58 protein-coding genes (1 of these 58 cut by a window edge) are annotated in these 55,924 nt (G+C 63.2%); 41 read left to right on the forward strand and 17 right to left on the reverse strand.

The genetic code is table 11. The annotated features are described in order from the left end of the window. The first annotated feature begins 181 nt into the window (after positions 1 to 181). The 7 genes from ACFQ6H_RS11380 to ACFQ6H_RS11410 all read left to right on the forward strand — a co-directional run bounded on the left by ACFQ6H_RS11380 (position 182) and on the right by ACFQ6H_RS11410 (position 7,087). Complete coding sequence (locus ACFQ6H_RS11380) at positions 182 to 1,186, forward strand: alpha/beta hydrolase (RefSeq protein ID WP_378646142.1); 1,005 nt, start codon at positions 182 to 184, stop codon at positions 1,184 to 1,186. After that, positions 1,183 to 2,169, forward strand: a complete 987-nt coding sequence (locus ACFQ6H_RS11385; RefSeq protein WP_378646144.1) for an alpha/beta hydrolase — start codon at positions 1,183 to 1,185, stop codon at positions 2,167 to 2,169. Before ACFQ6H_RS11380 ends, ACFQ6H_RS11385 begins: the two co-directional genes overlap by 4 nt. An 85-nt stretch (positions 2,170 to 2,254) precedes the next feature. Next, positions 2,255 to 2,734, forward strand: coding sequence for a VOC family protein (locus tag ACFQ6H_RS11390; RefSeq protein ID WP_378539231.1), 480 nt, complete (start codon positions 2,255 to 2,257; stop codon positions 2,732 to 2,734). 110 nt (positions 2,735 to 2,844) lie between these two features. Next, the gene (locus ACFQ6H_RS11395) at positions 2,845 to 3,807 is read left to right on the forward strand and encodes an iron-siderophore ABC transporter substrate-binding protein (RefSeq protein WP_378646146.1); all 963 of its coding nucleotides are present in this window, start codon (positions 2,845 to 2,847) and stop codon (positions 3,805 to 3,807) included. Between the two features lie 168 nt (positions 3,808 to 3,975). Further along, complete coding sequence (locus ACFQ6H_RS11400; RefSeq protein ID WP_283303001.1) at positions 3,976 to 4,674, forward strand: CPBP family intramembrane glutamic endopeptidase; 699 nt, start codon at positions 3,976 to 3,978, stop codon at positions 4,672 to 4,674. Between the two features lie 69 nt (positions 4,675 to 4,743). Beyond that, on the forward strand, positions 4,744 to 6,144 hold the full coding sequence (locus ACFQ6H_RS11405; RefSeq protein ID WP_378646148.1) for an amidohydrolase family protein: 1,401 nt from the start codon (positions 4,744 to 4,746) through the stop codon (positions 6,142 to 6,144). A 1-nt stretch (position 6,145) separates the two neighbouring features. Continuing rightward, positions 6,146 to 7,087: an antibiotic biosynthesis monooxygenase gene (locus ACFQ6H_RS11410; protein WP_378549744.1), complete on the forward strand. Its 942-nt coding sequence runs from the start codon at positions 6,146 to 6,148 to the stop codon at positions 7,085 to 7,087. Here ACFQ6H_RS11410 and ACFQ6H_RS11415 read toward each other — a convergent pair. Further along, positions 7,075 to 7,314: a PLD nuclease N-terminal domain-containing protein gene (locus tag ACFQ6H_RS11415; protein WP_378539227.1), complete on the reverse strand. Its 240-nt coding sequence runs from the start codon at positions 7,312 to 7,314 to the stop codon at positions 7,075 to 7,077. The genes ACFQ6H_RS11410 and ACFQ6H_RS11415 overlap by 13 nt on opposite strands. An 880-nt stretch (positions 7,315 to 8,194) precedes the next feature. Between ACFQ6H_RS11415 and ACFQ6H_RS11420 the strand changes: the two genes are divergently transcribed. Then, positions 8,195 to 8,977, forward strand: a complete 783-nt coding sequence (locus ACFQ6H_RS11420; protein WP_378449024.1) for a DUF1906 domain-containing protein — start codon at positions 8,195 to 8,197, stop codon at positions 8,975 to 8,977. On the opposite strand, the gene ACFQ6H_RS11425 is transcribed toward ACFQ6H_RS11420, so the two are convergent. Next, a complete protein-coding gene (locus ACFQ6H_RS11425) occupies positions 8,964 to 9,464 on the reverse strand; it encodes a nuclear transport factor 2 family protein (RefSeq protein WP_378646150.1) in 501 nt (166 codons plus the stop codon). The two genes, ACFQ6H_RS11420 and ACFQ6H_RS11425, sit on opposite strands and share 14 nt — an antisense overlap. Before the next feature lie 235 nt (positions 9,465 to 9,699). Then, positions 9,700 to 11,145: an MFS transporter gene (locus ACFQ6H_RS11430; protein ID WP_378539225.1), complete on the reverse strand. Its 1,446-nt coding sequence runs from the start codon at positions 11,143 to 11,145 to the stop codon at positions 9,700 to 9,702. 86 nt (positions 11,146 to 11,231) lie between these two features. On the opposite strand from ACFQ6H_RS11430, the gene ACFQ6H_RS11435 reads away from it, so the two are divergent. Then, positions 11,232 to 11,690 (forward strand): MarR family winged helix-turn-helix transcriptional regulator, encoded by a 459-nt coding sequence (locus tag ACFQ6H_RS11435; protein ID WP_378539224.1) that lies wholly within the window; start codon positions 11,232 to 11,234, stop codon positions 11,688 to 11,690. Here the strand turns inward: ACFQ6H_RS11435 and ACFQ6H_RS11440 are convergent. The 3 genes from ACFQ6H_RS11440 to ACFQ6H_RS11450 form a co-directional block, all read right to left on the reverse strand. Then, the gene (locus tag ACFQ6H_RS11440; protein WP_378539223.1) at positions 11,681 to 12,082 is read right to left on the reverse strand and encodes a hypothetical protein; all 402 of its coding nucleotides are present in this window, start codon (positions 12,080 to 12,082) and stop codon (positions 11,681 to 11,683) included. The two genes, ACFQ6H_RS11435 and ACFQ6H_RS11440, sit on opposite strands and share 10 nt — an antisense overlap. A gap of 78 nt (positions 12,083 to 12,160) precedes the next feature. Beyond that, positions 12,161 to 12,904: a hypothetical protein gene (locus ACFQ6H_RS11445; RefSeq protein WP_003945233.1), complete on the reverse strand. Its 744-nt coding sequence runs from the start codon at positions 12,902 to 12,904 to the stop codon at positions 12,161 to 12,163. Positions 12,905 to 13,175: 271 nt separating this feature from the next. Next, positions 13,176 to 13,478: a 4a-hydroxytetrahydrobiopterin dehydratase gene (locus ACFQ6H_RS11450; protein WP_283301546.1), complete on the reverse strand. Its 303-nt coding sequence runs from the start codon at positions 13,476 to 13,478 to the stop codon at positions 13,176 to 13,178. A gap of 16 nt (positions 13,479 to 13,494) precedes the next feature. Between ACFQ6H_RS11450 and ACFQ6H_RS11455 the strand changes: the two genes are divergently transcribed. Continuing rightward, positions 13,495 to 13,920 (forward strand): (deoxy)nucleoside triphosphate pyrophosphohydrolase, encoded by a 426-nt coding sequence (locus tag ACFQ6H_RS11455; protein WP_378539222.1) that lies wholly within the window; start codon positions 13,495 to 13,497, stop codon positions 13,918 to 13,920. Here the strand turns inward: ACFQ6H_RS11455 and ACFQ6H_RS11460 are convergent. After that, positions 13,898 to 14,074 carry a hypothetical protein gene (locus ACFQ6H_RS11460; protein ID WP_003945207.1) on the reverse strand — a complete coding sequence of 59 codons (177 nt, stop codon included), beginning with the start codon at positions 14,072 to 14,074 and terminating at the stop codon, positions 13,898 to 13,900. The genes ACFQ6H_RS11455 and ACFQ6H_RS11460 overlap by 23 nt on opposite strands. Before the next feature lie 324 nt (positions 14,075 to 14,398). On the opposite strand from ACFQ6H_RS11460, the gene typA reads away from it, so the two are divergent. From typA to ACFQ6H_RS11490, 6 genes are all read left to right on the forward strand, one after another. Then, positions 14,399 to 16,306: a translational GTPase TypA gene (typA, locus tag ACFQ6H_RS11465; RefSeq protein WP_378646152.1), complete on the forward strand. Its 1,908-nt coding sequence runs from the start codon at positions 14,399 to 14,401 to the stop codon at positions 16,304 to 16,306. Positions 16,307 to 16,455: 149 nt separating this feature from the next. Next, complete coding sequence (locus ACFQ6H_RS11470; protein WP_378646154.1) at positions 16,456 to 18,234, forward strand: ABC transporter family substrate-binding protein; 1,779 nt, start codon at positions 16,456 to 16,458, stop codon at positions 18,232 to 18,234. Then, positions 18,231 to 19,115 (forward strand): N-acetyl-1-D-myo-inositol-2-amino-2-deoxy-alpha-D-glucopyranoside deacetylase, encoded by an 885-nt coding sequence (gene mshB / locus ACFQ6H_RS11475; RefSeq protein WP_378646156.1) that lies wholly within the window; start codon positions 18,231 to 18,233, stop codon positions 19,113 to 19,115. Before ACFQ6H_RS11470 ends, mshB begins: the two co-directional genes overlap by 4 nt. A gap of 117 nt (positions 19,116 to 19,232) precedes the next feature. Next, positions 19,233 to 19,391 (forward strand): hypothetical protein, encoded by a 159-nt coding sequence (locus ACFQ6H_RS11480; RefSeq protein WP_003945210.1) that lies wholly within the window; start codon positions 19,233 to 19,235, stop codon positions 19,389 to 19,391. 93 nt (positions 19,392 to 19,484) lie between these two features. Beyond that, the gene (locus ACFQ6H_RS11485; RefSeq protein ID WP_378539218.1) at positions 19,485 to 19,901 is read left to right on the forward strand and encodes a hypothetical protein; all 417 of its coding nucleotides are present in this window, start codon (positions 19,485 to 19,487) and stop codon (positions 19,899 to 19,901) included. A gap of 51 nt (positions 19,902 to 19,952) precedes the next feature. Next, positions 19,953 to 20,798, forward strand: a complete 846-nt coding sequence (locus ACFQ6H_RS11490; RefSeq protein ID WP_378539217.1) for a uroporphyrinogen-III synthase — start codon at positions 19,953 to 19,955, stop codon at positions 20,796 to 20,798. Here ACFQ6H_RS11490 and ACFQ6H_RS11495 read toward each other — a convergent pair. Next, on the reverse strand, positions 20,758 to 22,329 hold the full coding sequence (locus ACFQ6H_RS11495) for a PH domain-containing protein (protein WP_378646158.1): 1,572 nt from the start codon (positions 22,327 to 22,329) through the stop codon (positions 20,758 to 20,760). The two genes, ACFQ6H_RS11490 and ACFQ6H_RS11495, sit on opposite strands and share 41 nt — an antisense overlap. Then, complete coding sequence (locus ACFQ6H_RS11500; RefSeq protein WP_214885416.1) at positions 22,326 to 22,829, reverse strand: PH domain-containing protein; 504 nt, start codon at positions 22,827 to 22,829, stop codon at positions 22,326 to 22,328. Before ACFQ6H_RS11500 ends, ACFQ6H_RS11495 begins: the two co-directional genes overlap by 4 nt. Before the next feature lie 82 nt (positions 22,830 to 22,911). On the opposite strand from ACFQ6H_RS11500, the gene ACFQ6H_RS11505 reads away from it, so the two are divergent. The 8 genes from ACFQ6H_RS11505 to ACFQ6H_RS11540 all read left to right on the forward strand — a co-directional run bounded on the left by ACFQ6H_RS11505 (position 22,912) and on the right by ACFQ6H_RS11540 (position 32,099). Next, complete coding sequence (locus ACFQ6H_RS11505) at positions 22,912 to 23,100, forward strand: hypothetical protein (protein ID WP_378646160.1); 189 nt, start codon at positions 22,912 to 22,914, stop codon at positions 23,098 to 23,100. 118 nt (positions 23,101 to 23,218) lie between these two features. Then, positions 23,219 to 25,777 (forward strand): bifunctional FO biosynthesis protein CofGH, encoded by a 2,559-nt coding sequence (locus ACFQ6H_RS11510; protein ID WP_378449102.1) that lies wholly within the window; start codon positions 23,219 to 23,221, stop codon positions 25,775 to 25,777. Then, positions 25,777 to 26,535 carry a hypothetical protein gene (locus ACFQ6H_RS11515; RefSeq protein ID WP_378539215.1) on the forward strand — a complete coding sequence of 253 codons (759 nt, stop codon included), beginning with the start codon at positions 25,777 to 25,779 and terminating at the stop codon, positions 26,533 to 26,535. Before ACFQ6H_RS11510 ends, ACFQ6H_RS11515 begins: the two co-directional genes overlap by 1 nt. A gap of 146 nt (positions 26,536 to 26,681) precedes the next feature. After that, complete coding sequence (gene fdxA, locus ACFQ6H_RS11520; RefSeq protein WP_003945248.1) at positions 26,682 to 27,005, forward strand: ferredoxin; 324 nt, start codon at positions 26,682 to 26,684, stop codon at positions 27,003 to 27,005. A 5-nt stretch (positions 27,006 to 27,010) separates the two neighbouring features. Next, the gene (gene dapC, locus ACFQ6H_RS11525; protein WP_003945226.1) at positions 27,011 to 28,114 is read left to right on the forward strand and encodes a succinyldiaminopimelate transaminase; all 1,104 of its coding nucleotides are present in this window, start codon (positions 27,011 to 27,013) and stop codon (positions 28,112 to 28,114) included. Positions 28,115 to 28,178: 64 nt separating this feature from the next. Next, positions 28,179 to 28,859 carry a rhomboid family intramembrane serine protease gene (locus tag ACFQ6H_RS11530; RefSeq protein WP_378539213.1) on the forward strand — a complete coding sequence of 227 codons (681 nt, stop codon included), beginning with the start codon at positions 28,179 to 28,181 and terminating at the stop codon, positions 28,857 to 28,859. Between the two features lie 12 nt (positions 28,860 to 28,871). Beyond that, entirely contained in the window at positions 28,872 to 30,284 is a 1,413-nt protein-coding gene (locus ACFQ6H_RS11535; RefSeq protein WP_378646166.1) for an acyl-CoA synthetase, read from the forward strand. A gap of 213 nt (positions 30,285 to 30,497) precedes the next feature. Then, positions 30,498 to 32,099: a substrate-binding domain-containing protein gene (locus tag ACFQ6H_RS11540; RefSeq protein ID WP_378539212.1), complete on the forward strand. Its 1,602-nt coding sequence runs from the start codon at positions 30,498 to 30,500 to the stop codon at positions 32,097 to 32,099. Here ACFQ6H_RS11540 and ACFQ6H_RS11545 read toward each other — a convergent pair. Next, positions 32,096 to 33,403, reverse strand: a complete 1,308-nt coding sequence (locus ACFQ6H_RS11545) for a DUF222 domain-containing protein (protein WP_378646168.1) — start codon at positions 33,401 to 33,403, stop codon at positions 32,096 to 32,098. The genes ACFQ6H_RS11540 and ACFQ6H_RS11545 overlap by 4 nt on opposite strands. 124 nt (positions 33,404 to 33,527) lie before the next feature. Here ACFQ6H_RS11545 and ACFQ6H_RS11550 point away from each other — a divergent pair, with 124 nt between their 5' ends. Both ACFQ6H_RS11550 and ACFQ6H_RS11555 read left to right on the forward strand, forming a co-directional pair. After that, the gene (locus ACFQ6H_RS11550; protein WP_378646170.1) at positions 33,528 to 34,517 is read left to right on the forward strand and encodes an ABC transporter ATP-binding protein; all 990 of its coding nucleotides are present in this window, start codon (positions 33,528 to 33,530) and stop codon (positions 34,515 to 34,517) included. Beyond that, positions 34,517 to 35,275: an ABC transporter permease gene (locus ACFQ6H_RS11555; protein WP_378646172.1), complete on the forward strand. Its 759-nt coding sequence runs from the start codon at positions 34,517 to 34,519 to the stop codon at positions 35,273 to 35,275. Before ACFQ6H_RS11550 ends, ACFQ6H_RS11555 begins: the two co-directional genes overlap by 1 nt. A gap of 9 nt (positions 35,276 to 35,284) precedes the next feature. On the opposite strand, the gene ACFQ6H_RS11560 is transcribed toward ACFQ6H_RS11555, so the two are convergent. Beyond that, positions 35,285 to 36,667, reverse strand: coding sequence for an amino acid permease (locus ACFQ6H_RS11560; protein WP_378646174.1), 1,383 nt, complete (start codon positions 36,665 to 36,667; stop codon positions 35,285 to 35,287). After that, positions 36,667 to 37,620, reverse strand: coding sequence for a 2,3,4,5-tetrahydropyridine-2,6-dicarboxylate N-succinyltransferase (gene dapD, locus ACFQ6H_RS11565; protein ID WP_378549798.1), 954 nt, complete (start codon positions 37,618 to 37,620; stop codon positions 36,667 to 36,669). Before dapD ends, ACFQ6H_RS11560 begins: the two co-directional genes overlap by 1 nt. A gap of 49 nt (positions 37,621 to 37,669) precedes the next feature. Between dapD and dapE the strand changes: the two genes are divergently transcribed. From dapE to ACFQ6H_RS11615, 10 genes are all read left to right on the forward strand, one after another. Next, positions 37,670 to 38,740 carry a succinyl-diaminopimelate desuccinylase gene (gene dapE, locus ACFQ6H_RS11570; protein ID WP_378646176.1) on the forward strand — a complete coding sequence of 357 codons (1,071 nt, stop codon included), beginning with the start codon at positions 37,670 to 37,672 and terminating at the stop codon, positions 38,738 to 38,740. A 16-nt stretch (positions 38,741 to 38,756) separates the two neighbouring features. Then, on the forward strand, positions 38,757 to 39,560 hold the full coding sequence (locus ACFQ6H_RS11575) for a TIGR00730 family Rossman fold protein (RefSeq protein ID WP_003945176.1): 804 nt from the start codon (positions 38,757 to 38,759) through the stop codon (positions 39,558 to 39,560). Next, positions 39,554 to 40,111, forward strand: a complete 558-nt coding sequence (locus ACFQ6H_RS11580; RefSeq protein ID WP_378646178.1) for a TIGR00730 family Rossman fold protein — start codon at positions 39,554 to 39,556, stop codon at positions 40,109 to 40,111. Before ACFQ6H_RS11575 ends, ACFQ6H_RS11580 begins: the two co-directional genes overlap by 7 nt. A gap of 88 nt (positions 40,112 to 40,199) precedes the next feature. After that, positions 40,200 to 41,972 carry a long-chain-acyl-CoA synthetase gene (locus ACFQ6H_RS11585; RefSeq protein ID WP_378646180.1) on the forward strand — a complete coding sequence of 591 codons (1,773 nt, stop codon included), beginning with the start codon at positions 40,200 to 40,202 and terminating at the stop codon, positions 41,970 to 41,972. A 30-nt stretch (positions 41,973 to 42,002) separates the two neighbouring features. Beyond that, positions 42,003 to 42,902 carry a dihydropteroate synthase gene (gene folP / locus ACFQ6H_RS11590; RefSeq protein WP_230817391.1) on the forward strand — a complete coding sequence of 300 codons (900 nt, stop codon included), beginning with the start codon at positions 42,003 to 42,005 and terminating at the stop codon, positions 42,900 to 42,902. Beyond that, a complete protein-coding gene (locus ACFQ6H_RS11595; RefSeq protein WP_283301488.1) occupies positions 42,899 to 43,840 on the forward strand; it encodes a glucosyl-3-phosphoglycerate synthase in 942 nt (313 codons plus the stop codon). The genes folP and ACFQ6H_RS11595 overlap by 4 nt, the downstream gene beginning before the upstream one ends. Before the next feature lie 32 nt (positions 43,841 to 43,872). After that, a complete protein-coding gene (locus ACFQ6H_RS11600) occupies positions 43,873 to 44,262 on the forward strand; it encodes a DivIVA domain-containing protein (protein WP_378646182.1) in 390 nt (129 codons plus the stop codon). Beyond that, entirely contained in the window at positions 44,262 to 44,831 is a 570-nt protein-coding gene (locus ACFQ6H_RS11605) for a DNA-3-methyladenine glycosylase I (RefSeq protein WP_378549815.1), read from the forward strand. The genes ACFQ6H_RS11600 and ACFQ6H_RS11605 overlap by 1 nt, the downstream gene beginning before the upstream one ends. A gap of 151 nt (positions 44,832 to 44,982) precedes the next feature. Further along, positions 44,983 to 45,150 carry a DUF3117 domain-containing protein gene (locus tag ACFQ6H_RS11610; protein ID WP_003945169.1) on the forward strand — a complete coding sequence of 56 codons (168 nt, stop codon included), beginning with the start codon at positions 44,983 to 44,985 and terminating at the stop codon, positions 45,148 to 45,150. Between the two features lie 117 nt (positions 45,151 to 45,267). Next, positions 45,268 to 46,107: a putative RNA methyltransferase gene (locus ACFQ6H_RS11615; RefSeq protein WP_378549818.1), complete on the forward strand. Its 840-nt coding sequence runs from the start codon at positions 45,268 to 45,270 to the stop codon at positions 46,105 to 46,107. A gap of 6 nt (positions 46,108 to 46,113) precedes the next feature. Here ACFQ6H_RS11615 and glgA read toward each other — a convergent pair whose 3' ends face one another. Continuing rightward, positions 46,114 to 47,286: a glycogen synthase gene (glgA, locus tag ACFQ6H_RS11620; protein ID WP_378646184.1), complete on the reverse strand. Its 1,173-nt coding sequence runs from the start codon at positions 47,284 to 47,286 to the stop codon at positions 46,114 to 46,116. A 132-nt stretch (positions 47,287 to 47,418) separates the two neighbouring features. Between glgA and glgC the strand changes: the two genes are divergently transcribed. Continuing rightward, positions 47,419 to 48,633 (forward strand): glucose-1-phosphate adenylyltransferase, encoded by a 1,215-nt coding sequence (gene glgC / locus ACFQ6H_RS11625; RefSeq protein ID WP_003945185.1) that lies wholly within the window; start codon positions 47,419 to 47,421, stop codon positions 48,631 to 48,633. On the opposite strand, the gene ACFQ6H_RS11630 is transcribed toward glgC, so the two are convergent. Next, positions 48,630 to 49,265 (reverse strand): O-methyltransferase, encoded by a 636-nt coding sequence (locus tag ACFQ6H_RS11630; RefSeq protein ID WP_007736091.1) that lies wholly within the window; start codon positions 49,263 to 49,265, stop codon positions 48,630 to 48,632. The genes glgC and ACFQ6H_RS11630 overlap by 4 nt on opposite strands. A 330-nt stretch (positions 49,266 to 49,595) precedes the next feature. Here ACFQ6H_RS11630 and sigE point away from each other — a divergent pair, with 330 nt between their 5' ends. From sigE to tatB, 4 genes are all read left to right on the forward strand, one after another. Beyond that, the gene (gene sigE / locus ACFQ6H_RS11635) at positions 49,596 to 50,192 is read left to right on the forward strand and encodes an RNA polymerase sigma factor SigE (protein ID WP_029255812.1); all 597 of its coding nucleotides are present in this window, start codon (positions 49,596 to 49,598) and stop codon (positions 50,190 to 50,192) included. Positions 50,193 to 50,244: 52 nt separating this feature from the next. Then, positions 50,245 to 50,604 (forward strand): hypothetical protein, encoded by a 360-nt coding sequence (locus ACFQ6H_RS11640; protein WP_003945180.1) that lies wholly within the window; start codon positions 50,245 to 50,247, stop codon positions 50,602 to 50,604. A 75-nt stretch (positions 50,605 to 50,679) separates the two neighbouring features. Next, positions 50,680 to 52,158, forward strand: a complete 1,479-nt coding sequence (locus ACFQ6H_RS11645; RefSeq protein ID WP_378646186.1) for a S1C family serine protease — start codon at positions 50,680 to 50,682, stop codon at positions 52,156 to 52,158. Positions 52,159 to 52,232: 74 nt separating this feature from the next. Beyond that, positions 52,233 to 52,625, forward strand: coding sequence for a Sec-independent protein translocase protein TatB (gene tatB, locus ACFQ6H_RS11650; protein ID WP_003945177.1), 393 nt, complete (start codon positions 52,233 to 52,235; stop codon positions 52,623 to 52,625). 64 nt (positions 52,626 to 52,689) lie between these two features. Here tatB and ACFQ6H_RS11655 read toward each other — a convergent pair whose 3' ends face one another. The 3 genes from ACFQ6H_RS11655 to ACFQ6H_RS11665 all read right to left on the reverse strand — a co-directional run. After that, positions 52,690 to 53,826 (reverse strand): Mrp/NBP35 family ATP-binding protein, encoded by a 1,137-nt coding sequence (locus ACFQ6H_RS11655; protein ID WP_095972904.1) that lies wholly within the window; start codon positions 53,824 to 53,826, stop codon positions 52,690 to 52,692. A gap of 24 nt (positions 53,827 to 53,850) precedes the next feature. Continuing rightward, complete coding sequence (locus ACFQ6H_RS11660) at positions 53,851 to 54,711, reverse strand: lytic transglycosylase domain-containing protein (protein ID WP_378549632.1); 861 nt, start codon at positions 54,709 to 54,711, stop codon at positions 53,851 to 53,853. A gap of 145 nt (positions 54,712 to 54,856) precedes the next feature. Continuing rightward, positions 54,857 to 55,924: the 3' portion of a lytic murein transglycosylase gene (locus tag ACFQ6H_RS11665; protein ID WP_378646188.1), read on the reverse strand. The gene runs 414 nt beyond the window's last position; 1,068 of the gene's 1,482 nt are visible here — the last part of the coding sequence; the start codon falls outside the window, past its right edge — the gene reads right to left on this strand; it ends in the stop codon at positions 54,857 to 54,859.

Genomic DNA, 55,924 nt, shown 5'->3' on the forward strand with positions numbered 1-55,924 from the left:
ACTCCCCACGCTCCGGGGCGGCAGGTTTACGCCAAAGTAAGCGTCTTCTGACGAGAATGGCTCACGCACTCGGTGCGTGAGCCTTTCTCGTCGACGGGATCGAGTTTTTCCGATCACGTCGGGTTTGCCTGTTTCAGGCGGTAGCGTTCGAAAAGTTCCGCTGCCGAAGAGAGTGACCCCGATGATCGAGACTCGTGCTTTGCGAACGGTTTTCCGCGTCTTCGTGGCCTTGGCCACGGCAGTATGCGGGCTCCAGCTCCTCACGGCACCGGGTCACGCTCAGTCGGTGGACAGCAGGCTGGTCGACATCTCGGTGTACTCACCGTCGATGGGGCGCGACATTCCGTTGCAGGTCTTGCGGCCGGCTGATACCTCCACGCCCGCTCCGACGCTCTACCTACTCAATGGAGTAGACGGAGGAAAAGACGACGCGACGTGGTCGGTGCGGACCGATGCGCCGAAGTTCTTCGCGGACAAACATGTCAACGTGGTGACACCTCTCGGTGGGGCGTTCAGCTACTACACCGATTGGGAGCGGCCGGACCCCGGCCTCGCGAAGTCCGGAAACAACAACGGGGTCAACATGTGGACCACGTTCCTGACGGAAGAACTACCGCCGGTGATCGATTCGACGTTCGGGACGACCGGCGAGAACGCACTGGCCGGGTTGTCGATGGCGGGCACGTCGGTACTGGACCTGGCGATGTCAGCACCCGCGTTGTACAACAGCGTCGGGTCCTTCAGTGGGTGTGCGATGACGAGTCCCGGGATCGGTCAGGATTTCGTGAAACTCGTGGTCGCAGTGGGTGGCGGTAACGCGGAGAACATGTGGGGTCCGTACGATGGTTCGGGTTGGCCGGCTCACGATCCGGTTGTCAACGCGGACAAGCTACCTCGCATTCCGATGTACATCACCACCGCAACGGGGATTCCCGGTCCGTACGACACACTTGCCGATCCACGGATCGACAACGACGTCACAGATTTGGCTTTGCAGCTCGTTCTCGGTGGCGGAATCGAGGCAGCAACTCACTACTGCACTACCCAGCTTGCGGACAAGACGAACGCATTGGGTATGAACAACATTCGCTACAACTTCAAGCCGGCAGGAACGCATTCATGGGGATACTGGGAAGACGACTTACACGACTCGTGGCCGATGATCGCCGCGTCACTCGGCGTGTGAGTTCCCGTCGAGCGAGCCTTCGAAGCGTTGTTCTCGTCGGCGCGCTCGCCCTGACTTCACTACTGGCGCTGCCGTCGACCGCACTCGCTGACGAGTCCCCGAAAATAACGAGCGTCACTGAACTGTCCTCGCGCTTGGTTCTTCTCGACGTTCTCAGTCCCGCCATGGGGCGTACCATGCAGGTCAAAGTACTGCTTCCGGCCGACCGCTCGGAACCGCGCGGGACGCTGTATCTCCTGGACGGCAATTCCGGGCAGATCGAAGAGAACAACTGGTTGGCCCCCGCTAACGGCGATATCGTCCCGTTCTTTGCCGACAAGAACGTGAACGTCGTACTCCCCATCGGCGGCACCGGCACCATGTACACCGACTGGCAGGAAGATCACCCGAAATTCGGTCGTCTGAAGTGGGAGACCTTTCTGACAGAAGAGCTTCCCTCACTGATCGACGCGAGGTTCGCGACCAACGGGCACAATGCAATCGGCGGGATTTCGATGGGCGCAGAAGCCGCGCTGATCCTGGCCCAACGCTCGGCCGGGTTGTACGACGCGGTCGCCGGCTACAGCGGCTGCTACACAACCGTCGGAGGATTCGGCAAGGCGTTGACCGATCTTGTGGTCATCAACGGAAATGCCCGCTCGGAGCAGATGTGGGGTCCGGCCGGTAGTGACGCTTGGCAAGAGCACGACATCTTCGCCAATGCCGACAAGCTCCGCGGAACCAAGGTGTACCTTGCGTCGGGATCGGGACTGCCAGGCCCACACGAAACCCTCGACACTCCTGCCCTGGGTCGTGTGCTGGTCGTAGGCGGGGTCATGGAACTGGGATCGAACCTGTGCACCGACCAGATCACGCAGGTGCTGCGCGATCGTGGAGTCGATGTCACCCGCAGCGCTCAACCGGTGGGAACGCACGGTTGGCCGTACTGGCGCGACGAACTCGTTCGTTCCTGGCCGATGCTCGAATCTGCATTGTCAGCTTGAGCAGTTTCTGGCGATGAGTTTTCGTTTCGGGTCGGGTCTATAACCCTGTACGCCTGATTCGAAACTTCTCCGACAAGGACAGAACATGCCTTCCATCACTCCCTGTTTGTGGTTCGACAACCAAGCAGAAGAAGCAGCGAACTTCTACATCTCGGTGTTCGGTTCCGGGCAGATCCTCGGAATTGAAAGGTACGTCGAAGGATCGCCCTCCGGAATGCCGGCGGGATCGGTGATGACTGTCAGCTTCGAGCTCGACGGTCAGCGATTCACCGGCCTGAACGGCGGACCGATGTTCACGTTCTCGGAGGCGGTGTCATTCGAGATTCCGTGCGTCGATCAGGCGGAGGTCGATCACTACTGGTCCAGGCTGACCGAAGGCGGGGAAGAAGGCCCGTGCGGCTGGGCCAAGGACAAGTTCGGATTGTCCTGGCAGGTAGTCCCGAATCGCCTCCTCGAACTGATGAAGGATCCAGACCGAGCCAGGGCACAACGCGCCACGGACGCGATGATGAAGATGAAGAAGATCGATATCGCAGAGCTCGAACGGGCCGCAGACGTGTCCTGAACACGATCTGGCCGATGGGCGACAGTCTTCGTTAGCTGATGCTAGCCTTCCCTAATTCTCGCTGGAGCGTTGGAGGAGTGCTGGTAACCATGCGGATCAAAGTCTCTCGAATGAAGATTGCAGTCACGGCGGTGACTGCCGCGCTTGCCGTCGCCGGCCTTGCCGGTTGCAGTAGCGACAGTGCTGACGCACCGGCCGAAGCGGGCGCAACCATTTCGACGATGTTCGGCGACGTCGAGGTCCCGGCCGACCCGCAGCGCGTCGTGGCGCTTGGTTGGTCGGATGCCGAGACGGCACTCGCTCTGGGCACTCAACCAGTGGGCGTCGCGGACTGGATGGCGTTCGGCGGCAAGGGCGTCGGACCGTGGATCGCGGACGAGTTCACCACCGACCCGAAGATCCTCGGAACGATGGACCTGAGCGTCGAAGACGTCATCGCGCTCGAACCGGACCTCATTCTGTGGACGCGAAGCGACAACACGCAGGCGACCTACGACAAGCTCAGTGCCATCGCGCCGACGGTCGGGCCGCCTCCAGGTCTCGCCACGGCCTACGGGACGACGGTCGAGCAGCAGACCGAACTCGTCGCCAAGGCACTCGGCAAAGAATCGGAAGGCAAGGCGCTACTCGACGGCCTCGACGCCAAGTTCGACGCCGCGATTGCCGCCAATCCGAACTTCGCGGGCAAGACCGCGGCGGTCGGCGCCTACAGTTCCGACGGGTACGGCGCCTACGTACCCGGCGACGCACGCGCAGATTTCATGACCCGTCTCGGCTTCACGATTCCGGCCGCGATCACCGAGAAGGCCACGGGCAATTTCTACGTTCCGGTCGCCAACGAGAACCTCAACCTGTTCGACGCCGATCTCACCGTGCTGTTCCCGATCTTCCTCGACACCAGTGCGTTTGCGAACGATCCGCTGTTGCGTGCCATTCCGTCGGCCCAACAGGGACACTTGTTGATCCTCGATGACGTTTCACTCGTCAATGCGTTCTCGAGTGGCTCTGTACCGGGGCTGACCTACGCGATCGACAACGCGGTTCCGAAGTTCGCGAGCACGCTCGGAGCCTGATCAGAGCGTTTTCGGGGCCTGCCCGTCACTGTGAGCGTGTTCGCAAACAGTGGCGGGCAGTTCTCGTGCGTCCGTACACTGGAAAAAGTGAACTTTCAGCTAACGAGCGGCGCCCCCGTGGAGATCGGTCCAGTGGAGACCGCAACGACCGCTCCTCGTTTTCCGCGGATGCATGCATACGTGGATATCGCTGTTGTGATCGTGGTGCTGGTGGGAACCAATCTGATTGCACACTTCACCACCGCGTGGGCGAGCATCGCCACGGTACCTATTTCTGCTCTTGTTCTGTTGGCGCTCACCAAGCGCCGGGGAATGGGTTGGGCGGAGCTCGGGCTGTCGCCTCGTGACCTGCGGAAGGGGTCGAAGTACGCCCTGGCCGCCGTCGGCCTGGTCCTGACGGTTGTCGCCGTCGGCGCGCTGCTTCCGCTTACGCGCCCGTTCTTCATGGCGGATCGCTACGCCACGATTTCCGGCGCCATCATCGCGTCGATGATCGTCATTCCGCTCCAGACCGTCATTCCCGAAGAGTTGGCTTTCCGCGGCGTCCTGCACGGCACATTGAACCGGGTCAGTGGATTCCGGGGCGTCGCAGCGGCCGGTTCATTGATGTTCGGACTGTGGCACATCGCGTCGTCGATGGGTTTGACCAGCGGCAACGAAGGGCTTTCCGGCTTTCTCGGTACCGGAGTCGTCGGTCAGGTCGCCGGAATCCTCGGGGCTGTTCTCGCCACCGCCGCAGCCGGTCTCGTATTCACCTGGCTCCGTCATCGCAGCGGCAGTCTCATTGCGCCGATCGCACTGCATTGGTCGTTGAACGGGGCGGGCGCGCTGGCTGCGGCTCTCGTTTGGCATGCAACTCTTGCTTGATCCCAATATCTGACAAAAAGGACAGCATTCGCCGCGCGGTTCCGGGTGGTTTTGTGCTTTGCTCAGTAAGTGACGCACCTTCATCGAGGCCATGTCTTCCACATTTCCGGTCGTCCGACGGTTGAGGATGCGGCGCAGTCGCTCGTCTCGATCCCCGACGGCGTGTTGGCGATCGACGATGCGGGAACCATCGTCTACTGCGGAGAATTCGAATCACTCCCGAGTGAACTCGAAGGCGCTGAAACCCACGATCACCGGCCAGGATTCCTGCTGCCCGGATTCGTCGACGCGCACATTCACTTCCCGCAGACGTACGCCGGCGACGCGTACGGCGGCGGTCAACTCCTCGAGTGGCTCGACCTCTGTGTCTTTCCCTCCGAATCGAGGTTTGCTGATCCCGAGTTCGCCCAGCACGCCGCCGAGGCCTTCTGTGCTCGCCGAATCGCCACGGGAACCACGGCCGCGATGGTGTTCGGATCGGCCTTCCCGCACGCGCAGGACGCCCTGTTCTCGGAAACTCTGAAACGCGGCCTTCGGGTGGTCAGCGGGCGGGGGATTCAAACCACCGGCCCGGCCTCCGCTGCTGCACTGATCACTTCTGAAGAGGACGCGATCAGACTCACTCGCGAGGAGATCGACAAGTGGCACGCGTCCGACACCGGTGACGTGAACACTGCGTTGGTTCACGTCGCAGTGGTTCCCCGATTCTCCCTCGCAGTGACAACACAGACGCTGAAAGACTTAGGCGAGTTGTACGACTCGGTCCGCGGCCGCGGCGTCTACTTCCACAGTCACCTCAACGAGAACAACCGGCCGGGAACCGGCGAGGTGGCGACCACGCTGGCCGAGTACGAGGTCGAGACCTATCTCGACACGTACGACGGCAAGTTCCTCCCCGGCTCGCAGGTCGGCGGAAAGAGCTTCCTGGGTCCGCGCACGATTCTCGCGCACTCGGTGCACTGCCAGGACTCCGAACTCGCACGAATGGCCGAGACCGGAACCTCGATCGCACATTGTCCGACGTCCCAACAGTTTCTCGGCTCGGGCACCATGCCGTGGAAACGAACCGTTGCGTCAGGGGTCAACATCGCGATCGGATCGGACTTCGGCGGCGGCGACGAGTGCCTGCTCACCCGAGTCCTCGGCGACGCCTTCAAGGTTCACATCTCCGAAGCCGGCGACGACGGAGTATCGATGCACCCCGCCGAACTGTTGTTCACCGGAACTCTCGCCGGTGCTCGCGCGCTGGACATGGAGAACCGGATCGGCAACTTCGACGAGGGCAAGGAGGCCGACTTCCTGGTGATCGATCCGTCCGGATGGCCGCCGCTCGCCGGGCTCGTCAACCACGGAACGCGTTCGGATGATCCGATTCTCGCCCGCGACCAGACGCTCTTCGGGCTCCTGATGGCGATGCGCGAACCCGCGATTGCGCACGTGTACGTGCAAGGGCGCCGGGTGTCGGGCTGACGTGTCCGCAACCGCCATCACCGGGTACCACCGAACGAGTTCGGGATTCCGGGCGTGGGTAGAGCGTGCGGCCGAGATCGCCGGTCGATTCGACGGCTACCTGAGCTGCGCTGTCAGTGATCAACCGGAACCGGTGTCGCACGGGTTGTCCGTCACTTTCGCCAGTGCCGACGATCTTCATCGCTGGCTGGAGTCGACTGATCGCCGCGATCTCGAAAGATCTGCTGCAGCAACGGGAATTCTCGCGCAGACGAGTGATCTGGTACTGGTCGACGGCGTTCTGCCGCCGCCCGGTATCGGTGTGTACGACCACGCCGTCGTCGTGGGTAAGGAGAACGAGTTTCTGCGAACGCAACGGCACCTCATCGATCTCAGTTCGCGATTCTCCGGCTACGAGTCGGTGATGTTGTTGCGGTCGGTCACCGACTCCACCCAGTGGAAGTCCGTCCTTCGGTTTCGGACCGAGCAGCAGTTGGCGGTGTGGATGGCGTCGCCTGAAAGGGCCGCGGCACTACCGAAACTGCGAGCCGAGCTAGCCGAGGACTTCACCGAGACCACGCGGTCGACACCGTTCGGCACGATTCTGCGCACGGAGAACGGGCAGACCCGTGCAACGCCGAATTGGAAGACGGCGATGATCATCCTGCTCGTTCTTTATCCGACGGTGATGACGCTGTCGAGGTTTCTCGGGCCGTTGCTCGACGGGATCGGAGCGCCGCCGTGGCTCTCGATGTGGCTGAGCCAGATAGTCAGCGTCGGCGCCATGACGTGGTTTCTGATGCCGACGGTCACCAGGTGGTTCCGCCATTGGCTGGACCCGGTCGACGGCGCCGTCCCTCGCACCAACTGGCGCGGCGTCGCGGCGGTTATTGCGGTGTACGCAGCGACTCTGACGCTGTTCGCGTCGGTGAAGTGGCTGCAGTTCTGGGACTATTTCGACTGAATCCGGCCTCGGCGGAAGTAGGCGAGCGGTCCGAAGAAGTTGACGAAGATAATTGCTGCCCACTTCTTCTTGCTACCGTGCACCGTTTCGGCAGGTCGTCGCGCGAGGTCGATCCACGCGGCAATCGCCAGCAGGGACTGAATCGCTGCGAGCAGGGCGACGACGCGGCGCTGCGAGGGTGACAGCTCACTCCAGGACTTCTTTTTCGTGAAATTCATGAACTCCACTTTGCTCTCGAACGTTCAATTTGTGTCGAGATGGGGTTGCAATCGGCACCCGAAGTTCCCCGAAACGGTGTGAATAGCGTCACCATGATGACCGCTAAGTATGGTCTGGTGGGCTGCCGGGACGGTCGTTTTCGGCGTAAAGATCTCGCTAACCCGAACTGTGGCTGAATGTTTGCGCGCGCACTAAGCTCGCGTGGCCCAATCCGCGAAAGTGATTTGGCCAATCTGCTGGTACGCGCACTATGGAGTGCAACATCCGCTCTATTAAGTAAGGCTTGCCAATCTTGTAGTCGATGTACAGATTTGATGCTGAAGGGTAGCTACTATCGGGAACGATGTTCGGAATGTGTCAATAAATCGTCCGTAGGTGACAGTTTGATCACTGCATGTGTGTGTTACCTGTGTGTATGCCTGTGACCTGAAGGGGCCGAAATGTAACGTCCCGGACACATTTGGTGTCGCGGAAGTAACGGAAGACCTCTACTCTTATCGCCAGCAGCCACTCACGTGGCAGCAAATCCTCTGGACCGTATCTTCGACAGGAGCACATCGCATGAGCAGCGCAGAATTCTCGGATGCTTTCACCTTCCTCAACGACTTCTTCAGCAACGCGTCTGATCTCTTCAGCGCTCTGAGCTTCTTCACCTCGCTCAGCTGATAGCTTCCGGCCGATAGGCCGACCCAGTGGCCCCCGAAGACGACGTCTTCGGGGGCCACTGTTGTCTGCCTGATTATCTGCCTAGCGTCCAATTTGGTGACAATGTGAGCATTGTTGGCCAAGTGCATGGCGGGGTTGATGTGACTGTGGTGGAATGCGAGCGAAAGAAGATAGCTTGCCTGCCCGCCACTTCGAGCGGGACACGCCGATGATCGGAGCTTTGTGCACGTCTCGCGAAGAAACCTCTTCAAGTACGCAGCCGCTGGATCGGCGGCTGCCGGACTCGCTGCTTTGAGCGGTACGACGTCGGTGGCCAATGCCGGTTCGCTCGGGACCCTGCTCGATTACGCCGCCGGTGTGCCGTCCGCTCAGGCAATCAAGGCCGCCGGGTACGCAGGCGCCATCCGGTACGTCTCGGATCGACGGCCGGGCGCCGATTGGATGGTCGGTAAGCCCGTACTGGCGCGGGAAACCGACGCGTTGACGGCGGCCGGACTCCAAGTCGTTTCCTGCTATCAATTCGGCAAGGGCGGAACAGCGGACTGGCGCGGAGCCCGCGAGGCAGGCAAGCGTCATGCGTCCCGTGGCCTCGAACTACATGCTGCGGCCGGTGGACCGTCCGGTCGGCCGATCTACGCGTCGATCGACGACAATCCAACCAGTACCGAGATCACGACGCTGATTGCGCCATACCTCGAGGGGTGGGCCTCGGTTGTGGGCAACGGGGCACTCGGTGTCTACGGAAACACTCGCGTGATCGACGCGATGATCAGTGCAGGCGTCGGAACCTGGTTCTGGCAGCACAACTGGGGCTCACCGGCAGGGTATGTGCACCCGCGGGCAAACCTGCACCAGTTCGAAATCGACAAGCGCAAGGTCGACGGCGTCGGCGTGGATCTGAATTCGATCCTCACGCGCGATTACGGGCAGTGGTCGTTGGCAGGCTCGGTCGGTCCGGTTCAGCCCGTCGGGTCCTCGTTGCCGACGGGATCTATCGCACCATAGCGCCGAATTTGGCGAGCCAGGCCTTGGCGTCTTCGGGGAGGTTGCCCGCTGCTTCGGCGGCGAGGCACCATGCTTTTGCCATCGACAGAAAGTTCATCGGGTTGTATGCGTCTTCTTCGCGAGACCACAATCCGTCGCCTGCGTAGTGCAGGATCGTGATGTTGGCGGCGCCGTGCTTGGATCCGTCACCCGGATCCTCCATCGGGTTGTCGATCTCGCACACGATCCATCCACGCTGCTCGTCGACGACGAACCAGTTGGCCGGGAACTCGGTCATCCGGCGCCCTGGGAACTCGGTCATCGTGCGAGTCACCCACTTGCGTACGGCCTCTCGGCCGTCGAGGGTGCCGAAGGCGTGTTCCACGTAGACGACGTCCTCGGTGAACATGTCCGCGAAGGCGTTCCAGTCGCCGGAACGAGTGCACTCGACAACGGTGTTCTGGTAACCCGCGAAGGCATCTTCGAGTTCCGTGCGTGTCCAGGTCATGAAAGGCTCCTCGGGTAGTCGTCGCCTCAAATTAGAACACGTTGCAGAATTGATTGTCGGCGATTCGATGCAGAAGAGTTCTGCGGTACCGTCGTTGACGGGTCGGGGACCCGTTATGTGAGAGGGCACCACGTGGATATCATCATCAATTTCATCTACACACTTCTGTCGAAGTTGCAGACGGGCAGCATCGAAGGCTCTTCGGAGAAGTGAGTCCTCCGCCGGGTTGATTCCCTTACGAGACTTTCTGTTTGGGAATCAATCCGGCGAACACCATTGTCACGACAGCAGCGGCGATGGAAATCAGGAACGTGGCGCGAAACGCCTCGAACGAGGGGATCACTGCGGTGCCGACCGTGATGGTCATCCCGGCCAGAACGACGCTCACGATCGCGGCAGACGTCGACGTGCCGATCGATCGCATCAGAGAGTTCAGTCCGTTCGCGGCCGCGGATTCCGTGATGGGTACCGCGCCCATGATCAAGGCCGGCATGGCCGAGTACGAGAGCCCGACACCCGCGCCGATGAACATTCCGGCAACGGCGACCTGCCAGACGCTCGACACCGTGAAATATGCGAAGGCGTAACCCAATCCGATGACGAGGGCGCCAAGCATCAACGTGATTCGTGGGCCACGCCAAGCCGAAATTCGAGCGGAGACGGGTGAGAGCGCCATCATGACGAGTCCACCGGGGGCCAGTGCGAGTCCCGCTGCGACCATGGACAGTCCGAGTCCGTAGCCGGTCGACGTCGGTGCCATGAGGAGTTGGGGGAGCGTCAAGGAATTGCCGTACATGGCAAACCCGACTGCGATCGACGCGAAGTTGGTGAAGAGAACCTGCGGCCGGGCCGATACGCGAAGGTCTACCAGTGGCGCGCTGCGTCGAAGTTCCCACCATCCCCACACCAGGAAGCTGAGCGCGGAAACCGCAAGGAGTCCCAGTGTTTTCGCGTCGCCCCACCCCCAAGTCCCCCCTTTGGTGATGGGCAGCAGCAGGGTGATCAGGCCGACTGTGAGGCCGAGCGCTCCGACGAAGTCGAAACGGCCCGGGCGTCGTACGGTCGATTCGGGAATGACGAACGCAACCAGTGCGATGCAGATCAATCCGAATGCTGCCGAGGTGACGAAGAGAAAGTGCCAGTTGGCATTCTGAGCGATCACTGCGGCGATCGGCAGTCCGATCGCACCGCCGACGCCGAGGGTGGCGCTCATGACCGCCATGGCTCCGGCCACTTTCTTCGGTGGAAGAACGTCACGAATGATGGCTATGCCCAATGGAATTGCCCCGACCGATGCTCCTTGAAGTGCACGGCCGACAACGAGCACGATCAGTGAAGGCGCGATCGCGCAGATGGCCGAGCCCAGAACGACCATCCCGAGACTGACCAGCAGCATTCGTTTCTTGCCGAACATGTCGCCGAGGCGTCCGCTGATCGGCGTGATCACGGCGGCGGCGAGGAGCGTTGCCGTGATCGCCCACGACGTGTCGGCGGGAGAAGAGTTCAGCAGGTGCGGCAATTGCGGAATGATCGGGACGACCAGCGTCTGCATCAAGGCGACGACGATTCCGCACAGTCCGAGAACGGTGAGCACGGGACCCGACGGTGCGTAGTTCGTGTCCGTGGTTTTCGTCTCAGGGGTATTCCCGTCGACATTCGACGACCCTGTGTGAACGGACATTCGGCTCCCGCCCTGGCATGTTCTGTTTCGGTGCGTTCGCCCCAGTGTGCACGCTACACATCGTGTGTAGTCTGCACAATATGAGGATGGACCGGGAACCCGAACTGGTGAATATCGAGTACGAGTTGACTCTGCTCTCGCGCTACCACGCGCTTGCTCAACGGGCCGAACTTCATCTGGACCGCTCGGCGTATCTACTGCTCGGTCGACTGGAATTGCAACATCCCATGAGCCTCAAGGAGCTCTCCTGCGCTTTCTCGCTCGACATCTCGACCATAAACCGGCAGATCGGCGCGCTCAGGCGTCAGGGCTTGGTGGAGCGGGTGGAGGATCCGGACGGTGGCCTGGCGCGAAAGGTCCGGCCGACAGCGCAGGGGCTGTTGAAACTTCGTGCTGATCGCGAACATTCGACAGCGGGCGTCGAAAAGGTCCTGCGCGAGTGGACGCCCGAGCAACGTCTTGCGCTCGGTGATCTACTCCGGCAATTCAATACCTCGGTCGAAGCCCTGGAAGGCCGCGACTGGCCGCGACCGAATCAGGTCTGAGAGTGCGAAACGGACCGCAGCGAGCGATCCGGATCGCTCGAATCCGATTCCGGCGCAATGACAACAAGTTTCGGATGTTGCTCGGGCGCTGCGTGATTTCCACGCCAGGAGAGCAACGACCAGCGTGACAGCCCGGACAGCGCGGACCCGAGACTGACGAACGAGCCCGAACTCAGGACCGATGCCGTAGATCCGATGCTTCCGATGGAAAGGAAAGAGCCGACACTACCGATCGACAGTATCGAGTACGCCGATCCGATCGACAGGATGGACCCCTCGGATCGGATGGACAGTATCGATCGAGTCGACTTGTGCGACCGTATCGACTGGTCGGCTGGGCTTGATTTCCGGTCTGAACGGCCATGCGTGATGTCCACTCGTAGATGTCCCATCTATCGGGTCTATCACGGTGCTCGGAGATGCAAAAGGGACCCACCGAAATTCGGTGGGTCCCTTTCACGAGACTTCGATCAAGCTACCGCGAACATGCCCACGGTCGGGAGGAAGCTGCAGGTGATGCGGTCTGCGCCTTCCGGCTGGGTGGTCAGCGAACCGCTGATCACCGAGAGGACGCGTCCGGGGCCTGTATCGGCGATAGCCGACAGAGTGGCGGGGCCGTCCGGGTTGATGCGCGCGGCGTTGGTCAGGTTCTGGGTTGCGCTGCGCTGGTTGTCGATGTTGACCCAGGTCACGGTCATCGGCACCGGCTGGTCGTCGACGGCGGGAGCCGTACCGAGAGCGGTGAAGACGAATCCGGCCTGACCGGCAGCGGGGCCGGGAGGAGGCAGGTGAGCCGGGCCGGGAACAGCAAGTGCGGTTCCGACCGAATCGGCGGTTGCCGAGATGCAGCCCTTGCCCAGTGTCGGGTACAGGAACTGCGCGATGACGGGGGCGTTCTCGTCCGGGATTGCCGGTCCGCCACCGCCGCTGCCGTCGAGGAAGGTGATGACCTTCTCGAGGGTGGCTTTGATCTCGGGCGGAATGCCGGGGGAGTTCAGGATCGCGCGAGCCTGGTCGAGCAACGCTTGCTGCGGGCCGCCGGCGACGTCAGCCGGGCCTGCAGCGGCACCGATGATGGCGGGCGCAAACGAGGCGAGGAACTCGATCGGCACACTTTCGGGTGCGGGCGGTGCTGCCGGATCGGCCATTGCCTGTGCCGGCAATGCCAGTCCTGCTACTGCGGCAATAGCGACGGCGGTGAACGCCTTTCGCATACCTCGGGTTCGAAGCACTGTTTCCCCATCCTTAGTCATACCGCGCGGGCGCCTAGGCGAGCTCCGCGTTTGACGGCTCGAGGGGTCACTCTATGTACAGAGCCCCCGGGTTGTACAGCTGTTCAGTTGCTGAGCAGCTACGCACCGGGGGGAGTCTATGGCATGACCGGCCTCGATCGTGATTTACGGCGACCATACCTGTGACTGAAGTGATCTATGTGAAAGTTGATGCAACTGTTACGTCAGATTGCGAGGATTGTTCACTCGAAGATCAGTCGAAACGGACCGAATCGTCGACAAGTACGTCAATTCGACGGGCCAGGTCGAAGTCCAGATCTGTGAGTCCGCCGGCCGAGTGTGTCGAGAGTGTGTACGTGACCTTGCGCCATCGAACGTCGATGTCGGGATGGTGATCTGCGGCCTCGGCGACGGCCGCGATGCGTTGGAGAAGGGCGATCGCGTCCGGGAAGGTCGCGGAGTCGACGGTGCGAGTGATCGAGCCCGGGGACAGCTGCCAAGCGGGCAGTTCGTCGAGTGCGCTTTGGATTGCGGAGTCGGACAACAAAGTGGCCATACTCCATCATGGTGCGATGAGTGATGTGCCTGCAAGGGATCGCGAAGTTGTTGCCGGCGCGATCTTCCGTGGGGGAAGGCTGCTCCTCGCGCAGCGGACGAGTCCGCCGGCGTTGGCCGGCCGCTGGGAACTGCCGGGCGGGAAGGTCGAGGAGTTCGAATCACCACAGAACGCGTTGGTGCGAGAGCTACTCGAGGAACTCGCGGTCGAAGTTCGGTGCGGCGCCAGAATCGGCGTCGACGTGCCATTGTCGCCGGGGTTGGTCCTGCGGGCGTACCGCGCGGAGTTGGTATCGGGAGAACCGGTCGCGCTCGACCATGCTCAGTTGACATGGGTTGATGCCGAAGAACTGTTGTCGATGGATCTGGTCGACAACGATCGGGCCTGGATCCCTGAGCTACTCGAGGAATTGAGCGCGCTTACGCCGCACGAGCCTTCTTGAGACCGGCTTTGAGTTCCTTCTTGGATGCGCCCTCGTTCTCGAGCTTCTTCATCCGCATGATGACGACGGGACACTTGATGCACCGCGTCTTCTTGCGGCAGCACTTCTTTTTCGGCTTGAGTTGCGAGACCTTGCTTGCCTTGACTTTTCCCATGTGACGCTGCGGCTTTCCTGTTTCACTACGGCGGAGAGCCCGCTCTTGGAACGAGGTTAGCGTACCCTTAAACACCCTGTTTCTCCAGGTCGTAATCCTACCCGCTTCAGCGTGGTGCAAATCACTATTGGCTGGTGGGCGCGGTGATAGAGGCCGCACAATGCAGGAGTATCCGCTCGGAGCGAGTAGTATTTACTAGGCCGCGGTGCCTATTCAGGCGATTCGTGCCCTGATTCGGATCACACACTCGTGCAGCGGCCACCAGAAGAGCCGTGCGACTTGACTTTCGCGTGGCCGAATCAACTCAGCCAGGAGAGCCATCGCGTGACCACCACCAGCTTCCGTAACGTTGCCATCGTCGCACACGTCGACCACGGCAAGACCACCCTCGTCGACGCCATGCTTCGTCAGTCCGGCGCGTTCGAGGAGCGCGCCGAGCTGGTCGATCGCGTCATGGACTCCGGCGACCTCGAACGCGAGAAGGGCATCACGATCCTCGCGAAGAACACCTCGGTGCACAAGCGCAACGAGGATGGTTCGGTCACCGTCATCAACGTCATCGACACCCCGGGCCACGCTGACTTCGGTGGCGAGGTCGAGCGCGGTCTGTCCATGGTCGACGGCGTCGTCCTGCTCGTCGATGCATCCGAGGGACCACTGCCGCAGACGCGTTTCGTGCTGCGCAAGGCGCTCGCGGCTTCGCTGCCCGTCATCCTGGTCGTCAACAAGACGGACCGCCCCGACGCCCGCATCGAAGAGGTCGTCACCGAGGCTCAGGACCTGCTCCTCGACCTCGCATCGGATCTGTCCGACGAAGCCGCCGAAGCCGCTGAGCTCGCACTCGAACTGCCTGTCCTCTACGCGTCCGGTCGCGAAGGCAAGGCATCGACCGTGCAGCCCGCCAACGGTCAGGCCCCCGACGCCGAAGACCTCACCGCGCTCTTCCAGGTTCTGATGGAGTACGTCCCCGCGCCCAAGGGTTCGGTCGACGCACCGCTCCAGGCTCACGTCACCAACCTCGACGCGTCGGCATTCCTCGGTCGCCTCGCACTGGTTCGCATCCACAACGGCGAACTGCGCAAGGGCCAGACCGTGTCCTGGTGCCGTGAGGTCGACGGCGAGCCCGTCATCACCAAGACCAAGATCACCGAGCTGCTCACCACCATCGGTGTCGAGCGCGTTCCGGCAGAGGTCGCCGTTGCCGGCGACATCTGCGCAGTCGCAGGTTTCCCGGACATCATGATCGGCGACACCCTTGCCGACCTCGAGAACCCGGTACCGCTTCCTCGCATCACCGTCGATCAGCCGGCCATCTCGGTCACGATCGGTACCAACACGTCACCGCTTGTCGGTCGCGTCAAGGGCCACAAGCTGACCTCCCGCATGGTCAAGGCTCGCCTCGACCAGGAGCTCGTCGGTAACGTCTCGCTCAAGGTCCTCGACATCGGTCGCCCCGATGCATGGGAGGTCCAGGGTCGTGGAGAGCTCGCTCTCGCCATCCTCGTGGAGCAGATGCGTCGCGAAGGCTTCGAGCTGACCGTCGGCAAGCCGCAGGTTGTCACCCAGATCGTCGACGGCAAGGTTCACGAGCCTTTCGAAGAGCTGACCATCGACAGCCCTGAGGAATACCTCGGCGCCATCACGCAGCTCCTCGCGAACCGCAAGGGCAAGATGGTCCAGATGTCGAACCACGGCGCAGGCTGGGTTCGTATGGAGTTCATCGTTCCTTCGCGTGGCCTCATCGGCTTCCGCACGGACTTCCTCACGGAAACCCGCGGCACCGGCATCGCCAACGCAGTGTTCGACGGATACGGCCCGTGGGCCGGCGAGATCCGCGCGCGCCACACCGGCTCGCTCGTCTCGGACCGCTCCGGCACCGTGACACCGTTCGCCATGATCCAGTTGGCTGACCGTGGAACCTTCTTCGTCGAGCCCGGTGCAGACACCTACGAGGGACACGTCGTCGGTATCAACCCGCGTCAGGAAGACCTCGACATCAACGTCACCCGCGAGAAGAAGCTGACCAACATGCGTCAGTCTTCCGCAGACGTGATGGAGACCCTCGCAAAGCCGATCAAGCTCGAACTCGAAGCAGCGATGGAGTTCTGCTCCAGCGACGAGTGCGTCGAGGTCACCCCGGAGGACGTCCGCGTCCGCAAGGTGCACCTCAACGCAACCGAGCGCGCTCGTGAGCGCTCACGTAGCAAGGCACGCGACAAGGCTGCTCTGTAGTCTTCGTCGGTTACAACCTGACAGGCGAATGTGCCTTTCAGCCGAGTTTTCGGCGGAAAGGTACATTCGCCTTCATGGTTTCCGGGCGAAAGTACTGCCCGGAAACGAGTGCGAAGGGGCGACGCGGCCCCGTACGGAAGGAATTGTCTGTGGCCTCAGGACGTCGCTACCTGGCGTTGGCAGTGGCAGTGACGGCGTTGTCGCTGACTGCATGTACAGCCGATCCGCCGCCTCCGGTCGAGAGCACCGAAACCGTCAAGCCCACACCGACTCCGGTCGTCCCGGCGACGAAGCAGGTCACTGTGGCAATCGACGAGGTAGGAGGCGGATTCAACCCGCACCTGCTCGCGGATCAGTCGCCGGTCAACTCCGCAGTCGGTAATCTCGTGCTGCCCAGTGCGTTTCGCCCGATCAAATCGCCGACGCAACCTGGTGCGACCGAGTGGGCGATCGACGATTCTTTTCTCGTTTCGGCTGAAGTGACGTCAGAGGCTCCGTTCACGATTCGCTACCAACTGCGCAACGAAGCCCAGTGGTCGGACGGTGCTCCCATTGCGGCAGAGGACTTTCGCTACCTGTGGCAGCAGATGATCTCGGTTCCCGGTGTGGTCAACCCCGCGGGCTATCAGATGATCGACGACGTGAACTCGTCCGGCGGTGGCAAGGCGGTCAACGTGGTGATGCGTGCACCGTACCCGGCGTGGCGAGAGTTGTTCACCGATATTCTTCCGTCCCACCTGATCAAGGACACTCCCGGCGGTTTCAGCACCGGACTGAGCGAGGGGATTCCGGTGTCGGGAGCCCACTTTCACGTGCGCTCTGTCGACCGTGGCCGGGACGAAATCGTGCTCGAACGCAACGACCGATTCTGGGGCAAGCCGTCCGACCCGGATCAGATAGTTCTGCGACGCGGCGGAACGGCGTCGCAGTTGGCGGATGCCCTGCGCACCGACGACGCTCAAGTGGCGCAAGTTCATTCGGGTAGTGCGACCGATATTCAGCTGTCTGCGATCCCGGGTGTCAGTACCGCATTCTCGTACGTTCCGCGCACTCTCGACATCAATGTGAACGGGCGCAGCAAGAACTTCGCGGACGTTCGGGTCCGTAAAGGTGTTCTGGGACTGCTCGATCCGGACCTGCTCGCCGTAGTGGCGGCCGGGAGTGAATCGGCGTCGGCCCCGGTGAAAGCTCAGATCCTCGCTCCGTCGGATCCGGGATACGCACCCACCGCTCCGCCGAAGCCGACCCGAGAGCAGGCGCTGGGTGAGCTGACTGCAGCCGGATACCTGACGACGCCGGCCACCGGAATCGTCACGGGCACTGGGACAGTCGGATCGATCGTCCGGGACGGTGCTCAGTTGACCCTGCTGATCGGTGCCCCCGAGAACGACGACATCGCGATCGCCGTGGCAAACACCGCGGCCGACGAACTGCGCGACGTGGGGATCCTCGCGACCGTCGAATCGGTGCCGCCGGAGGAACTCTACGGCGAGGACCTGACGACAGGACGCGTCGACATGATTGTCGGTTGGAGCCGGGCAGGCGCCGACACGGCCACTTCACTGGCCTCGCGGTTCAGTTGCCCGAGCGCACCTTCCACTTCGGCAACAAGTTCGGCGGTACCCGCACCGACGCCGTCTCCGGAGCCTGTCCGCACGACAAGCGTCGAGGCTCCGAGCAACCTGTCCGGGCTCTGCGATCCTGCGCTGCAAGGTCGGATCGACGAAGCGCTCAGCGGCGTCGGGGATCTCGGATCGTTGATCGCCGACGCGGAGCCCAAGCTGTGGGACCTCGCGGCGGTCTTGCCGATCGTGCAGAGCCGAGCGCTGGTCGCGGTCGGGACCGGAGTCGAGGGCGTCGTCCTCGACGGCCCGGTGCAGGTGGGGATATTCGGAAACGCGACGGACTGGGTGAGGGTGGCAAAGTGACGACCTCGGCGAAACGACTGCTGTTGGTACACGCACATCCGGACGACGAAACGATCACCACTGGAGGCACCATCGCGCGTTACGCGTCCGAAGGCGTCGAGGTCACGGTCCTCACCTGCACGTTGGGGGAGGAAGGCGAAGTTATCGGTGACGCGTGGGCGGGGCTCGTGGCTGCCGAGTCGGATCAACTAGGCGGCTACCGGATTTCGGAACTGAGTGCAGCTCTGTCCGCACTGGGCAGTGCCGCTCCTCGATTCCTCGCCGGCGCCGGTCGGTATCGCGATTCCGGAATGATCGGCACACCGTCGGCCGCGAATCCCCGTGCTTTTGTCAATGCTCGACTCGACGAGGCAGTCGGCGCGGCGGTCGCCGTCATTCGTGAGATCAGGCCGCACGTCGTGATCACGTACGACCGCAACGGTGGCTACGGGCACCCGGACCACATTCAGGCACACGCGATCACGACAGCGGCCGTGGAAGCTGCAGCAACGACGGCGTATCCCGAGGCCGGCGATCCGTGGACGACCCCGAAGTTCTACTGGACCGTTACCGAGCGCAGTGGACTCGAGCGTGGCATCGCGGCCATTTCCGAGTTCCCGGCGAACTGGCGCCTGCCCGAGCCCGCGGAATTGCCGAGCGTCGATGACGGAGACGTGACAACGGCAATCGACGTTCGCGGCGTCATCGATACGAAGGCGCGGGCATTGAGCGCCCACGCCACTCAGGTGACGGTAGCCCCGAGCGGAGCCGAGTTCGCATTGTCGAACAACGTGGTTCAGCCGATCCTGACGGTCGAGCATTTCGTGTTGGTGGCGGGGACGCTCGGTCCGGTGGGTGAGGACGGTCGCGAGAGCGATCTGTTCGGCGGGCTGCCTGGCTGACGTGATCTGACCTGCGCGTCGGCTCACAGGCATTGCGATCGACGCCGTAGTGGTGTGTGATGCGTGTCACCGGATGGGTGGTCCTTTCGGTAACAGCAAAGCCTGGGGGCTGAAGAAATGTACAACTGGGACCTGCAGAACCAGATCGTTGCCTTCGTCGATTCGTTGCGTCCGATGGCTGGTTACTACCACGACTTGTATTACGGATCGCTCTACGCATTCGCGGATCAGCAAAGTCATCTGCTGACGCTTCTCGGGTTCCCGCCGGTTCCCTGATCGTCTTTGTTCTTTTCGGGCGCGAGCCGGGGTGCTTGTCGGGAGGGGACCCCGCGCTCGCGCGATGGCGACCGATAGACCACTATCAAAACCATGATCACGGTCGAGAAGAACACGGACGCCTCGACAGGAACGTCGCTGTCGTGGCTCGACCCTGTCATCCTTGGCGTCCTGATTTTCGACGGATTCCTGTGCGCGGTGCTGTCCGTTCTGTTCCTGCCGACTCATCTCGGTACGACGGCATTTCCCATCAGCATTCTCGTAGCCGCAGTCGCGAACCTCGTGTTGGTGATCGCGGCCCGCACTGTCACGACTCCGGGCAGAGCCGCATTGCCGCTCGCCGGTTGGATCGTCGGGTTCTTGGTGTGCATGGTGGGCGGCCCCGGCGGCGACGTGCTGGTGCTGTCGTCCCCACTGACGTTCTTGCTTTTGGTCGGTGCTATCGCTCCGGCCGCAGTTTTCCTTTTCAAAGTGGCAATCAACAGGCTTGCCACCCTCAGTTCGCATTAGTTCTCGGCGCGCGCGTAGGAAACTGACCCGTGCATAAGGGACACTCAGCCTGTGGCTGAACATGATCTGGCGGGCGCGACGATCGCCTTGACCGCAGAACGGCGTGCCGAAGAATTTGCGACGCTCCTCGAACGTCGAGGTGCAGAGATCGTTCGGACGCCGGTGATCCATGTACTGCCGTTGGTGGACGACCGAGACCTGCGCACCCAGACCTCCGCCCTGATCGCCGATCCACCGGATCTGGTCGTGATCAGTACCGGAATCGGCTTTCGCGGATGGCTCGACGCCGTCGCGTCGTGGGGTTTGACCGACGAGTTCCTCGGAGCTTTGGCCCGGACACGAATCATCGCCCGCGGCCCCAAGGCGACGGGTGCCATTCGAGGCGCCGGATTGCGTGAGGAGTGGTCACCTTCGGGTGAGTCGTCCGAGGAAGTTCTGGCGCACCTCGGAAGTGAGGGAGTGGCGGGCTTACGCGTCGCAGTCCAGTTGCACGGCACCATCACCGAATGGGAGCCGTTGACGGATCTGAGCGCTTCCCTTGCCGATACCGGCGCGATAGTCACTCCGGTGTCGGTCTATCGGTGGATCCGGCCGCCGGATCAGTCGCCCGTCCGCGCGCTGGTTGCTGCAGTTCGTTCCGGCGCAATCGACGCGCTGACCTTCACCAGCGCCCCCGCGGTCTCCTCGATGCTCAGCACGGCAAAAGAAATGGGCGAGCTGGAGCGGTTCGTCGCAGCCATGCGCGGACCGGTACCGACCTACTGCGTGGGACCGGTGACGGCCGCCCCGCTGGAGCTGCTCGGTGTTCCCACCATCCAGCCGGAGCGATCGCGTCTCGGTTCGCTGGCGAGGCTCATCATCGACGACCTGCCCAGACGTCGCCTCCGCCCGGAGTGACCGCCTCGATCAAAGCCCACGCGTTCTCGGCGGGGAGATCGATCACCTCGTAGCTTCCGGTGCCGGCGGGCGTCGCGGCGACGACGGTTGCCACGCCTGCGCGACGTTGGAAGAACGTCTCGCGCACCGTCCAGCCGATGACACCTTCGGATTCGAGGCTGTGACGCTGGCGATCGAGCGAGCCGCTTCGGGTGATCAACCACCCCGGCAGAACTGCATGGCCGAGGCCGTTGTATCGGTCGTAGGCGAGGGCAGCGCCGCCGATCGCGAGTACAGCGACTCCGAACCACGCATAGATCGGCACGTGGAGGCCCGATGCCGCGCACGCCACGCAGACCAGGAACGCCACTGCCGCCAGAAACAGAGCGCGGGTGTACCGGCGACGCCGCGCGGCCGGGCCGTGATTCATCAGGGGAGCGGACGCTTGGCGTGAGTCACCGATCACGGTGGCCATCACTCGCTCGGCCTCCTTGCGCGGTCCCTGCGGGAGCAGCAGCGAAGATTCCTTCTTCTCGGCACTCACGCCCGTCATGATGGCGTCGAGGCGCGCGCCGCGGGCAAGACGCAGCAGGAGCGGCTCTTTGAGCGTCGTGCCGCGCAGGCGGGCTCGGTCGAGTGTGGTCTGCCGGGTCTTCAACAAGCCGTGACTGACGTGCAGGATGCGGCCGTTGTCGGTGAGCTTCATGTTGCCGAACGCGATCAGATACTGAACGCAGGCGAGTGCACTCGACAGCACCAGCAGCACGGCGAGTGCGATGACGGCCATCACCGCGATGCCGAGGCTCTCGAGGGAGTCGAAGCTGTCGCTGACTGCCGAGGACTTCGCGACGGCAGTGCCGATGCCGTATTGGAACGAGATGCCGATGATCGCCGCGATGATGGCGATTCCCGTGAACGAAAAGGGGGCATAGCGAACCCAACTCGGCTCCCAGTGGCCGATCTCGGTATCGACTGGTTCGGCGATGTTTTCGACCGGAGTGCCGGGGACCTCAGGGTTGCGTGCCTGTTGCGCGCCGGCCAGCAGCGCGGCACGAAGGTCCGGAACCAGGGCGGTCGAGAGGGCATTGAGTTCGAACTTGTTCGAATCGTGGCCGCTCCCAGCGCGTTGGCCGGTCCCGATGCGCACGATCGACAGCCCCAGCAGTCGGTGCATGACCCCGGCCTCGACGTCGACGGATCGGATGCGGCTACGCGGGACCGAGAGCAGCTTTTTCTGGAATACCCCGGTGCGCAGTTGGACGTGAACGGGCCCGATGCGGTACGTGGTGGTGAAATACCGCAACAGGCCGAAGATGACGAGCAGAGTGACGACGCCGAGACCCCACCAGTGGTTTCCGGATTGGCTGCCGAGAACGACGGAGACGAGTAGGACCGGGAGGAGTTTGACGACTTCGTTGACGGGGTGGACCAGAAGCATGCGGCGGTCGAGGCGGAGCCAGGGCTGCTCCTCTTCGGCTGCCTCGGCAGCCGCCGTTTCCGCCTCGACCGGGATCTCGATTGCGGTCGGGTCGCCCAACTGTTTCTCGTTCATGTTGCGTCCCCCACGTTGGTGCCCGCGATCTCCGTCAGTTGCGCCACTGTGCGGTCGGCGATTTCCTGGTCGAGTGCGGAGATCTTCACGGCCCCGGCCGACGACGCCGTCGTGACAGTCACGGTTGCCAGACCCAACATGCGGTCGATCGGCCCACGCTCGGTGTCGACGGTCTGCACGCGCGAGATCGGTGCGATGCGTCGTTCCTGGGTGAACCAGCCGGTGCGTGTGTATACCGCGGTGTCACTGATTTCCCATCGGTGGACGCGATACCGCCACGCCGGAACCATCAGAATGTAGGTGGCGGCGAAGAGCACGGTGACTGCGAATACGGTGCCGACCACCCAGGACGGGATTCCGGGTATCAAGACGGCACAGACGATTTCGGCGACGATGACAGGTACCCAGAACAGGGAGGCAGTGATTGCCCACAGCCTCGGGGCTTTGGTGCTGGGTCGCCATAACGGGTCGGCCATGGTCAGCGGTTGCGGGGCAGTCATGGGCACTACTTTGGTCGAGTGAGGGGCGATCTGTCGACATCGGCCCTATCGTGGAGTGTGGCGACCGCGAAGGGAGCACGTGATGACCGAACAAGATGCGACATTCGACCCGGAGGCTCCGGAATCAGATGCGCTCGAACAATCGACACCCGTAGATCCAAACGCCCCCGAAGAACCCGATCTGACCGATATTCCACTCGACGCACCAGTGGCTGACGTGGTGGAACAACGCGTCGAGGTCTCGGTCGACGACGACTATCGGCCGTCGTGATCGAGGCGGTATCGCGGCAGTAAGGCCTCCTTGTTCTGGCACCGGGTGGCACTAGTCGTCTCACATGGCGCATGATCGCTAGGTGAACCGAACTGGTGATGACTCCGGCAAACCCACCATGCTTCCGATGCCAGGTATTTCCGCGTCCGCCTCGTCCAGTCCGTCGCCCGGCCCGTCAGCGTCGGCGATGCGGCGAGTCCTCCGTCGTGCACGCGACGGAGCGACGCTCAATGTCGACGAGGCGGCAACGCTGCTGCAGGCACGGGGAACCGATCTGACCGATCTGTGTTCCTCGGCGGCCAAGGTTCGCGACGCCGGTCTGCTGGCAGCGGGTCGGCCGAACACCGTGACGTACTCGCGGAAAGTTTTCATTCCGCTCACTCGTCTGTGCCAGGACAAGTGCCACTACTGCACCTTCGTCACCGTGCCAGGGAAACTGCGTGCCGAAGGGCACGGCATGTTCCTGGAGCCGGACGAGGTTCTGGACATTGCCCGGGCAGGCGCCGAATTGGGCTGCAAGGAAGCCCTGTTCACGCTGGGGGATCGCCCCGAGGCTCGCTGGCCGGAAGCAAAGCAATGGCTGGACGAACGTGGCTACGATTCCACCCTCGACTACGTGCGAGCGATGTCGATTCGGGTGCTCGAGGAGACCGGACTGCTCCCACACCTGAACCCCGGTGTGATGAGCTGGCAGGAACTCTCACGGCTCAAGCCCGTCGCGCCGTCGATGGGCATGATGCTCGAGACGACGGCAACTCGGCTGTTCACCGACAAGGGCGAATGCCACTACGGAAGCCCGGACAAGGACCCCGCGGTTCGGTTGCGCACCCTCACCGACGCAGGCCGGCTGAACATTCCGTTCACCACCGGCATTCTCGTGGGCATCGGGGAGAACTTTCTCGAGCGCGCCGAGTCGATCATGGCGATACGCAAGTCGCAGAAGGCGTTCGGTCACATCCAGGAAGTGATCATTCAGAACTTCCTGGCCAAGCCTGATACCGCGATGCGCAACACCCCTGACGCAGGACTCGACGAATTTCTCGCGGCCATCGCCGTCGCGCGCCTACTGCTCGGGCCCACGATGCGGATTCAGAGTCCGCCGAATCTCGTCTCGAACAGCGAGTGCCTCGCGCTGCTCGGCGCAGGCGTCGACGACTGGGGCGGGGTATCACCGCTGACCCCCGATCACGTCAACCCCGAGCGCCCGTGGCCCAATCTCGAGACCTTGGCCGAGATCAGCGCCGAGGGCGGCTTCACCCTCACCGAACGCACTGCGGCCCAGCCGGCGTATGTCCTGGCCGGGGCTCCGTGGATCGATCCGCGCATTGCGGGTCACGTTCAGGCGCTCGCGGACCCCAAGACCGGGCTCGCCTTGCCGGATACCAAGCCGGTGGGTCGGCCGTGGCAGGAGCCGGACGAGTCGTGGGAATCGAGCGGACGTGTGGATCTCAATACGGAGATCGACACGGACGGGCGCAACACCGAGACCCGCAGTGACCTGGGCAGTGCGTTCGGCGACTGGGAGACCGTGCGCGAACAGGTCCTCGAGCTCAGTGCTCCGATTCGCGTCGACACCGATCTGCTGGCTGCGCTGCGCAGCGCCGAACGCGATCCCGCCGGATGCTCCGACGACGAATACCTGGCCCTTGCCACCGCAGAGGGACCGGGCCTGGAAGCCGTTGTGGCACTCGCGGATGCGCTGCGCAAGGAAGCCGTCGGCGAGGACGTCACCTACGTCGTGAACCGGAACATCAACTTCACCAACATCTGCTACACGGGCTGCCGGTTCTGTGCGTTCGCGCAGCGCAAGGGCGATGCCGACGCCTTCACACTGTCGGCAGACCAGGTCGCCGACCGTGCGTGGGAAGCGCACGTCGCCGGCGCTACCGAGGTGTGCATGCAGGGCGGTATCGATCCGGAACTTCCCGTCACCGGTTACGCCGACCTGGTCCGGGCCGTCAAGAAGCGCGTGCCGTCGATGCACGTCCACGCGTTCTCACCGATGGAGATCGTGAACGGCGCATCGCGCAGCGGTGAAAGTATCAGGGATTGGCTGACGGCTCTGCGCGAGGCGGGCCTCGACACCATTCCCGGCACGGCAGCGGAGATCCTCGACGACGAGGTGCGCTGGATCCTCACCAAGGGCAAACTGCCGACGGCGGAGTGGATCGAAGTGGTCACCACGGCCCACGAGGTAGGACTGCGGTCGAGTTCGACGATGATGTACGGACACGTCGATCAGCCGCACCACTGGGTCGGGCACCTGAATGTTCTTCGCGGAATCCAGGACCGCACAGGCGGATTCACGGAGTTCGTACTTCTACCGTTCGTGCACCAGAGCGCGCCGCTGTACCTGGCAGGCGCTTCACGACCAGGGCCGACCAATCGGGACAACCGCGCTGCGCACGCGCTGGCACGCATCATGCTGCACGGCCGCATTCCCAACATCCAGACCAGCTGGGTCAAACTCGGCATCACCGGAACACAGATGATGCTCAACGGCGGAGCCAACGACCTCGGCGGAACGCTGATGGAAGAGACGATCTCGCGGATGGCGGGCTCCGAACACGGGTCCGAGAAGACCGTCGCAGAACTGCGCGCCATCGCCGAGGGAATCGGACGTCCGGCGCGCGAACGAACCACCACACATGCACGACGCGAAGGAGCGATTGCCTGATGGCTGATGTACTGGGGGACCGCAAGGTCGTCGAGGTTCTCGATCGAGCGGTATGGGGGATCAACCCGGTTCTCGACCTCGCCTACAGCGATCCGCTCGGTATCAAGCGTCGGACCTTCGAGCCGACCGATCCTGAGCGAAACGCTGCGGCGATGGTGTTGGACGCTGCAGCTTGGGTCCTCGATGTCGTCAAATTCCCCGGAACGGCGGCGTGGTCGGTGATGACGGACGAGCAGCGCTCGAAGTGGTGGACGACCAGGTTGGGTGCACTCAACACCGTTGCCGTCGCGTTCCCCGGCATCTTCGGCGTCCTCCTCAATCGGTTGCCGATCCAGGACCTGCTGGCTTTCGCGAATCAGGCCGTTGTGCTCGTTGCGGTTGCCCGTGAACACGGAGTGACCGAACGGGATCAGCAAGTGGACCTCTTGGCGTCGGTGCTGTGCCGGCGTGAGACCAAGTCCCGAGATCTGCTCGCCGGTGAGGATTTCGCCGAAAAGTCGGTCAGCGCCGCCGACGAGACCTGGCGCCCCTTCGCATTGATCGGGACCTTGTGGCGCACCTCGAAGACTTTCCGCGCCATCACCGACGAGCTGCACAAGCGGCCGTCGCGGACGAAACCGTACGAGATTCTCGGCAAGATTCCGGTGGTCGGCGTCGTGGCGGATTACCTCGGTGAGCGGGGCGCCTTGGTACGCGCGGCCGCCCTGGGGGAGAAGTGGATCGCGATTCGGTCGAGGAACATCACCGCAGTAGGCTGAAATGTGTTACCCCCGCCTGCTCAGAGTCGGTAGGCAGGGGGATAATAGGCTGTTCCCGCGGTACGTGAGAGTCGTATCGGATTTTCGGCCCCGAGCAACTGCGTGTTGCGGCGGCGATGCACGACAGGAAGGCAGGGAGATCGGCAGTGACCTACACGATTGCTGAACCGTGTGTAGATGTGATGGACAAGGCGTGCATCGAAGAATGCCCTGTCGACTGCATCTACGAGGGTGGACGCATGCTTTACATCCACCCCGACGAGTGTGTCGACTGCGGCGCGTGTGAGCCTGTCTGTCCCGTCGAAGCCATCTTCTACGAAGACGACGTCCCGGACCAGTGGAACGCGTACATCAGCACCAACGTCGATTTCTTCGACGATCTCGGTTCGCCTGGTGGAGCCGCCAAGCTCGGCAAGGTCGACTACGACACGCCGTTCATCAAGGCGCTGCCTCCCATGGGTGAGGAATAGAGATCTTGTCTCGTACTCCGGTGGCCGCTGGGCTTCCTGATTTTCCGTGGGATTCGCTCGCCGACGTCACGGCGAAGGCGCACTCTCATCCCGACGGCATCGTGAACCTGTCCGTGGGTACGCCGGTGGATCCGGTGGACCCGGTGATTCAGGAGGCTCTCGCCTCTGTTGCCGAGGTGCCCGGATATCCGACGACTCATGGCACGCTCGCGCTTCGCGAGGCCGTGGCGGAGTCACTGGATCGCCGCTACAACATTCCCGACGTCGATCCGGCAGCGGTGCTGCCGGCCATCGGTACCAAGGAAATGATCGCGTGGCTGCCGAAATTGCTTGGTCTCGGAGCCGACGATCTAGTGGTCATTCCGGAGTTGGCGTACCCGACCTACGAGGTCGCGGCGAAGTTGGCAGGCGCACGCGTCCTGCGCGCCGACGGCTTGAACAAGCTCGGTCCCGAGTCGGCGGCGATGATCTTCGTGAACTCGCCGTCCAACCCCACCGGCAAGGTGCTCGGCCTCGAGCACTTGCAGAAGGTCGTGGCCTGGGCGCGCGAGCGCGGCGCCATCGTCGTCTCCGACGAGTGCTACCTCGGATTGACCTGGGAAGCGGATGCGCTCTCCATTCTCGATCCCCGCGTCAACGACGGTGATCTGACCGGTTTGCTTGCGGTCCACTCACTTTCGAAGACATCCAATCTCGCGAGCTATCGCGCCGGGTTCGTCACCGGTGACCCTGCTCTGGTGTCGGAACTGCTCGAGGTGCGCAAGCACGCGGGAATGATCTTGCCGCTGCCGATCCAAGCCGCGATGACCGCAGCCTTGGGCGACGACCAACACGAGAACATCCAGCGCGAGCGGTACCGCGAGCGTCGCAGCGTCTTGATCGAAGCTGTTCGCGGCGCCGGATTCACCGTCGACAATTCCGAGGCAGGTCTGTACCTCTGGGCGACGCGCGGCGAGGAATGCCGAGCGACGGTCAGTTGGTTCGCCGATCGTGGGATCCTCGTTGCCCCCGGTGAGTTCTACGGACCGAGCGGAAGCAAGCACGTTCGGATCGCTCTCACCGCGACAGACGAACGAATCGCCGCAGCAGCAAAGCGCCTCTCCGCCTGAACTGTGTGCTTTCGCAGGTGTCAGGTTCCCTGATGTCGGTATCAGTCCGATGTAAGGTCGCGCTGTGACCACCTCAGGGACCGGCGGCTTGGACGCGGTACTGATCGTCGCCGTCGTTGTTGCCTCGGTTGCGTTGATGCTCACCTGGCTGAAGGATCGTCGAATATTCGGAGACTTCCCTCTTTCGGCCGCTGTTCTTTGGCTGGTGGTGGCAGTTCCATCGATCCTGCAGGCGCTGATGCCGGGACTGCTGGACATGTTTCGTCGTGATCCCGCTCTGATTCGCGACGGTCAATGGTGGCGCATTCTGACCTCGGTGCTCGTTCAGGACGGAGGGGTCGCAGGAACCGTCACCAATCTCGTGACGCTGGCGGTGGTGGCGCCGCCGGCGTTTCGGCTCTGGGGCGCCGCACGCGGCTGGGCTCTCTTCCTGCTCGGTCAACTGCTGTTCGGTTTGCTCACCACCGCAGTTTTCCCGTCGACCGGCGCAGGAAACTCCGGCGCCACACTTGCTCTGGCAGCGGCGGCCGCGGGGATCGGCGTCCTGGTGCGCCCGCGAATGCCCGAGATTGTTCTGACAGCCGTGATTGTGGTCGGCGGCGCAACCCTGGTGACGGTCGACGACGCGCACGGATTCGCCGTTCTTTCCGGGGCTCTCTTGGGGGCGGCGCTGGTGACGCTGTTCCCGCCTCACTCGATGGATGCGCGTCGGGCAGGAGAAAGTTTGCGACCATCTGCGCTGTGAGATGCTGTCGTGGTGCTGCTGAGATCCCTGAACCCCCTTGCTGTTGCCCGCGGTGACGACCTCGACGACGCCGTGACGATCGGTGACACGGTTCTCTCGCGGAGTGCCATTCTCGGTGCCGCGACCTCGGTCGCGGAGCGAGTGGCGCAGGCCGATCGGGTTGCCGTATTGGCAACTCCCACAGCAAAAACGATCCTCGCCGTCGTCGGGGCATTGATTGCCGGCGTCACTGTTGTGCCGGTCCCGCCGGACTCGGGGAAGGCTGAGCGAGAGCACATTCTGCGTGACTCCGGTGCTCAGGCGTGGCTCGGCGAAACGGACGAACACTGCGAAGGCTTGCCCGTGGTTCCCGTCCGATTGCACGCTCGCTCGTGGCACAGCTATCCCGAACCGGCACCGCAGTCCACAGCGTTCGTCCTGTACACGTCCGGAACGACCGGTCCACCGAAGGGTGTTCTGCTCAGTCGCTCGGCTATCGCAGCCGGGATCGACGCGCTCGGCGAGGCCTGGGACTGGACGTGGCGAGACACGCTGGTGCACGGGCTTCCGCTCTTCCACGTGCACGGACTGATTCTCGGAATCCTCGGCCCACTCCGGATCGGCAGCCGGGTGATCCACACCGTCAAGCCGACGCCGGAAAACTACGCACGGGCCAAAGGCTCCCTCTACTTCGGTGTCCCCACCGTCTGGTCGCGCATCGCCGAAGACGAAGAAGCTGCCCGTGCATTGTCCGGTGCCCGACTTCTGGTTTCCGGTAGCGCGCCTCTTCCTGTGCCGGTCTTCGAAAAGCTGCGTGAGCGAACAGGATTGACGCCAATCGAGCGTTACGGCATGAGTGAGACGATGCTGACCCTGAGCACGCGTTTCGACGGCGAACGACGCCCGGGGTGGGTCGGCGTGCCGCTGCGCGGGGTCGAGACTCGTCTTCGTGACGAGAAGGGCAACGACGTGCCACACGACGGCGAGAGCATCGGCGGCCTACAGGTACGCGGGCCGATGCTTTTCGACGGCTACTTGAACCGTCCAGACGCAACCGCCGAGTCCTGGACGGAGGACGGCTATTTCAAGACCGGTGATGTCGCCGTCATCGACGAGGGTGGGTTCCACCGAATCGTCGGCCGCGAATCCATCGACTTGATCAAGACCGGCGGATTCAGAGTCGGCGCCGGCGAGATCGAGACCGCCATCCTCGGGCATCCCTCGGTCTCCGAAGTTGCGGTGATCGGTGTCCCCGACGCCGACCTGGGGCAGCGGATCATCGCCGTCGTAGTCCGAAAGGCCGGGAGTCCTGAGGTCACCGAAGCTGAATTGGTCGAGTTGGTCGGGGCAGAGTTGTCGGCGCACAAGCGTCCCCGTGAGGTTCGCTTTGCCGAGACACTGCCGCGTAACGCGATGGGCAAGGTCCAGAAGCGCGAGCTGTTCTGAGCCGATCGGTTTGCTGAAAAGTCGCTGCGACGCTTGAATGTTCGTGAATTCAGCCGACCTGTCCCGGAATGTGGGCTCGCCGGTTCTTGGATGATTCAGTGCTAGTTGGAATTTCTGTGTTCTTGGCTACACTACCGCCCGGTAGGGATAGCTCCAGTCGCACGCATGCCGTCGGTATGCCCCAGTGCGAGTGGCCTCGGAAGGGCAGATTTCATGGCGGGCGGACGGCATTCGAGTCCTGACAGCGGGCGGTCGATCGGGTTCTACGCAGTGGGTGGGTTGGTTGCCGTCGCGGTAGTCGCCACCGGGGTGGTGGTCTTCAAGGCAACACAGTCCGATTCCTGCGAGAGCGTCGACGAGTACTCGCTGGCAGCAGATCCTGCGATCGCGCCTGCGGTCACGGAGATCCTCGCAGAATCGTCGCCGGAGCAGACGGGCTGCTCGCGGATCACGGTCACCTCTGCGCTGCCCGGCGACGTTGCGGGAACTTTGGGTAAGGGCGTGGACGCTCCGGACATGTGGATCCCGGATTCGACAGCGTGGGTCGGCAAAGCTGCATTGACGGCCAAGGGGCCGGTGGCTGCCGCGGGAGGTTCGATCGCCACCTCGCCTGTTGTTCTTGCCTCCGGCGGTGGCGAACAGTTTGCCAGTTGGCTCACCGCGCTACAGGTCCCCGATCTCGCGCTGGGCAATCCGTTGTTCACCGGGGTTGCATCGGCGCCCATTCTCGGAGCTCTCGCGGAGACCGGCGCCACTTCCGAATCGGTTCGAGCGGCACTTGTACCCCATGCCCAAGCGGAGAGTGTTCGTACCGAAGACCAGCCGGTAGGACAGAAGATGCTCACCGAATTGGTCAGCTCCGGGAAGGTCGGTGTTTCGACCGAGCAGCAGGTAGTCGAGTTCACGAAAGCCGAGTCGAAGATTTCCGCGACAGTGCCGGCGACGGGAACCATGATGATGGATTACCCCCTGGTGGTGAGTGCTTCGGCACCGGATCGGCACTACGCCGCAGCCAAGAAGAGTGACGCCATCGCCGACTTGTTGCACAGTGAATCTGCACAGGAAGTTCTGACACGCAACGGTTTCCGCACTTCCGGCGGTGGGGCTGTCGAAGGTGGCGTCGGTGACGTCACGGCACTGACCGTGTCCGAACAGTCGGTGGCAGATCAAACACTGGGTGCTTGGGCGTTGATGGCCAAGCCGATCCGAACGCTGGTCGCGATCGACGTGTCGGCCTCGATGGACTATCCGGCGGCCGGTGGCAAGACCCGCATGCAGCTGACAACTGGTGCGGCTCTTGCCGGCAATCAGGTCTTCCCGGACAGCGTCGCTGCCGGTCTGTGGGCGTTCTCCCAAGGTATGAACGGAACCCAGGACTTTCAGGAATTGGTGCCGATCAGGCGCTACGACACCATTGTCGACGGCGTGACTCAACGAAAGTTGATGGCGGATCAGGCGAACCGGCTCACCGAACTCAAGCGTGGCGCCACAGGTTTGTACGACACGACTTTGGCCGCCTTCCGTAAGGTTCAGGAATCGTACGATCCGAGAGCGGTCAACAGCGTCATCATCTTGACTGACGGCGCCAACGAAGACCCCGACAGCATCAGCCGTGAGCAGCTGCTCGATGTTCTTGCACGCGAGCAGGATCCGGCTCGACCGGTCATCATCGTCACCATCGGCATCACCGACGACGCTGATGCTGCGGCGCTCGCCGATATCTCCCGCGTGACGGGCGGTTCGACGTACATCGCTCGCGATCCCTCGGAGATTTCCGAGGTGTTCGTGAATGCACTGGCTCACCGAGGAACTTAGGCCGCATCGGGACCGGACCACGGTATCGGAAGTGGCGGAGCCGCAGACGAATATCGGTGCCCGGTAGGTGTCGTCGTGGTGAAGGTGTGCCGGTTGCCTGGTGCAGGTTCGGCAGACCAGTCCAAGCCCTGCTTGGCGTAATTGCATGCCGCACACAATCCTGCGCCGTTGGCTGCACTGGTGGGTCCGCCCTTGTTGTGATCGCGAATGTGGTCGCGGTGGCGAACCGGCGCGTCGCACCACGGAGTGCGGCAGCTTCGATCACGGAGTTCGATCAATCGCGCCAACCCCTTCGGGAAGGTTCTCGCCGTTGATTCCATCGCGGTCATCGCGCCGGTTTCGGGGCATGCGTAGATCTTTCGGACCATTGCCATCGTTTCGGAGTCTTCGCTGGACTTGGCGATCCATTCGCGTGCAATGTCGGCTGGCACAGGTCCGTACCCGTGGACGTGTGCAGGGTCGGTGCTGTCGCCCAGCAGTGACTGATCCGAGACAACCAGATTCACGGTAACGGGTGTCGTTGTGGCGCGGCCGATTCCGGTGACACGCTCGACCAGGAGGTCAGCCATGATCTGAGCTCGCGTGCGCTCATCCCCGCCGGCACGAACGGAATCTGCATCGCGCCCGAGCGTCGCATGTACGGCGATACCTTCGGCAACGGGAAGAAGCACCTTGAGCCAGCACATCGTGTCGGGCGCAGGCCGCGCCGTCACTCGTCTGTTTCCCACGGCTTTGCGTGCTCGTCTGGCGACACTGTCGGCGTCGATTTCGGCAGTGCGTGCGCGGATTCTTTCCGTCAGTTGATGGTTGCCGCATCCGTCCAAGATTGCAGCGTCGCAGCAGAACTCGCGATCCAATGTAGCGCGATCCTGGGCGGTGGGACATGAAGTCTCGCGCATGAGGATCGTCGCCTGATGCTCACTGATGGAGCCGTCGACGAGTAGTCGAAGTGTGTGCGGCATCTCGTCGTTCAGTGCGCGGGCCAGGTTCAGATGCTGCGTTCCGAACCACGCAGACTCCCTCCGTGCGAGGGCAATCTGCGCATTGATGCCGCGGCCCTGGTATGAGCGCCGAACTCCCCGTTCGCCGCGGTCGTTGCGGGTGAAAGCGTCGAGATCGGCAGCCAGTAACGCTTGGGCCCCAGCGCAACTGGCCTTCAATTCTTCCAATGCGCGCAGAAGATCCACGCGTGCTGCGTTGTCGATGGAACGATCCATGCTGACGAGTGATGCTCGGAATTGTCCGATGGTCTCTTCGGATATCGCCTGTTTGGATATCGCCTGTTCAGATACTTGCGTCGTCACTTTTACCCCCCGGTAGTGTCGAACATACATTCGATACTAGCTTCGACAGCGAACGGACGCAACGCATTTCTCTGTTGGCGTCTGAAAGTTCCGACAGTTCGGTTTTCATGGTTGACTGGTCCTCATGATCGAGCTGAGGGGATTGACCAAGGTTTACGGACCGACGAAAGCGGTGGACGACTTGTCGTTCACGGTCAAGCCGGGCATCGTGACGGGCTTTCTGGGCCCGAACGGTGCGGGCAAGTCGACGACGATGCGGATGATCCTGGGTTTGGATCAGCCGACGTCGGGTGCGGCGTTGATCGAGGGCAAGCCGTACCGCGAACTCACAACACCGTTGCGGACGGTGGGCGCGCTGCTGGATGCCAAGTGGGTGCACCCCAACCGCAGTGCGCGAGCGCATCTGCAGTGGATGGCCGCCTCGAACGGGATCCCGAAGTCCCGCGTCGACGAGGTGCTCGGGTTGGTCGGATTGTCCGAGGTGGCGGGCAAGAAGGCCGGCGGGTTCTCGCTCGGCATGTCGCAGCGTCTCGGGTTGGCCGGTGCGTTGTTGGGTGATCCGAAGGTGCTGTTGTTCGACGAGCCGGTCAACGGTCTCGATCCGGAGGGCATCGTCTGGATTCGTAAGTTCATGCAGCGGTTGGCGGCCGAGGGCCGCACGGTGCTCGTGTCGAGTCACCTCCTCTCGGAGATGGCGTTGACGGCGGAGCAGTTGGTGGTGATCGGTCGGGGTCGGTTGATTTCGGATTCGACGGTCGCGGAGTTCGTGGATCGTTCGTCGGAGTCGACGGTGCGCGTGCGCAGCCCACAATTGGACGCTCTCCATGCCGCATTGACTGCTCAGGGACTGACTGTCCGCGAGGACCATTCAGGCCCGGAGCCGGTGTTGGTGGTGGTGGATTCGACCACCGATGTGATCGGCGGTCTGGCTGGTTCGCAGGGAATCATGTTGTACGAGTTGGCGTCTGTGCAGGGGTCGCTCGAGGATGCGTTCATGAAGTTGACCGGAGACGATGTCCAGTACCACGCGTCCGGTATCGATCCGGGCGCTGGAGCCCACCAAGCAAATGCGCACCAGGCAAACACACAGCAGGCTATGGGAGGTGCACTGTAATGGCTGTTCTCAGTGCTGAACGTATCAAGATCACCACGACCAAGTCGCCGCTGTGGTGCTCGGTCATCATCATCGTGCTCGGGTTGGGGCTCGCTACCGTTTTCGGACTCAGCGCCAAGTCGTCGCTCCGCAATTCGAACGGTGCAATGATGCCGACCGTCTCGGGGGCGCTCAGTGGAGTGACCGGCTTCGGTGTGTTGGTTCTGATGATCATGGCGGCCCTCGCGATCACCAGCGAATACCGCTTCGGGACCATCCGCACCACCTTCCAGGCGGTTCCAAATCGCGCCTCGGTTCTGATCGCCAAGGCCGGCCTCATCGGCGGTTTCGGAGCGGTATTGACGCTCGTATTGTCGTTCGGCGCCTTCGCTCTGACGAAGACCACAGCAGGCGACGCCGGAACATTCCTTACTCTGTCTGGCGACGAGAACTGGCGGGTCGTTTACGGAACACCGATCTACGCGTTCTTCTGCGTGGTACTGGCAGTCGGAGTGGGGGCGTTGTTCCGGCAGTCTGCGGGTGCGATCGCGCTACTGCTGTTGTGGCCCCTGCTCATCGAGAACCTATTCAACCTGTTTGGCAGCATCGGCGAGAAGATCATGCCGTTCCTGCCGTTCATGAACGCCAATAACTTTCTCGGTTCCGGCGGTAGCGTCGACTTCCACTGGGGCCCTTGGGGCAGCCTGATCTACTTTGCCCTCTTCGTTCTCGTCGTCTTCGGGCTCAGCATCGTCGTCGTGAACAGACGAGATGCATAGGCACACAGATCAGGCGGGCTGATTCTGCTTACGCCAGCGGGCGTTCAGGAAACCCAATGCCGCGATCACGAGGAACAACACGGTGGTCGAGATCAACTGTGCACGGGCATCGGCGTCGAAGAGCATGAGGACGACGAATACGCCAAGCATCGCGAGAGTCGCGTAGCTCAGATACGGGAACAGCCACATCCGAACTGTCAGCTTGCCCGACGCTTCGAGTTGTTTGCGCAGTCGCAGATGCGAGACGACGATGAAGATCCAGATGACCAGCAGCGCGGCGCCGACTGCGTTGAGCAGGATGCCGAGCAGGTCGTCGGGGAGCAACCAGTTGAGCAGGACGCTGACGAAGCCGAAGAACACCGACAGCAGAACGGCATTGGTCGGAACTCCAGTGCTCGACAGTTTCGCCATGAAAACGGGCCCGTCACCGCGACGCGACAGCGAGAACGCCATACGAGAGGTGCCGTAGATGTTGGCGTTGAACGCAGAAAGCAACGCCACCACTACGACGAGTTCCATGAACCCGGCGACACCCGGAATGTTCGCCTTGTTCAAGACGGCCACAAACGGGCCGCTCTCGAGTTCGGGGTCGTTCCAGGGCAGCACCAGAACCATGATCGAGATGGCGCCGATGTAGAAGACGCTGATGCGCCACACGACGCTTCGGACAGCGACGGCGATGGAGCGTTCCGGATTCTCGGATTCTGCTGCAGCGATGGTGACGATCTCGATCCCACCGAAAGCGAAGGCCACGACGAGAAGGCCTGCGGCGATGCCAGACAACCCGTTGGGCATGAAGCCGCCCTGCCCGAACAGATTGCTCGTACCGACCGGATCGGTATCGGGCAGGATGCCGAACACAAGCAGGACACCGATGACGAGGAAGGCGATGATGACGGTGACTTTGATTGCGGCGAACCAGAACTCGAACTCGCCGAAGTTGCTGACCTTGGCCAGGTTCACGACGGCGAAGAACACCACGAAGACGAGGGCGACAACCCATTGCGGGATCGACGGCACCCAGTCGTTCACGATCGCCGACGCTCCGGTGATCTCGGCCCCCAGCACCATGATGAGCATGAACCAGTAGAGCCAGCCCATCACGAAGCCGGCCCACTCGCCGATGCCCAGGCGTGCGTAGTGAGAGAAGGAACCGCTGGCCGGAATCGCCGCGCCCATCTCACCGAGCATGCGCATCACGAACACCACGACGGCGCCCGCAAGGATGTAGGAGATCAGGACGGCCGGGCCGGCCTTGGCTATACCGACGCCGGTTCCGAGGAACAGGCCGGCGCCGATGGCCGAGCCCAGGCCCATCATCGTCAGATGGCGGACCTTGAGACCGTGGCCGAGAGCAGTGGTTGTTCCGTCGGAGACGTCGGTGCTGGTCATCAGTCGTTGGCGTGCAAAGCAGCGTTCAGTTCGACGCCGGTGCCCTTCCACGGCACGACCTCGACGGCGCCCGACACCGAGTTACGACGGAAGAGAAGGTTGGACTTGCCGCTCAGTTCCTTGGCCTTGACGACGGTGCCGTCCGGGCCGGTGACCTTGGTGCCCGCGGTGACGTAGAGGCCCGCTTCGAGGACGCAGTCGTCGCCGAGTGAGATGCCGAGGCCGGCGTTGGCGCCGAGGAGGCAGCGCTTGCCGAGGGAGATGGTTTCCTTGCCGCCGCCGGAGAGGGTGCCCATGATCGAGGCGCCGCCACCCACGTCGGATCCGTCGTCGACGACGACGCCCGCGGAGATGCGGCCTTCGACCATCGAGTTGCCGAGGGTGCCGGCGTTGAAGTTGACGAAGCCCTCGTGCATGACGGTCGTTCCGCTGGCGAGGTGTGCGCCGAGTCGGACACGGTCCGCGTCACCGATGCGAACTCCGGACGGCACGACGTAGTCGACCATGCGGGGGAACTTGTCGACGCTGAACACGGTGACGACTCCGCGGATGCGCAGACGCGAGCGAACCTGCTCGAAGCCCTCGACGGCGCACGGACCGAAGTTGGTCCACACGACGTTGGTGAGCAGGCCGAACTGGCCGTCGAGATTGACGCCGTGGGGCGCGACGAGACGGTGCGAGAGGAGGTGGAGGCGCAGGTAGACGTCATGGGCGTCGACCGGTGCCTTGGAGAGATCGGCGATGGTGGTGCGCACGACGACCTGCGAGACCTCGCGAGCGTCGTCAGTGCCTGCCAGCAGGGCAAGATCGGAAGGAATGTCTGTTCCCTCGACGTTCTCGGTACCGGTCTTGTCGAATGTTCCCAGCTCCGGTGCCGGGAACCAGGTGTCGAGGACGGTTCCGTCCGCGGTCACGTTGGCGATACCTACTGCTGTTGCTCCCTGTGCGCTCACGGGACTAGAGATTACTGGGTGGTGGGTGCACCGGCCTAGGCTGGTGCGTGTGAGCATCCTCGATCTTGCTTCGGACCCCATCGACTTGACGGCCGCCCTGGTCGACATCCCCAGCGTCTCGCACGACGAATCCGTCATTGCGCAGGCCGTCGAGGATGCGCTGCGTGAGCAGACTTCGGGCTTCGAGATCATCCGCAACGGCAACGCCGTGTTGGCGCGTACGTCGCGTGGTTTGCCCAGTCGAGTCATGCTCGCCGGACATCTGGATACGGTGCCGATCGCCGACAACGTTCCTTCGCGACGCGAAGGCGACATCCTGCACGGATGCGGGACTGTCGACATGAAGTCGGGGGACGCGGTGTTTCTTCATCTGGCTGCGACCATCGAGAACTTGGCCCACGATCTGACCTTGGTCTTCTACGACTGCGAAGAGATCGCCGCGACGTACAACGGCCTGGGAAGAATCGAACGCGAGATCCCGGAATGGCTCACGGCCGACGTCGCGATTCTCGGTGAGCCGACGGCCGGTTTCATCGAGGCCGGGTGCCAGGGCACGATGCGGGTTCGGTTGGCGGCGTCGGGAACTCGCGCACATTCGGCGAGGTCCTGGCTGGGGGACAACGCCATTCACAAGTTCGGCGGTGCGTTGGAGCGGTTGTCGCGTTACCAGCCGCGCTCGGTCGACATCGACGGTTGCGGCTACCGCGAGGGTTTGTCGGCGGTGCGGATTTCCGGCGGTGTCGCCGGAAATGTCGTCCCGGACGAAGCCGAGATGGACGTCAATTTCCGATTCGCGCCCGATCGCAGCGAGGTACAAGCCGAGGCACACGTGCGCGAAGTGTTCGACGGTCTGGGCCTCGGATTCGAGGTCACCGACTCCTCGCCCGGCGCGCTGCCTGGCTTGGCGAACCCGTCCGCTGCCGCCTTGATCGAGGCGGCCGGTGGTCAGTTCCGTGCGAAGTACGGGTGGACCGACGTGTCCAGGTTCTCGGCGCTCGGCATTCCTGCCGTGAACTACGGACCGGGTGATCCGAACCTCGCGCACAAGCGCGACGAGCACGTTCCGGTGCAGCAGATCACCGACGTCGCGGCCGTGCTGAGGAAGTATCTGTCGGCCTGACCGTTAGCCTTGCCGAATGGCACCAGAGAAGAATTCGGCTTCGAAGAAGCAGAGCTCGTCGATCAAGCACCGCGGGCCGGTTCAGCTTCGACGCAAGCGCAAGGACGAGAAGACCACGACGGATCAGCGCCTGCTCGACAAGCGCGGACCCACGGATTGGGTACACACCGATCCGTGGCGTGTGTTGCGTATCCAGAGCGAATTCATCGAAGGTTTCGGCGCGCTCGCCGAGGTCCCGCGTGCGGTGACGGTGTTCGGTTCGGCCCGCACCACGGTCGATCATCCCGAGTACCAATCCGGCCGTGAACTGGGAACGGCCTTGGCCGAGGCCGGGTACGCCGTCATCACCGGTGGTGGGCCGGGAGTCATGGAAGCTGCCAACCGTGGCTGCAGCGAAGCAGGCGGATATTCGATCGGTCTCGGCATCGAGTTGCCGTTCGAGCAGGGACTCAACGAGTGGGTGGATCTCGGAATCAACTTCCGGTATTTCTTCGCACGCAAGACGATGTTCGTGAAGTACTCCCAGGCATTCATCTGCCTGCCCGGCGGCTTCGGAACACTCGACGAGCTGTTCGAAGCCCTCACCCTGGTGCAGACCCACAAAGTCACGCGCTTCCCGATCGTCCTGTTCGGCACCGAGTACTGGTCCGGGCTCGTCGACTGGATTCGCGGCACCCTCGAGCGTGACGGCAAGATTTCCGAGGGTGACGTGAATCTGCTGCACGTCACCGACAGCGTCGAAGAAGCAGTACGAATCGTCCTCAACGCAGACAAGGGCGTCGACGAGGCCGCAGATCTGGGGAAAGAAGAAGAATGGTGACCGATTCCGACAAGAAGTACTCGATCTGCGTGTACTGCGCGTCGGGGCCGGTGGACGAGTCGTTCCTGGCGTTGGCGGCAGAGGTGGGAACCGCGATCGGTCGACGCGGATGGCAGTTGGTCTCGGGCGGTGGCAACGTCTCGATGATGGGCGCGGTCGCCGAGTCCGCTCGCGCTGCGGGCGCTTGGACCGTCGGCGTCATTCCGAAGGCACTGGTGCACAAGGAAGTTGCCGACGTCGATGCCGACGAGCTGATCGTCACGGACACCATGCGCGAACGCAAGAAGCTGATGGAAGATCACGCCGACGCGTTCATCACGCTGCCGGGCGGAATCGGGACGCTGGAAGAGTTGTTCGAAACGTGGACCGCCGGCTACCTCGGAATGCACGAGAAACCAGTGGTGATGCTCGATCCGGTCGGGCACTTCACCGGCCTGCTCGAGTGGTTGAACAAGCTCGACGGGACCGGCTTCGTCGGGCGTCAGGCGCTGGACACCCTGCTGGTGAGGACGGACGTCGAGGCAGCACTCGACGCGTGCGTGAAACCCTGACCTGGGGCATGGCGGGCTTTATTACCGTGAAGTAAGGTGGCCGCAGACTGGGCGGCCGAATGGGCGCCGGATACGTGTTAGGGGAGCCATGAGTTCGGAAGCCCGTTCGACCGTCGGCCTGCTGGATCTGGCGGCAAAACTGCCGTCGATGATCACCGAGGTGCCGATCCTGGCGCGGGGGGCCGCCGGCCTCACCCGCAAGCCTTCGGCCAAGGAATCGATCGGGTTGATCTTCCAGAAGGCTGCACACGCTCACCCGTCGCGCCCGTTCATCCGGTTCGAAGGCCACGCGACCAGTTATGCCGAGGCCAACGAACTGGTGAACCGCTACGCGGACGTTCTCCGTGGCCGAGGAGTCGACCGCGGAGACGTCGTCGGAGTGCTGGCAAAGAACACTCCCGAAGCCCTGTTGATCGCACTCGCTGCCGTCAAACTCGGTGCGGCAGCGGGCATGCTGAACTACAACCAGCGCGACGACGTTCTGGCACACAGCCTTACGCTGCTCGACGCTCGCGTCCTGGTGGTCGCCGACGAGTGCGAAGAAGCCCTCGAATCGTTGCCTGCCGGATTTGCCGGGCCCGATCAACTTCTTGTCAGTGAACTCTCGGATCTGGCGAAGACGGCTGATCCGGCCAACCCGGCGGTCACCGCCGAGGTGCTGGCGAAGGAGAAAGCGTTCTACATCTTCACCTCGGGCACCACCGGAATGCCCAAGGCCAGCTTGATGACTCACTTCCGCTGGTTGAAGTCGATGTCTGGACTCGGGTTGATGGGCGTGCGCTTGCGCGGCTCCGACACTCTGTACTGCTGCCTGCCGCTCTATCACAACAACGCGTTGACGGTCTCGTTGTCCTCGGTGCTCGCGTCCGGTGCGACCATCGCAATCGGACGTCAGTTCTCCGCCTCCCGGTTCTGGGACGACATCGCAGTCAACAAGGCGACCGCCTTCACCTACATCGGTGAGCTGTGCCGCTATCTGCTCAACCAGCCGGCCAAGCCGACCGACAGTGACAACGCCGTTCGGCTCATGGTCGGCAACGGTCTGCGCCCTGAGATCTGGGCCGAATTCACCCAGCGCTTCGGCATTCCCCGCGTCGCCGAGTTCTACGGTGCCAGTGAATGCAACATCGCGTTCGTCAACGCACTCAACGTCGACAAGACAGCAGGCATCTGCCCGTTGCCGCACGCTGTCGTGGAGTTCGACGAGAACACCGGAAAAGCGTTGCGTGGAGCCGACGGTCGACTCCGCAAGGTTTCCACGGGTGACGTCGGACTCCTACTGTCCAAGGTCACCGACCGGGCGCCTTTCGACGGTTACACCGACGAAGCGGCGAGCAACAGCAAACTGGTACGGGGCGGATTCAAGGACGACGACACCTGGTTCGACACCGGAGACCTGGTGCGCAAGCAGGGATGGGGTCACGTCGCCTTCGTCGACCGCCTCGGTGACACCTTCCGTTGGAAGGGCGAGAACGTTGCCACCACGGAGGTCGAGGGCGCGCTGAGTTCGCACCCGGCCGTCGAAGAAGCAGTTGTCTACGGCGTCGAGATTCCTGGCACCGACGGGCGCGCGGGCATGGCGGCGGTGAAGTTACGGGACAGTCAGAGTTTCGAGGGCAGCGAAGTCGCGGCTCACCTCTACGGCAAGCTCCCCAACTACGCTGTCCCGTTGTTCATCCGCATCGTCGACTCACTCGAACACACCAGCACTTTCAAGTCGCGCAAGGTGGAATTGCGGAACGAGGGTTACGACGTCGGCGCCGACACTCTGCACGTTCTCGAAGGCCGCGAGGGTGGTTACGTGGACTCGTACGACGAATACGTCGGAAAGGTCGCGGCAGGCTCGGTACCCAAGGGCTAGACCGAGTTCCGTCATGCCAGTATGAGTGGCATGTCTTCACTCTCCGGTTCTACCGCGCAGCCAGGTCCGGCGCCCACCCTGTGTGGGCGTCCGGTCGCGGTCGACCGTGCATTGGTGATGGCGATCGTCAATCGCACTCCCGATTCCTTCTACGACCAGGGTGCGACGTTCTCGGACTCGGCGGCGATGGCTGCCGTCGATCGTGCCGTCGACGAGGGCGCCGATCTGGTGGACATCGGGGGAGTGAAAGCCGGACCGGGTGACCTCGTCGACGCCGACGAGGAAGTCAGGCGGGTGGTTCCGTTCGTCGCCGCGATCAGGGCCAAGTACCCCGAGTTGATCATCAGCGTCGACACCTGGCGCAGTGGCGTCGCACGGCTGGCGCGCGACGAAGGCGCCGACCTGATCAACGACACGTGGGCCGGTGCGGATCCCGAACTCGTGGTGGTCGCTGCCGAGACGGGCGCCGGCATCGTCTGCTCGCACACGGGCGGCGCGGTTCCGCGCACCCGCCCGCACCGTGTTCGCTACGACGACGTCGTCGCAGATGTGGTCTCCGAGGTGGTGTCGGCGGCAGAACGCGCCCTGGCTCTCGGTGTTCCGCGTGACGCGATTCTGATCGATCCCACCCACGACTTCGGCAAGAACACCTTCCACGGGCTCGAGTTGTTGCGAAAAGTGGACGTTCTTGTAAACACCGGGTGGCCAGTGCTGATGGCGCTGAGCAATAAGGACTTCATCGGGGAGACTCTTGGTGTGGAGCTTTCCGAGAGGTTGGAGGGAACATTGGCAGCGACAGCAATGGCCGCGGCGGGCGGCGCCCGGGTGTTCCGTGTTCACGAGGTGGCGTCCACCCGTCGAGTAGTCGACATGGTGGCCGCGATCCAGGGACGCCGCGCCCCGGTACGTACGGTTCGAGGTCTGGCATGAGCATCACCGGTGCGGGCCCGACCCGCGTATGGGCAGAAGCCAACAGTTGGGACCATCCGAGTTGGACGGTGGCCGAACTCGAACGGGCAAAGGGGGGCCGAACCGTCTCGGTGGTGTTGCCCGCGCTCAACGAGGAAGACACCGTTGCTGCCGTGGTCGACACCATTCACCCGTTGCTCGGCGGCTTGGTCGACGAATTGATCGTGCTCGATTCGGGTTCGAGCGACCGTACCGCCGAGCGTGCTCGCGCGGCCGGAGCGACGGTGATCAGTCGTGAGAGCGCCGTCCCGTCCATCCCGCCGACCGCGGGCAAAGGTGAGGTGCTCTGGCGTTCGGTCGCCGCGACGACCGGCGATCTGATCGCATTCGTCGACTCCGACCTCATCAATCCCGATCCGGCGTTCGTGCCGAAACTGCTGGGTCCGCTACTCACCGTTGACGGCATCCATCTGGTGAAGGGTTACTACCGCCGTCCGCTGCGCGTGAGCGGCACGGAGGACGCCAACGGCGGCGGACGAGTCACTGAATTGGTGGCGCGGCCCATGTTGGCTGCGCTGCGGCCCGAACTCACATCGGTGCTGCAACCATTGGGTGGTGAATACGCGGGCACCCGAGAGTTGCTCTCCGCAGTCCCGTTTGCCCCGGGCTACGGTGTCGAGATCGGCTTGCTGCTCGATACGTACGACACGTTGGGGCTGGCGGCGATCGGTCAGGTCAATCTGGGCGTGCGCAAGCATCGCAACCGGCCACTCGCCGACCTCGGCGTGATGAGTCGGCAGATCATCGGAACGATGCTCAGGCGGTGTGGGATCGAGGATTCGGGTGCCGGGTTGACCCAATTCCTGGTCGACGGTGATTCTTTCGTGCCCGAGACCACGGAGGTATCGCTGGTCGATCGACCCCCGATGAATTCGATAGTGCGCACCGCGGGGGTCTGACCGCTTACCCACGCGTATGGGAGTATCGGTCCATGATGACGATCCTCCTGTACCTGATTGTCATGGCACTGGTCGGCGCGATGATCTTCCTCGCCGCCAGCGCTGTGTTCGGGCGCTCGGAAGAGCTGCCGCCGCTGCCTCCCGGCACGACGGCGACGGTGCTGCCGGCGGAAGACGTCACCGGAGCGGATGTCGACGCTCTGCGCTTTCAGCAGGTGCTGCGGGGTTACAAGGCGAGCGAAGTCGATTGGGCTCTGCATCGCCTCGGGTTGGAAATCGATTCTCTGCGTGCACAACTGGGCCGTGACGAGCGGTCTGAGGTCCTGGTGAAGGCGGATGCTCCCGCCGTGGCCGAAGCGTCGCACGAGGAGCCTGAGACCGCGTCCGAGTCCGAGTCCGAATCGAAGGATTCTCAGGGCTGATGGCAGACGGACTGGTTCGATGCGGCTGGGTGGTCGAGACGCCCGGCGACACGCTTTACCGCGACTATCACGACGAGGAGTGGGGGCGTCCGCTGCACGGGCGCGCCGAACTGTTCGAGCGGCTCGCTCTCGAGGCATTCCAATCGGGGCTTTCGTGGATCACGATTTTGCGCAAACGCGAGTCCTTCCGAGAAGCCTTCGACGGGTTCGATCCGGACAAGGTCGCAGCGTACGGAGTTGCGGATGTCGAGAGATTGCTCTCCGATGCCGCGATCGTCCGCAATCGCGCGAAGATCGAAGCGACGATTTCCAACGCCCGAGTGCTCGTGAATTCACCCGATCTGGACCTCGATTCGTTACTCTGGTCGTTCTCGCCGCCTCGACGCACCAGACGACTGACATCAATTGCAGAGGTTCCGGCGGTCACTCCCGAGTCGACTGCCATGGCTAAGGAACTCAAGCGACGTGGGTTCAAGTTTGTGGGCCCTACCACGGCTTATGCGCTCATGCAGGCCACCGGAATGGTCGATGATCACGTGGCCGATTGTTGGGTTCCGACGCAGGTGTGACGGTCGACTGAACACCCCTAAATGTGACTCAGATTCCCGGTTCCCGCATCCATAGGGAACAATGGAGGGTACGAGCCTCGCTGATTGTTGGCGGGGCGCACCGTTAGTCGAGGCGCAGAGCAATGCAGCGCAGATCTGGAGGGAGCAGAGGATGGCGGCCATGAAGCCCCGGACCGGGGACGGTCCCCTCGAAGCAACCAAAGAGGGACGAGGAATCGTCATGCGGGTTCCACTCGAGGGTGGCGGACGCCTCGTCGTCGAGCTGACCCCGGATGAAGCTGCAGCGCTCGGTGTGGAACTCACGAACGTCACCAGCTAGTCGGGTCCAGGTTGTAGCAGTACGAACAACAGCACGTGATTGCACGCAGGCTCCGTATCCGTTTCGGTACGGGGCCTGAAGTGTGTGCGCACCGCCGGTAGCAGAAAGGACGGATCAATGCTTGCCGCCGTGATCGATCTTCTGTCCTGCCCGCAGTGCGCTGCCGAGTTGGAGTTGGTGGACGGCGCCGCCGAGTGCGACCGCGGACATCGATTCGACGTGGCTCGCCAGGGTTACGTGAGCCTGATCAGCGGCGGAGCCACGAAGTTCACCGGCGACAGTGCCGAGATGATCGCGGCGCGTGCACGACTGCTCGGCGCGGGCCATTTCGACCCACTGATGGATGCCGTCTCCCGGGCCTGCTCGACTACGGCCGGGTCGGATCCTGCGCGGATCGTCGAAATCGGTGCAGGCACAGGTCAATACCTCGCGGACGTGGTGGATTCTCTGCCTGATTCTCGCGCAATAGCCTTGGACGTGTCCAAGTTCGCGGCACGGCGGGCTGCGAAGGTCCACGAAAGAATCGGCTCGATCGTCGCAGACGTCTGGCAACCACTACCGATTCGCGACGGAGCGTTGTCTCACGTGCTCTGTGTGTTCGCTCCGCGCAACGGTCCGCAGTCCCATCGCGTTCTCGCAGATGACGGCGTTCTGGTGGTGTTGACGCCCACCGACAGGCATCTGCGAGAGCTGATCGACATCCTTGCGATGGTCAGGGTCGACGATCGCAAAGTAGAACGCCTCGAATCCTCGATGGCCGGCTACTTCGACCGCGTGAGCAGCGACGAGGTCGAGTTCACGATGTCACTGTCCCGCCAGGACATCCTCGACCTGGTGGGTATGGGACCGTCGGCGAGACACCTGACGCCCGCCGATCTTGCTGCCGCCGTGGCGAAGCTGCCGCAGCCGAGCACCGTGACCGCGTCGGCGACGATCTCGACCTACCGCAAAATCTGACCTGGATCAGCGTCTCGTGACGGCATCGGCGTAGACCTCGAGCGTCTGCTTGGCGATTTCGGCCCAGGAGAACTCGTCGATCGCACGGATTCTGCCCGCACGACCCATCGCTTCGGCGCCCTCTCGGTCGGCGACAACGGCATTGACGGTGGCCGCGAGTGACTCCTCGAATGCGTTCGGCTCGTAGGCGTTGTAATGCACGAGTCGCCCGGTGGCGCCGTCGGCGACCACCTCGGGGATGCCGCCGACATCGGAAGCGACCACGGCGGTCTCGCACGCCATGGCCTCGAGATTGACGATCCCGAGGGGCTCGTACACCGAAGGGCAGACGAATACCGTTGCTGCCGAGAGTATTTCCCTGATCTGTTCGGTCGGGAGCATTTCGCGCACCCAGAAGACGTTGCCTCGATGCCTGGCGAGTTCGGCCACCGCCTTCTCCGTCTCGGCGGCAATCTCCGGTGTATCGGGAGCGCCGGCGCACAGCACGAGTTGAATCTCCGAGTCGAAGTGGTGTGCCGCCGCGACGAGGTGACCAACTCCCTTCTGTCTGGTGATGCGTCCGACAAAGGCCACGATGGGTTTGGCTGGATCGACTCCGATCGACGCGAGCGCGGACGGCGCTCCCGGCGCAGATCCGCCGGGATGCCATACCGCGGTGTCGATTCCGTTGCGCACCACGTGCACGCGACTCGGATCGACGGCGGGATACGCGTCGAGGACGTCGAGTCGCATTCCGGAACTGACGGCGATGATCGCGTCTGCGTGCTCGACGGCGTTGCGTTCGGACCACGACGAGATCCGATAGCCACCACCTAGCTGCTCGGCCTTCCACGGGCGTCTGGGCTCGAGTGAGTGTGCAGTGAGGATGTGCGGTACGTCGTAGAGCGCCGAGGCGAGATGCCCGGCCAGTCCGGTGTACCAGGTGTGGGAGTGGACGATGTCGACGCCCGCCGCTGCGTCCGCCATCCGCAGTTCGGTCGAGAGCGTAGTCAAGGCGGGGTTGGATCCGGCGAGTGCGGGGTCGGGAGAGTGGACGATCGCGCCTTCGCGCGGGGCGCCCATGCAGTGCACGTCGACCTCGCACAACCGCTTCATCTGAGCGACAAGCTCGGTTACGTGTACTCCTGCGCCGCCGTAGATCTCCGGCGGGTATTCCTTGGTCATCATCGCGACTCGCACGCGCTAAACCTAACCGCCCGTGGTCGATCCGGCTACCGATCGCGCTTTCCCCGCCCGTTCGGAGAGGGACACGATCGGACCTCTCGGACTGCTTCGCTAGCGGGAGTTCACCGGTGCGGATAGGTTAGCGGTGTGAGAAGCCAGCCGCATGTGCTTGGAATCGTGCTCGCCGGGGGCGAGGGCAAACGCTTGTATCCGCTGACCGCGGACAGAGCGAAGCCCGCAGTGCCCTTCGGAGGTGCATATCGACTTATCGACTTCGTGTTGAGCAACCTTGTCAACGCGGGATATCTGCGTATTTGTGTGTTGACGCAATACAAGTCACATTCACTGGACCGCCACATTTCGCAGACGTGGCGGTTGTCCGGTTTCGCGGGTGAGTACATCACTCCGGTCCCGGCCCAGCAGCGGCTCGGGCCGCGCTGGTATACCGGCAGCGCCGACGCAATCCTGCAGTCGCTCAATCTCGTTTACGACGAGGACCCCGAGTACATCGTGGTTTTCGGTGCCGACCACGTGTACCGGATGGATCCGGAACAGATGGTGCAGCATCACATCGAATCCGGGGCAGGGGTGACGGTCGCGGGAATTCGTGTACCGCGAAGCGAGGCTTTTGCTTTCGGCTGCATCGACAGTGACGAGTCCGGACGCATCACCCAGTTCCTCGAGAAGCCCGCCCATCCTCCCGGGACACCGGACGACCCCAACTCGACGTTCGCGTCCATGGGTAACTATGTGTTCACCACCAAGGTGCTCGTGGACGCCATCCGCGCTGATTCCGAGAACTCCGATTCCGACCACGACATGGGCGGCGACATCATTCCCGCCTTGGTCGCGGCGGGTGAGGCGTCGGTCTACGACTTCAAGGACAACGTGGTCCCCGGCGCCACCGATCGAGACCGCGGTTACTGGCGCGACGTCGGTACCCTCGACGCCTTCTACGACGCTCACATGGACCTCGTGTCCGTGCATCCGATCTTCAATCTCTACAACCGTCGCTGGCCCATCCGCGGCGCCACCGAGAACCTCGCGCCCGCCAAGTTCGTGAAGGGCGGACTCGCCCAGGAATCGGTGGTCGGTGCGGGGTCGATCTTGTCCGCGGCAACGGTCCGCAATTCGGTACTCAGCTCCAACGTGATGATCGAGGACGGCGCGACCGTCGAGGGCAGCGTGCTGATGCCGGGTGTGCGCATCGGCAAGGGTGCCGTCGTACGGCGCGCGATCCTCGACAAGAACGTCGTGGTCGGTGACGGCGAAATCATCGGCGTCGACCTCGAACGTGACCGCGAACGGTTCGCCGTCAGTCAGGGTGGCGTCGTCGCCATCGGGAAAGGCGTCTGGATCTAGAGCTTGCTCGCGCAGAGGAGGCCGTCGCCGAGGGGGAGGAGCACTCGAATGAGTCGCTCGTCCTCGGTCACGGCCTTCGCTGCTTCTCGGACCGCAACAGTCGTCGCATCGCGAGCGGAGCTGTCGGCAACACGTCCGTCGGCGAGGGCGTTGTGCAGAACGATGACTCCGCCGGAGCGCAGCAGGCGGACACCTTCGCGGACGTAGTGCGGGTGGTCGATCGCGGCGCAGTCGACGAACACCAGGTCGTAGCCGCCGTCGGCGAGACGGGGAAGGACGTCGAGTGCGCGTCCGTTGATCAGGCGAGTGCGTGCCGGAGCGATTCCACTTTCGCGGAAGGTCAGTTTGGCCGCCCGCTGGTGTTCGGGTTCGCTGTCGATCGTGGTCAGGACGCCGTCGTCGCGCATGCCGTGCAGAAGCCACAGGCTGCTCACGCCGGCTCCGGTGCCCACCTCGACGGCTGTCTTCGCGTCGAGCATTCTCGCGAACATGGCGAGAGTTGCGCCGACGGCGGGCGTCACCGGATGGGCTCCGAGATCCAGCGCTCGATCTCGCGCCGCGGTCAAAATCTCGTCCTCGGAAACTACGTCCTCGACGTGGCGGAGTATCTGTTCGGCGTGGGTCACGCTCATGAGGTTATCGGGCGGTTCGGATTGTCGCTGCAAGGCGCGCAGTCACCAGGATTCTCAGGAATCCCTCAGGCTCCTCATATGGCGTGCACACCGCGATGAGAAAAGGTGTATACATCGCCGGATCGAAGATCGCACGGCGGTATCGATTTCTACCAAGTTGATCTTTCGCAGCTCGGTCATCGGGAACAAATCACAGCATCGGCTGGTTCTCCCGAATATCGCGCATCACGTGATTCGGACAACGCGGTGATCGAACTACGCGATCCCGAGCAGGAGGATCAACTTATTTACCAGGTCAACGACGAGCCTCGCCCTCGAGAGTCGGAAGTTTTGACGACGGAATCGGCTGTGGATTCCGAATTGATCGGCACAGCTGTGTTCGATGCAACTGGTGAGAAGTCCTCCATGCCGTCTTGGGACGAACTCGTGCGTCAGCACGGTGACCGGGTGTACCGCCTGGCCTACCGGTTGTCAGGCGATGCCCAGGACGCCGAGGACTTGACGCAGGACACCTTCATCCGGGTGTTCCGCTCGCTCTCCGACTATCAGCCCGGAACGTTCGAGGGCTGGTTGCACCGCATCACCACCAACCTGTTCCTCGACATGGTTCGCCGACGCAACCGCATCCGTATGGAAGCGCTGCCCGAGGACTACGACCGCGTTCCCTCACCTGGTCCCGACCCCGAGCAGATCTACCATGACGCGCGCCTCGACGCAGGTCTGCAGGCCGCACTGGACTCGCTCGCACCTGAATTTCGTGCAGCTGTTGTGCTCTGTGACATCGAAGGTCTGTCGTACGAGGAAATCGGTGCCACACTGGGAGTGAAGCTCGGAACGGTTCGTAGCCGTATCCATCGTGGGCGACAGGCGATTCGCGATCATCTGGCAGCGCAGCGCGCGGCCGAATCCGAACTCGTCGGTTTCTGACGGTCGGGTTCGAGCTACAGAGCGGGACGTGGTCAATCACCTGGAGGGACGAATGACGGAGGCGCGGGCACATCGCCAGTTCGGTTCGACCGAACATCTGGCCAGCGAGGCAATCGCTGCCTACGTCGACGGAGAGCTCCGGATGCAGGCCTACCTGAGGGCCTCCCATCACATCTCGATCTGCGCCGAGTGCGCAGCAGCCGTCGATGCTCAGCAGCAGGCGCGTGGTGCGCTGCGTCGAAGCGGCGAGATGACGATGCCGTTGTCCCTGGTGGGACTTCTCAGCCAGATTCCCTCGTGCAACAGTCCGACTACCGGACCCAATTCGGAAAACGCCGACAGTTCCGTCGGTAATCAGCCCGCCGGCTTCTCCACCATCAGCAAGAGGTTGTCCCGTCGCTGGCGCAAATGACGCCGCGCGCCTGCTTCCCGGCGCGGATCAGTGATACTGGACGATGTGACTGACGGAAAAAGGGGGCACTCCGGAGTGAGTTCGGATTCTTCGGCAAACGGTTCGGTGGACAGACCGGCAGATGCGCCGGTTCTCGACCCCCGTCCGGTCTATCGACCCCAGATCGATCCGGCCTCGCGCCAGGTGTTCGGTCGGCCGAGTGGAGTCGAAGGCTCGTTCACTCCGGTGGCCGCGCGATCGACCCCGTCCTCCGACGTCGTGATCGGCGCTCCGGACCCGGTGCTGGCCGAGGCATTCGGACGACCAGCAGACGCCACCGAGTCGATCGGCCGCGATCCCGAGGCGTCGACCGACAACGCGCCCGAAGAAGAGCCGCCGAGCGATCCGTGGCGTGATCCGGAATCCGCCGTCTCCCTGGGCAATCCCGCAGAGTCCGAGACGCCGGTGCAGTTGCAGCCCGCCCGGAAGCTCGATGTGCGTGAGGTGTTGTTCGGTCGCAAGGTCGCTCCCTCGGCGCTGGCCGCACTCGCCGGGATGGCGCTCGTCATCGCACTCGTCGGCGGCTTACTCGCCACGGTCATCACCGCCGATCGCAGTTCACTCACCAGCTCACGCGTCACGCTCGTCCAATCCGGCGGCGGCGAACAACCGGAGTCGCAGGTGGCGAAGGTCGCCGACGCGGTACTGCCATCCGTGGTGTCGATTCAGGTTGCCGTCGGTGACCAGGGGAGTACGGGATCGGGTGTGGTCATCTCGGGCGAGGGATACATCGTCACCAACAACCACGTGATCTCCTCTGCCGTTCCGCCCGCTCAGGACGCGAAGATCCAGGTGATCTTCTCCGACGGAACCAAGACCGACGCCCAGATCGTCGGCCGTGACGTCAAGACAGACCTCGCGGTGCTCAAGGTGTCGGCCAACAATCTGACGGTCGCTCAGCTCGGAAAATCCGAGGATGTTCAGGTGGGCGACGACGTCGTCGCCGTCGGCTCACCGCTCGGATTGAGCAAAACCGTCACCCGCGGAATCGTCAGTGCGCTGAATCGGCCTCTGCGGTTGTCGGGTGAAGGCACCGACACCAACGCCGTCATCGACGCCGTCCAGACCGACGCGGCGATCAATCACGGCAACTCCGGTGGGGCGCTCGTCGACGACGAAGCCCGCGTCATCGGTATCAACACGGCAATGCTCAGTGAGTCCGGTGGTTCGGTCGGGCTCGGCTTCGCGATTCCGATCGACACGGTCACCGAGGTGGCGCAGACCATCATCCGCGACGGCAAGGTTCATCACCCAGACATCGGCGTGAATGCCCGCACCGCAGTCAACGACGCGACCAGCGGCGCTGCCGTGGCCAACGTCCGCGACGGCAGCCCCGCTCAACGTGCGGGGATCGTCGAGGGTGACGTCATCGTCAAGGTCGGTGGCCGGCCGGTGACAAGCGCCGACGAATTGGTGGTTGCGGTCAACGCGACGACCGTCGATCAGCCTGTCAACGTTCAGTTGATCCGCGACGGACGGCAGGTCGACATTTCGGTCACGCCGGTGTCGGACTGATCGGACCCTGCGATCTTCCTGTGAGGTTGATCCGGACATGCGCGTACCGAGCGAGCACACAGTAGGCTGACCCTGTGTTTGGCAACATCGGTTGGGGCGAGTTCATGATCCTCCTCGTAGCGGCTCTGGTCATCTTGGGACCTGAGCGGCTTCCTGGTGCGGTCTCCTGGGTCACGAAATCCCTGAGGCAGGTGCGCGAATATGCCTCGGGCGCTTCCAATCAGCTCAAGGAAGAACTAGGCACCGACTTCGAGGATCTGCGTAAACCACTCGCAGATCTGAACAAGCTGCGCGGAATGACGCCGCGCGCTGTGATCACCCAGCACCTCCTCGACGGTGACGACTCCATCTTCACAGGCAACTTCGACAAGAAGCCGCAGAGCGGAGTGCAGGAGCCGAAGACGCTGTCGAAGGACAAGCCACTCACTGCCGGCGAACGTCCTCCCGTGGACTTCGACGCAACCTAGATTCGACACACGAAAGGGCGTCTGCCACCGATCGGTGACAGGCGCCCTTTCGTATGACGGGGTTCTACAGGTTGCGAACCGTGTTGATACCGAGCGACATTCCGGCCAGCCCGCGCTGACGGACGGCCAACTTGTCGGCGATGTCCTTGAGTGCGATGGCGGCGGGTGAGTCGGGGGCGCTGAGGACGATCGGTGTCCCGGCGTCGCCTGCCTCACGGACGGACGGATCCAGCGGGATCTGTCCGAGAAGCGGCACCTTGGCGCCGACGGCCTTCGTGAGGCGATCGGAGACCGTCTGCCCACCGCCTTCGCCGAAGACGTCCATACGGGTGCCGTCGGGAAGTTCGAGCCACGACATGTTCTCGACGACGCCGGCCACACGCTGACGGGTCTGCAGGGCGATGGCGCCCGCGCGCTCGGCGACCTCGGCAGCGGCCTGCTGCGGTGTGGTGACGACCAGGATCTCGGCGCTCGGGATGAGCTGAGCCACCGAGATGGCGATGTCACCGGTGCCGGGCGGCAGATCGAGCAGCAGCACGTCCAGATCGCCCCAGAACACGTCGGCGAGGAACTGCTGAAGCGCGCGGTGAAGCATCGGTCCGCGCCAGACGACGGGAGTGTTGCCCTGGGTGAACTGCGCGATGGAGATCATCTTCACGTCGTGGGCGACGGGCGGCATGATCATGCGCTCGACCTGAGTCGGCTTGGCGTCGGTGCCGAGCATGCGGGGGATCGAGTGACCGTAGATATCTGCGTCGAGTACACCCACGGACAGTCCGCGCGCGGCCATCGCCGCCGCGAGATTGACTGTCACACTGGACTTTCCGACGCCACCCTTGCCGGAAGCCACGGCGTAGACGCGGGTGAGTGAACCCGGCTGGGCGAAGGGGATGACCGGCTCGGCGGAATCGCCGCGAAGCGACTTGCGGAGTTCGGTTCGCTGAGCGTCGTCCATGACGTCGAGTTCGACGCGGATCGCGCCGACTCCGGCGACGTCGGCGACGGCCTTGGTGACGCGTTCGGTGATCTCGGTGCGCATCGGGCAACCGGCGGTCGTGAGATAGATGCCGATGTCGACGCTGTTGTCACTGGAGAGGGTGATCCCCTTGACCATCCCCAGTTCGGTGATGGGTTTGCGGATCTCTGGGTCCAGAACTCGCGCGAGCGCTGAGCGTACGTCGGACTCGGTCAGTACAGACATGACTCCATGGTAAGTCCAGGTAGGTCAGTGGATGCGCGGCAGGTCCGATGCGGCGGGGACGATGCCGGTGGAGTACCCGAGCGACCAGGCCAGAACGTTGGCGACGTAGGCCGCGGAGTTGTTGTAGCGGTGGATCGCGGACGCGACCTGAGTGACGTCCTGCATGTTCAGTCCGCCGTCGCACAGGTACTTGCCGGTGGTCAATGCGGAGTCGAAGAGGTTCTGCGGGTCGGCGATTCCGTCACCGTTGCCGTCGCCGGCGTACTGGTTCCAGGTGGACGGGATGAACTGCATCGGGCCGACTGCACGGTCGTAGACGGTGTCGCCGTCGAGGGCGCCGCCGTCGGTGTCCATGATGACGGCCTGACCGGGCAGGCTGCCGTTGAGCGGCAGACCGATCACGGGCTTGTAGAGGTTGCCGTTCGCGTCGGCGTCCTTACCGTCGTTCGCGTGACCGGATTCGACGCGACCGATACCGGCGAGGAGCGTCCAGTGCATGTTGCAGTTGGGCTTCTCGACGGCGAGGATGCGCTCGGCGTTCTGGTACGCGGCGACGCTCACGCTCGGGATTCCGAGTGCGCCCTCGGCCATGGAGGCGGGGAGCGGGGGAGTCGCTTGCACGGGCGCCAACGGCGCGGGCTCCGGCGCTGCGGCGGGAGCGGGCTCGGCGATTGCTTCGACAGCGGGCAGGATCTGCGCCTGCGGTTCCTGCGTGGCAGGCACAGCGTCGACTGTCTCGGCGGAGCTGGCGTTGAAGAACGGGACCTTGGGAGCGGCGCCGGCCGTGTTGGCTGCGGTGACGAGTCCGATAGGGATGAGTCCGGTGAGCGCGATGACCGAATTTCGACGGATGTGCGAATCTGTCTTCTTGCTGTGCCGACCCACTGTGTATGCCTCCTGAACCTCCGCGAGGAGGTTTTCCGTTCAACTGACGGAGTCGAGGCTACCTGATTTGTTGCGTTTCCGTTATTCAACCGTGATCTAGAAGGGCAGTTTGGGGCATTTGCACTGTTCTTTCGTGATTTTTAGGTTACAGAGCGGGCATGCCGGGCAGGCCCGGGAAGAACGGCACGAATGCCGGTGCGGGGGCTGGGGCGGGCTCCGGCGCAGGAGCCGGTGCCGGTGCCGGTGCCGGCTCAGGCGAGGGGGCGGCGGGCGGCGAAGATTCCGCGGGCGCGGCGTCGGTGGTGGCGGGTGCCGTGGCAGCCACAGCCATGCCTGGGACCGTGCACGGCAGAAGGATGCCGTCCTGCAAGGCGTCGAGGGCTGCGGGGTCCGGAAGGATCACGCACATGTCGTCGGGCCAGCGCCATCCCTCGGCCGTCAGAATCGGCCAGACGAGACCCCGTGAGGTCAGGACGGGGAGCGGGATGACCGGGCCGGGAGCTGCGTTCCGGGCGGCGTTGGGTCCCGGAGTCGGGCCGGCCGGCATTACTCCTGGCGGGATCAGTGCCTGGATCTCGGGTGAGAGCGCAGGCATGTCCGGCAGGCCCGGGAAGAGGGGAGTGGTGGTCGGGGTTGCCGTCGTCGACGCTGATTCCTTGTCGCCGGCCGCCGGATCGGTAGCCGCAGCAGCGGCGAGTACGGCCGAAGCGGCGGAGTCTGCCGAGGCGGCGGCGTTGATCGCCGAGCTGCCGGTGTTGATGCCCGAGGTGTACGGCAGCTGACCGGAAGGAATGACGCCGTTCTTGTAGGCCGTCGACCACATGATCACATTGGCTGCATATGCGGCCGAGTTGTTGTATCGCAGAACAGCTTTGGTCTCCTGGGTGACATCGCGCAGGTTGAGTCCGCCGCTGCAGAGGTACTTCGCTGCCGAGAGTGCCGCATCGAAGACGTTGTTGGGGTCCTTGATTCCGTCTCCGTTGCCGTCGCTGGCATATCCGGCCCAGGTGGCCGGAATGAACTGCATCGGCCCGACGGCGCGGTCGTGAGTGGGGTCGCCGTCGATCGCGCCCTTGTCCGTGTCCCGAATGACTTCGTTGCCGGCCAGCCGTCCGTCGAGGACAGGGCCGAGGATCGGGGTGACCGTTGTACCCACCGACGTCGTCTTGCCGCCGTTGGCGTGACCGGATTCGATGCGGCCGATGCCGGCCAG

The organism is Rhodococcus sp. NPDC056506 (genome assembly GCF_042794945.1).
Taxonomy (GTDB): domain Bacteria; phylum Actinomycetota; class Actinomycetes; order Mycobacteriales; family Mycobacteriaceae; genus Rhodococcus_F.

What these genes read in the sequence shown, in the direction of transcription:
- ACFQ6H_RS11380 (WP_378646142.1), top strand. Translation starts at nt 182, where the DNA reads ATGATCGAGACTCGTGCTTTGCGAACGGTTTTCCGCGTCTTCGTGGCC.
- ACFQ6H_RS11390 (WP_378539231.1), top strand. Translation starts at nt 2,255, where the DNA reads ATGCCTTCCATCACTCCCTGTTTGTGGTTCGACAACCAAGCAGAAGAA.
- ACFQ6H_RS11395 (WP_378646146.1), top strand. Translation starts at nt 2,845, where the DNA reads ATGAAGATTGCAGTCACGGCGGTGACTGCCGCGCTTGCCGTCGCCGGC.
- ACFQ6H_RS11400 (WP_283303001.1), top strand. Translation starts at nt 3,976, where the DNA reads ATGCATGCATACGTGGATATCGCTGTTGTGATCGTGGTGCTGGTGGGA.
- ACFQ6H_RS11425 (WP_378646150.1), bottom strand. Translation starts at nt 9,464, where the DNA reads ATGACCTGGACACGCACGGAACTCGAAGATGCCTTCGCGGGTTACCAG.
- ACFQ6H_RS11430 (WP_378539225.1), bottom strand. Translation starts at nt 11,145, where the DNA reads ATGTCCGTTCACACAGGGTCGTCGAATGTCGACGGGAATACCCCTGAG.
- ACFQ6H_RS11435 (WP_378539224.1), top strand. Translation starts at nt 11,232, where the DNA reads ATGGACCGGGAACCCGAACTGGTGAATATCGAGTACGAGTTGACTCTG.
- ACFQ6H_RS11440 (WP_378539223.1), bottom strand. Translation starts at nt 12,082, where the DNA reads ATGGGACATCTACGAGTGGACATCACGCATGGCCGTTCAGACCGGAAA.
- ACFQ6H_RS11445 (WP_003945233.1), bottom strand. Translation starts at nt 12,904, where the DNA reads ATGCGAAAGGCGTTCACCGCCGTCGCTATTGCCGCAGTAGCAGGACTG.
- ACFQ6H_RS11450 (WP_283301546.1), bottom strand. Translation starts at nt 13,478, where the DNA reads ATGGCCACTTTGTTGTCCGACTCCGCAATCCAAAGCGCACTCGACGAA.
- ACFQ6H_RS11455 (WP_378539222.1), top strand. Translation starts at nt 13,495, where the DNA reads ATGAGTGATGTGCCTGCAAGGGATCGCGAAGTTGTTGCCGGCGCGATC.
- ACFQ6H_RS11460 (WP_003945207.1), bottom strand. Translation starts at nt 14,074, where the DNA reads ATGGGAAAAGTCAAGGCAAGCAAGGTCTCGCAACTCAAGCCGAAAAAG.
- ACFQ6H_RS11480 (WP_003945210.1), top strand. Translation starts at nt 19,233, where the DNA reads ATGTACAACTGGGACCTGCAGAACCAGATCGTTGCCTTCGTCGATTCG.
- ACFQ6H_RS11485 (WP_378539218.1), top strand. Translation starts at nt 19,485, where the DNA reads ATGATCACGGTCGAGAAGAACACGGACGCCTCGACAGGAACGTCGCTG.
- ACFQ6H_RS11495 (WP_378646158.1), bottom strand. Translation starts at nt 22,329, where the DNA reads ATGAACGAGAAACAGTTGGGCGACCCGACCGCAATCGAGATCCCGGTC.
- ACFQ6H_RS11500 (WP_214885416.1), bottom strand. Translation starts at nt 22,829, where the DNA reads ATGACTGCCCCGCAACCGCTGACCATGGCCGACCCGTTATGGCGACCC.
- ACFQ6H_RS11505 (WP_378646160.1), top strand. Translation starts at nt 22,912, where the DNA reads ATGACCGAACAAGATGCGACATTCGACCCGGAGGCTCCGGAATCAGAT.
- ACFQ6H_RS11510 (WP_378449102.1), top strand. Translation starts at nt 23,219, where the DNA reads ATGCTTCCGATGCCAGGTATTTCCGCGTCCGCCTCGTCCAGTCCGTCG.
- ACFQ6H_RS11515 (WP_378539215.1), top strand. Translation starts at nt 25,777, where the DNA reads ATGGCTGATGTACTGGGGGACCGCAAGGTCGTCGAGGTTCTCGATCGA.
- ACFQ6H_RS11540 (WP_378539212.1), top strand. Translation starts at nt 30,498, where the DNA reads ATGGCGGGCGGACGGCATTCGAGTCCTGACAGCGGGCGGTCGATCGGG.
- ACFQ6H_RS11550 (WP_378646170.1), top strand. Translation starts at nt 33,528, where the DNA reads ATGATCGAGCTGAGGGGATTGACCAAGGTTTACGGACCGACGAAAGCG.
- ACFQ6H_RS11555 (WP_378646172.1), top strand. Translation starts at nt 34,517, where the DNA reads ATGGCTGTTCTCAGTGCTGAACGTATCAAGATCACCACGACCAAGTCG.
- ACFQ6H_RS11560 (WP_378646174.1), bottom strand. Translation starts at nt 36,667, where the DNA reads ATGACCAGCACCGACGTCTCCGACGGAACAACCACTGCTCTCGGCCAC.
- ACFQ6H_RS11575 (WP_003945176.1), top strand. Translation starts at nt 38,757, where the DNA reads ATGGCACCAGAGAAGAATTCGGCTTCGAAGAAGCAGAGCTCGTCGATC.
- ACFQ6H_RS11580 (WP_378646178.1), top strand. Translation starts at nt 39,554, where the DNA reads ATGGTGACCGATTCCGACAAGAAGTACTCGATCTGCGTGTACTGCGCG.
- ACFQ6H_RS11585 (WP_378646180.1), top strand. Translation starts at nt 40,200, where the DNA reads ATGAGTTCGGAAGCCCGTTCGACCGTCGGCCTGCTGGATCTGGCGGCA.
- folP (WP_230817391.1), top strand. Translation starts at nt 42,003, where the DNA reads ATGTCTTCACTCTCCGGTTCTACCGCGCAGCCAGGTCCGGCGCCCACC.
- ACFQ6H_RS11595 (WP_283301488.1), top strand. Translation starts at nt 42,899, where the DNA reads ATGAGCATCACCGGTGCGGGCCCGACCCGCGTATGGGCAGAAGCCAAC.
- ACFQ6H_RS11600 (WP_378646182.1), top strand. Translation starts at nt 43,873, where the DNA reads ATGATGACGATCCTCCTGTACCTGATTGTCATGGCACTGGTCGGCGCG.
- ACFQ6H_RS11605 (WP_378549815.1), top strand. Translation starts at nt 44,262, where the DNA reads ATGGCAGACGGACTGGTTCGATGCGGCTGGGTGGTCGAGACGCCCGGC.
- ACFQ6H_RS11610 (WP_003945169.1), top strand. Translation starts at nt 44,983, where the DNA reads ATGGCGGCCATGAAGCCCCGGACCGGGGACGGTCCCCTCGAAGCAACC.
- ACFQ6H_RS11615 (WP_378549818.1), top strand. Translation starts at nt 45,268, where the DNA reads ATGCTTGCCGCCGTGATCGATCTTCTGTCCTGCCCGCAGTGCGCTGCC.
- ACFQ6H_RS11630 (WP_007736091.1), bottom strand. Translation starts at nt 49,265, where the DNA reads ATGAGCGTGACCCACGCCGAACAGATACTCCGCCACGTCGAGGACGTA.
- ACFQ6H_RS11640 (WP_003945180.1), top strand. Translation starts at nt 50,245, where the DNA reads ATGACGGAGGCGCGGGCACATCGCCAGTTCGGTTCGACCGAACATCTG.
- ACFQ6H_RS11655 (WP_095972904.1), bottom strand. Translation starts at nt 53,826, where the DNA reads ATGTCTGTACTGACCGAGTCCGACGTACGCTCAGCGCTCGCGCGAGTT.